51 protein-coding genes (2 of these 51 cut by a window edge) are annotated in these 57,671 nt (G+C 59.4%); 17 read left to right on the top strand and 34 right to left on the bottom strand.

Features of this window, described 5'->3' with window-relative positions:
• The 4 genes from alaS to FRH_RS09540 all read right to left on the bottom strand — a co-directional run.
• Positions 1–193 carry the start of an alanine--tRNA ligase gene (alaS, locus tag FRH_RS09555; RefSeq protein ID WP_139525141.1) on the bottom strand. Its footprint begins 2,417 nt before the window's first position, so 193 of the gene's 2,610 nt are visible here — the first part of the coding sequence; the start codon lies at positions 191–193; its stop codon lies beyond the left edge, outside the window.
• Positions 194–341: 148 nt separating this feature from the next.
• Positions 342–803, bottom strand: coding sequence for a regulatory protein RecX (locus tag FRH_RS09550; RefSeq protein WP_139525140.1), 462 nt, complete (start codon positions 801–803; stop codon positions 342–344).
• 38 nt (positions 804–841) lie between these two features.
• On the bottom strand, positions 842–1,903 hold the full coding sequence (gene recA, locus FRH_RS09545) for a recombinase RecA (protein ID WP_139525139.1): 1,062 nt from the start codon (positions 1,901–1,903) through the stop codon (positions 842–844).
• Between the two features lie 89 nt (positions 1,904–1,992).
• Positions 1,993–2,517: a CinA family protein gene (locus tag FRH_RS09540; RefSeq protein WP_139525138.1), complete on the bottom strand. Its 525-nt coding sequence runs from the start codon at positions 2,515–2,517 to the stop codon at positions 1,993–1,995.
• A 121-nt stretch (positions 2,518–2,638) separates the two neighbouring features.
• Between FRH_RS09540 and mutS the strand changes: the two genes are divergently transcribed.
• Positions 2,639–5,206 (top strand): DNA mismatch repair protein MutS, encoded by a 2,568-nt coding sequence (gene mutS / locus FRH_RS09535; RefSeq protein ID WP_139525137.1) that lies wholly within the window; start codon positions 2,639–2,641, stop codon positions 5,204–5,206.
• Positions 5,207–5,388: 182 nt separating this feature from the next.
• Positions 5,389–5,712: a ferredoxin FdxA gene (gene fdxA / locus FRH_RS09530; RefSeq protein ID WP_139525136.1), complete on the top strand. Its 324-nt coding sequence runs from the start codon at positions 5,389–5,391 to the stop codon at positions 5,710–5,712.
• A gap of 498 nt (positions 5,713–6,210) precedes the next feature.
• Here fdxA and eno read toward each other — a convergent pair whose 3' ends face one another.
• The 12 genes from eno to pilM form a co-directional block, all read right to left on the bottom strand.
• A complete protein-coding gene (gene eno, locus FRH_RS09525) occupies positions 6,211–7,500 on the bottom strand; it encodes a phosphopyruvate hydratase (protein ID WP_139525135.1) in 1,290 nt (429 codons plus the stop codon).
• 68 nt (positions 7,501–7,568) lie between these two features.
• Entirely contained in the window at positions 7,569–8,432 is an 864-nt protein-coding gene (gene kdsA / locus FRH_RS09520) for a 3-deoxy-8-phosphooctulonate synthase (RefSeq protein WP_139525134.1), read from the bottom strand.
• A 10-nt stretch (positions 8,433–8,442) separates the two neighbouring features.
• Complete coding sequence (locus FRH_RS09515) at positions 8,443–10,098, bottom strand: CTP synthase (protein WP_139525133.1); 1,656 nt, start codon at positions 10,096–10,098, stop codon at positions 8,443–8,445.
• 265 nt (positions 10,099–10,363) lie between these two features.
• Positions 10,364–11,782 (bottom strand): FAD-dependent oxidoreductase, encoded by a 1,419-nt coding sequence (locus tag FRH_RS09510; protein ID WP_139525132.1) that lies wholly within the window; start codon positions 11,780–11,782, stop codon positions 10,364–10,366.
• A 32-nt stretch (positions 11,783–11,814) separates the two neighbouring features.
• The gene (gltB, locus tag FRH_RS09505; RefSeq protein WP_139525131.1) at positions 11,815–16,257 is read right to left on the bottom strand and encodes a glutamate synthase large subunit; all 4,443 of its coding nucleotides are present in this window, start codon (positions 16,255–16,257) and stop codon (positions 11,815–11,817) included.
• A 455-nt stretch (positions 16,258–16,712) separates the two neighbouring features.
• A complete protein-coding gene (gene aroB, locus FRH_RS09500) occupies positions 16,713–17,816 on the bottom strand; it encodes a 3-dehydroquinate synthase (protein WP_219862946.1) in 1,104 nt (367 codons plus the stop codon).
• Positions 17,813–18,379, bottom strand: a complete 567-nt coding sequence (aroK, locus tag FRH_RS09495) for a shikimate kinase AroK (protein ID WP_139525129.1) — start codon at positions 18,377–18,379, stop codon at positions 17,813–17,815. Before aroK ends, aroB begins: the two co-directional genes overlap by 4 nt.
• Positions 18,379–20,442 carry a type IV pilus secretin family protein gene (gene pilQ / locus FRH_RS09490; protein WP_219862944.1) on the bottom strand — a complete coding sequence of 688 codons (2,064 nt, stop codon included), beginning with the start codon at positions 20,440–20,442 and terminating at the stop codon, positions 18,379–18,381. Before pilQ ends, aroK begins: the two co-directional genes overlap by 1 nt.
• A 55-nt stretch (positions 20,443–20,497) precedes the next feature.
• On the bottom strand, positions 20,498–21,016 hold the full coding sequence (locus tag FRH_RS09485; protein ID WP_219862942.1) for a pilus assembly protein PilP: 519 nt from the start codon (positions 21,014–21,016) through the stop codon (positions 20,498–20,500).
• Positions 21,013–21,660 (bottom strand): type 4a pilus biogenesis protein PilO, encoded by a 648-nt coding sequence (locus FRH_RS09480; RefSeq protein ID WP_139525126.1) that lies wholly within the window; start codon positions 21,658–21,660, stop codon positions 21,013–21,015. Before FRH_RS09480 ends, FRH_RS09485 begins: the two co-directional genes overlap by 4 nt.
• On the bottom strand, positions 21,657–22,226 hold the full coding sequence (locus FRH_RS09475) for a PilN domain-containing protein (protein WP_139525125.1): 570 nt from the start codon (positions 22,224–22,226) through the stop codon (positions 21,657–21,659). The genes FRH_RS09480 and FRH_RS09475 overlap by 4 nt, the downstream gene beginning before the upstream one ends.
• Positions 22,223–23,284: a type IV pilus assembly protein PilM gene (pilM, locus tag FRH_RS09470; RefSeq protein WP_139525124.1), complete on the bottom strand. Its 1,062-nt coding sequence runs from the start codon at positions 23,282–23,284 to the stop codon at positions 22,223–22,225. The genes FRH_RS09475 and pilM overlap by 4 nt, the downstream gene beginning before the upstream one ends.
• A gap of 193 nt (positions 23,285–23,477) precedes the next feature.
• Between pilM and FRH_RS09465 the strand changes: the two genes are divergently transcribed.
• Positions 23,478–26,006: a penicillin-binding protein 1A gene (locus tag FRH_RS09465; RefSeq protein ID WP_281996774.1), complete on the top strand. Its 2,529-nt coding sequence runs from the start codon at positions 23,478–23,480 to the stop codon at positions 26,004–26,006.
• 81 nt (positions 26,007–26,087) lie between these two features.
• Here the strand turns inward: FRH_RS09465 and FRH_RS09460 are convergent, their stop codons facing one another.
• From FRH_RS09460 to lhgO, 4 genes are all read right to left on the bottom strand, one after another.
• Positions 26,088–28,100, bottom strand: coding sequence for a TRAP transporter permease (locus FRH_RS09460; RefSeq protein ID WP_153842148.1), 2,013 nt, complete (start codon positions 28,098–28,100; stop codon positions 26,088–26,090).
• A 104-nt stretch (positions 28,101–28,204) separates the two neighbouring features.
• Complete coding sequence (locus FRH_RS09455; RefSeq protein ID WP_139525121.1) at positions 28,205–28,699, bottom strand: DUF1850 domain-containing protein; 495 nt, start codon at positions 28,697–28,699, stop codon at positions 28,205–28,207.
• An 18-nt stretch (positions 28,700–28,717) separates the two neighbouring features.
• The gene (locus tag FRH_RS09450) at positions 28,718–29,677 is read right to left on the bottom strand and encodes a TAXI family TRAP transporter solute-binding subunit (protein ID WP_281996773.1); all 960 of its coding nucleotides are present in this window, start codon (positions 29,675–29,677) and stop codon (positions 28,718–28,720) included.
• A gap of 155 nt (positions 29,678–29,832) precedes the next feature.
• Positions 29,833–31,026: an L-2-hydroxyglutarate oxidase gene (gene lhgO, locus FRH_RS09445; RefSeq protein WP_281996772.1), complete on the bottom strand. Its 1,194-nt coding sequence runs from the start codon at positions 31,024–31,026 to the stop codon at positions 29,833–29,835.
• A 111-nt stretch (positions 31,027–31,137) separates the two neighbouring features.
• On the opposite strand from lhgO, the gene csiR reads away from it, so the two are divergent.
• From csiR to gabT, 6 genes are all read left to right on the top strand, one after another.
• Positions 31,138–31,827, top strand: coding sequence for a DNA-binding transcriptional regulator CsiR (csiR, locus tag FRH_RS09440; RefSeq protein ID WP_281996771.1), 690 nt, complete (start codon positions 31,138–31,140; stop codon positions 31,825–31,827).
• 84 nt (positions 31,828–31,911) lie between these two features.
• Entirely contained in the window at positions 31,912–33,090 is a 1,179-nt protein-coding gene (locus FRH_RS09435) for an acyl-CoA dehydrogenase (protein ID WP_239295872.1), read from the top strand.
• 27 nt (positions 33,091–33,117) lie between these two features.
• Positions 33,118–34,332 carry a CaiB/BaiF CoA-transferase family protein gene (locus FRH_RS09430; protein WP_139525116.1) on the top strand — a complete coding sequence of 405 codons (1,215 nt, stop codon included), beginning with the start codon at positions 33,118–33,120 and terminating at the stop codon, positions 34,330–34,332.
• Positions 34,333–34,598: 266 nt separating this feature from the next.
• Positions 34,599–35,393 (top strand): EAL domain-containing protein, encoded by a 795-nt coding sequence (locus tag FRH_RS09425; protein WP_139525656.1) that lies wholly within the window; start codon positions 34,599–34,601, stop codon positions 35,391–35,393.
• Entirely contained in the window at positions 35,394–36,332 is a 939-nt protein-coding gene (locus FRH_RS09420) for a sensor domain-containing diguanylate cyclase (protein ID WP_281996770.1), read from the top strand.
• 56 nt (positions 36,333–36,388) lie between these two features.
• Positions 36,389–37,663 (top strand): 4-aminobutyrate--2-oxoglutarate transaminase, encoded by a 1,275-nt coding sequence (gene gabT / locus FRH_RS09415; RefSeq protein WP_219862931.1) that lies wholly within the window; start codon positions 36,389–36,391, stop codon positions 37,661–37,663.
• Positions 37,664–37,729: 66 nt separating this feature from the next.
• On the opposite strand, the gene FRH_RS09410 is transcribed toward gabT, so the two are convergent.
• Positions 37,730–38,377 (bottom strand): hypothetical protein, encoded by a 648-nt coding sequence (locus FRH_RS09410; protein ID WP_281996769.1) that lies wholly within the window; start codon positions 38,375–38,377, stop codon positions 37,730–37,732.
• 46 nt (positions 38,378–38,423) lie between these two features.
• Complete coding sequence (gene ccoG / locus FRH_RS09405; RefSeq protein ID WP_281996768.1) at positions 38,424–39,851, bottom strand: cytochrome c oxidase accessory protein CcoG; 1,428 nt, start codon at positions 39,849–39,851, stop codon at positions 38,424–38,426.
• Positions 39,852–40,042: 191 nt separating this feature from the next.
• Here ccoG and mapR point away from each other — a divergent pair, with 191 nt between their 5' ends.
• Both mapR and FRH_RS09395 read left to right on the top strand, forming a co-directional pair.
• On the top strand, positions 40,043–41,452 hold the full coding sequence (mapR, locus tag FRH_RS09400) for a GntR family transcriptional regulator MpaR (protein WP_281996767.1): 1,410 nt from the start codon (positions 40,043–40,045) through the stop codon (positions 41,450–41,452).
• Positions 41,453–41,567: 115 nt separating this feature from the next.
• Positions 41,568–42,323, top strand: coding sequence for a metal-binding protein ZinT (locus FRH_RS09395; protein WP_281996766.1), 756 nt, complete (start codon positions 41,568–41,570; stop codon positions 42,321–42,323).
• Between the two features lie 87 nt (positions 42,324–42,410).
• On the opposite strand, the gene folE2 is transcribed toward FRH_RS09395, so the two are convergent.
• The 4 genes from folE2 to FRH_RS09375 all read right to left on the bottom strand — a co-directional run bounded on the left by folE2 (position 42,411) and on the right by FRH_RS09375 (position 45,668).
• Positions 42,411–43,313 (bottom strand): GTP cyclohydrolase FolE2, encoded by a 903-nt coding sequence (gene folE2, locus FRH_RS09390; RefSeq protein ID WP_281996765.1) that lies wholly within the window; start codon positions 43,311–43,313, stop codon positions 42,411–42,413.
• Between the two features lie 33 nt (positions 43,314–43,346).
• Entirely contained in the window at positions 43,347–44,009 is a 663-nt protein-coding gene (locus FRH_RS09385) for a DUF1826 domain-containing protein (protein ID WP_348773450.1), read from the bottom strand.
• Positions 44,010–44,095: 86 nt separating this feature from the next.
• Entirely contained in the window at positions 44,096–44,932 is an 837-nt protein-coding gene (gene znuB, locus FRH_RS09380; protein WP_281996764.1) for a zinc ABC transporter permease subunit ZnuB, read from the bottom strand.
• Complete coding sequence (locus FRH_RS09375; protein ID WP_281996763.1) at positions 44,922–45,668, bottom strand: metal ABC transporter ATP-binding protein; 747 nt, start codon at positions 45,666–45,668, stop codon at positions 44,922–44,924. The genes znuB and FRH_RS09375 overlap by 11 nt, the downstream gene beginning before the upstream one ends.
• Before the next feature lie 112 nt (positions 45,669–45,780).
• On the opposite strand from FRH_RS09375, the gene FRH_RS09370 reads away from it, so the two are divergent.
• Positions 45,781–46,848: a zinc ABC transporter substrate-binding protein gene (locus FRH_RS09370; protein WP_281996762.1), complete on the top strand. Its 1,068-nt coding sequence runs from the start codon at positions 45,781–45,783 to the stop codon at positions 46,846–46,848.
• Between the two features lie 116 nt (positions 46,849–46,964).
• Positions 46,965–47,381 (top strand): hypothetical protein, encoded by a 417-nt coding sequence (locus FRH_RS09365; protein ID WP_281996761.1) that lies wholly within the window; start codon positions 46,965–46,967, stop codon positions 47,379–47,381.
• Positions 47,382–47,404: 23 nt separating this feature from the next.
• On the opposite strand, the gene FRH_RS09360 is transcribed toward FRH_RS09365, so the two are convergent.
• From FRH_RS09360 to FRH_RS09345, 4 genes are all read right to left on the bottom strand, one after another.
• Positions 47,405–47,653 carry a YkoF family thiamine/hydroxymethylpyrimidine-binding protein gene (locus tag FRH_RS09360; protein WP_281996760.1) on the bottom strand — a complete coding sequence of 83 codons (249 nt, stop codon included), beginning with the start codon at positions 47,651–47,653 and terminating at the stop codon, positions 47,405–47,407.
• Between the two features lie 19 nt (positions 47,654–47,672).
• Positions 47,673–48,482 carry an alpha/beta hydrolase gene (locus FRH_RS09355; protein WP_281996759.1) on the bottom strand — a complete coding sequence of 270 codons (810 nt, stop codon included), beginning with the start codon at positions 48,480–48,482 and terminating at the stop codon, positions 47,673–47,675.
• A 104-nt stretch (positions 48,483–48,586) separates the two neighbouring features.
• Positions 48,587–49,633, bottom strand: coding sequence for a DNA polymerase IV (dinB, locus tag FRH_RS09350; RefSeq protein ID WP_281996758.1), 1,047 nt, complete (start codon positions 49,631–49,633; stop codon positions 48,587–48,589).
• A gap of 183 nt (positions 49,634–49,816) precedes the next feature.
• Entirely contained in the window at positions 49,817–51,295 is a 1,479-nt protein-coding gene (locus tag FRH_RS09345) for a protein adenylyltransferase SelO (RefSeq protein ID WP_281996757.1), read from the bottom strand.
• Between the two features lie 70 nt (positions 51,296–51,365).
• Between FRH_RS09345 and FRH_RS09340 the strand changes: the two genes are divergently transcribed.
• Positions 51,366–52,019: a DNA-3-methyladenine glycosylase gene (locus FRH_RS09340; RefSeq protein WP_281996756.1), complete on the top strand. Its 654-nt coding sequence runs from the start codon at positions 51,366–51,368 to the stop codon at positions 52,017–52,019.
• On the opposite strand, the gene FRH_RS09335 is transcribed toward FRH_RS09340, so the two are convergent.
• Positions 52,016–52,870, bottom strand: a complete 855-nt coding sequence (locus tag FRH_RS09335; protein ID WP_281996755.1) for an NAD-dependent protein deacetylase — start codon at positions 52,868–52,870, stop codon at positions 52,016–52,018. The genes FRH_RS09340 and FRH_RS09335 overlap by 4 nt on opposite strands.
• A gap of 108 nt (positions 52,871–52,978) precedes the next feature.
• Here FRH_RS09335 and FRH_RS09330 point away from each other — a divergent pair, with 108 nt between their 5' ends.
• Together FRH_RS09330 and FRH_RS09325 are read left to right on the top strand one after the other, a co-directional pair.
• Positions 52,979–54,151: a UbiH/UbiF/VisC/COQ6 family ubiquinone biosynthesis hydroxylase gene (locus FRH_RS09330; protein WP_239295857.1), complete on the top strand. Its 1,173-nt coding sequence runs from the start codon at positions 52,979–52,981 to the stop codon at positions 54,149–54,151.
• A 77-nt stretch (positions 54,152–54,228) separates the two neighbouring features.
• Complete coding sequence (locus FRH_RS09325; protein ID WP_281996754.1) at positions 54,229–55,425, top strand: homoserine O-acetyltransferase; 1,197 nt, start codon at positions 54,229–54,231, stop codon at positions 55,423–55,425.
• Between the two features lie 63 nt (positions 55,426–55,488).
• Here the strand turns inward: FRH_RS09325 and FRH_RS09320 are convergent, their stop codons facing one another.
• Both FRH_RS09320 and FRH_RS09315 read right to left on the bottom strand, forming a co-directional pair.
• Entirely contained in the window at positions 55,489–56,184 is a 696-nt protein-coding gene (locus FRH_RS09320) for an aspartate/glutamate racemase family protein (RefSeq protein ID WP_281996753.1), read from the bottom strand.
• A gap of 65 nt (positions 56,185–56,249) precedes the next feature.
• A complete protein-coding gene (locus FRH_RS09315) occupies positions 56,250–56,903 on the bottom strand; it encodes a DsbA family oxidoreductase (protein ID WP_281998158.1) in 654 nt (217 codons plus the stop codon).
• A gap of 98 nt (positions 56,904–57,001) precedes the next feature.
• On the opposite strand from FRH_RS09315, the gene FRH_RS09310 reads away from it, so the two are divergent.
• Entirely contained in the window at positions 57,002–57,418 is a 417-nt protein-coding gene (locus FRH_RS09310; protein ID WP_281996752.1) for a hypothetical protein, read from the top strand.
• A 41-nt stretch (positions 57,419–57,459) separates the two neighbouring features.
• Here the strand turns inward: FRH_RS09310 and FRH_RS09305 are convergent, their stop codons facing one another.
• A protein-coding gene (locus FRH_RS09305) for a ribonuclease Z (protein ID WP_281996751.1) crosses the window boundary here: on the bottom strand, positions 57,460–57,671 show its final stretch. The gene runs 751 nt beyond the window's last position; the window shows 212 of its 963 coding nt (coding positions 752–963); the start codon falls outside the window, past its right edge; its stop codon occupies positions 57,460–57,462.

Below are 57,671 nucleotides of genomic sequence, written 5' to 3'. Positions count from 1 at the left end.
GCTGAGCAGAGGTGGCACGCACGTAGGGGCGAGGGTCACGACCCAAAAACACATCTTTGAAAGGCACCATGCCCGCATTGGTGAACAGCAGCGTCGGGTCGTTGCCCGGCACCAGCGAGCTAGACGGCACTGCCGTGTGGCCGTGCTCTTCAAAAAACGATAGGAAGGCCTGTCTGATCTCTGCGCTTTTCATAGGGTATCCGTAACAAGAAAGCGTGATGCCCCAGGGCGCTGTCGCCGCCACCCGCTGGGGTCGCAAAGGATCCATTATAACGCAGTTGTCAAACGACTAAAGCCGCAGTTAGTGGCAGAACCTAAAACGAGCGGTTCCAAAGGGCGTATTATAGGCAGGAAAGCGCGTAGCGGATTTGCTCGAAGTCAAAGCCACGTGTCGCCAGAAAACGTTCGCGCTTGGCGCGCTCTTTGGGTGTATCGCCGGGGGAGTCGTAACGTCTTGCTAGGGTCTCTTTGGCCAGCTCGAACCAATCGACGGCTTCTCGCTCCTCGACGGCCGCTAGCGCAGCCGTCAGCGTTTCCTGATCGATACCTCGCTGACGAAGTTCGCCCTTGATGCGGATCACGCCCTGCCCACGGGCAATTCGCGAACGGACGAAGCTCTCGGCAAAGCGCGCATCCGATTGAAGCGACTGTTCGGCCAGCGCATCGAGGCAGGCCTCGATTTCAACGCCGTCGAAGGATTTTTGCTGAAGTTTACGCGCCAGCTCGACGCGCGAGTACTCGCGTCGAGCCAGCAGTTGAATAGCCACGTCCCGTGGCGAGGCATCTGCATTAGAGGGGAACATGGCACCCTCCTCTTTTCCACGCCAACGGGAATGGCCGTTTAGAGCAGATCGTCGTCGCCATCGGCGGCCACATCCGCGGCGGGCGCTTCTTCTTTCTTCGGCTCGGCCTTGGCGAGGAGCTGTTCACGGATTTGAGTCTCGATCTCGTTCATGATCTCGGGATGCTCTTCCAAGTACTGGGCCGCATTGGCTTTGCCTTGACCGATCTTGTTGCCTTTGTAGCTATACCAAGCGCCCGCTTTATCGACCAAGTTGCACTGCACGCCAAGATCGATGACCTCGCCGGCGTGGTAAATACCTTTGCCGTACAGGATTTGGAACTCGGCCTGACGGAACGGCGGCGCCACCTTGTTCTTCACTACTTTCACGCGGGTTTCGTTACCGGTGACTTCGTCTCCCGCCTTCACCGAACCGGTGCGGCGAATATCCAAGCGAACGCTGGAGTAGAACTTCAGCGCGTTACCGCCGGTCGTGGTCTCGGGGCTGCCGAACATCACGCCGATTTTCATACGAATCTGATTGATGAAGACCACCAAGCAGTTGGCGTTTTTGATGTTACCGGTGATTTTACGCAGCGCCTGGGACATCAAACGCGCCTGCAGACCGACGTGGGAGTCGCCCATTTCGCCTTCGATCTCGGCACGCGGGGTTAGCGCCGCCACGGAGTCGATGATGATCACATCGACACCGCCGGAGCGCACCAGCATGTCGGTAATCTCCAGCGCTTGCTCACCCGTGTCCGGCTGAGAGACCAGCAGGTCGTCCAGGTTGACGCCCAGTTTCTCGGCGTAGCTAGGGTCGAGCGCGTGCTCGGCATCCACGAAAGCACACACTTTGCCCTGCTTTTGCGCCTGGGCGATGACCGACAGCGTCAGGGTCGTTTTACCCGACGACTCTGGACCAAAGATTTCGACGACGCGACCAAACGGCAAACCACCAATTCCCAGCGCAATATCCAGCCCCAGAGAACCGGTGGAGACAGACGGCATCACGACGCGTGGCGCATCGCCGAGGCGCATGACGGTTCCTTTGCCAAACTGGCGGTCAATTTGACTGAGTGCGGCATTGAGCGCTTTGGTGCGGTTGTCTTCCTGAGCCATGCAGAGATTCCTCATAACAAGCTGTATAATTAGCCAGTAGTATGCCAAAGATTCGCGGCTAAACAAATCCTCAACGGCTACTTTAACGATTATTTCTTCTGCGCTTGGGCGCTCAACCGAGCCACCAGCCCTGCCAGTGCTTCGCGCACCGCCTGCTCACGCACCGCTTGGCGGTCGCCAGGAAAATGGAAACACTCGGCTTCTTGCTGTTCGGCACCGCCCCAAGCGATCCATACGGTGCCGACCGGCTTGTCATCGCTGCCGCCATCGGGTCCGGCGACGCCACTCACCGCCACGGCCACATCGGCACCGCTCTCACGACAAGCACCGGCCACCATGCGCTTCACCACCGGCTCGCTGACCGCGCCGTGGGCATCGAGCGTCGCTTGCTCGACGCCTAGCAGGCGCGTTTTCGCGGCGTTGGAGTAGGTGACGTAACCGGCCGTAAAATAAGCCGAGCTGCCGGCCACCGAGGTAATGGCGCTGGCGATGCCGCCACCGGTGCAGGACTCCGCGGTGGTCACTTCCATGCCCAGTTGAAGACATTGCCGCCCCAGGCGCTGGGCAAGCAGCGATAGATCGAGGTTCTTGAGGCTTGAAACGCTGGGGGCCATGGTGACTCCTTCATGTAGGACCTTAGGGTAGCGTAGAATACTGCGTTTAGCTTTCTCAACGAAATTGCCCAACGAACATGCCGCAAGCCAATCGCTTGCGCCACGCTCAATCAGGACGCCCATGTCACAGGCCAGCCCCGCCCATACGCCAATGATGGCGCAATACCTTAAGATCAAGCGCGAGCACCCCGAGGTACTGCTGTTTTACCGCATGGGGGATTTTTACGAACTATTTTTCGACGACGCAAAACGCGCCGCCGCGCTGCTGGATATTACGCTGACGCAACGCGGCCAATCGGGGGGCAAGCCCATCCCCATGGCGGGAGTGCCTTACCACAGCGCCGAGGGGTATTTGGCGCGCTTGGTGGCTGGGGGCGAATCGGTCGCAATATGCGAGCAAATCGGCGACCCGGCCACCAGCAAAGGGCCCGTCGAGCGCCAGGTCGTGCGTATCGTGACACCCGGCACGCTGCACGACGAAGCCCTGCTCGATGCACGGCGAGATAACGTTCTAGTGGCCGTTGCCCCCGGCAAGGCGGGCTGGGGGGTGGCGTGGCTGGAGCTCTCCAGCGGTCGCTTCAACGTGCTGGAAGTCGAGAGCGAAGCGGAAATGCTCGCCGAGTTGACCCGGCTCTCTCCGGCAGAGCTGTTGGTCCCCGAAAGCCTGACGCTGCCCGATGTGTGGTCGCAAAAGCGCAGCCTACGCCGACAGGGGGAGTGGCTATTCGATCTGGAGAGCGCCACCCGCAGCCTGTGTGACCAGTTCGAGGTCAGCGATCTGCGTGGCTTTGGCTGCGCGCACCTCTCCACGGCGCTGATCGCGGCCGGTGTCTTGATCGACTATGCCCGCGACACCCAGCGCTCGCGCCTGCCCCACGTGACGGCCATCAGCGTAGAGAACCGCGATGATGCCGTGGTGATCGACGCCGCCAGCCGCCGCAACCTGGAGATCGACATCAATCTGGGGGGCAGCAGTGACAACACCCTGGCCAGCGTGCTCGACACCTGCACGACCGCCATGGGGTCACGGCTTTTAAAACGCTGGCTGAATCGCCCGTTGCGTCAGCGAGAGATCGTCGAAGGCCGCCAAGCCGGCGTTGCCCTGCTCTCCATCGATGCCGCTTATATGAGCTTGCGGGAAACATTAATCGATGTGGGCGATGTGGAACGCATACTCGCCCGTGTCGCTCTTTATAGCGCCCGACCGCGAGATCTCGCACGGTTGAGAGATGCGCTCGCCACGCTGCCCACGCTGGAAGCGCTGCTGGCCGATATCGACAGCGGCAGTGCCCTGGATAGCCTCAAGCCACACATTCGCCCCTACCCCGAGCTGGCCGATACGCTAGCACGCGCGCTGGTCGACAACCCGCCCGTGGTGATTCGGGATGGCGGCGTCATCGCCGACGGCTTCGATGCCGAGCTGGACGAGCACCGAGGCATGGCCGAAAACGCGGGCGACTACCTCGTACAACTGGAGCTGCGAGAGCGTGAGCGTACCGGGCTCGCCAACCTCAAAGTCGGGTATAACCGCGTGCACGGCTACTTCATCGAGCTGCCCCGCGCCCAGGCACAGCAGGCGCCCGCCGACTATATCCGTCGTCAAACGCTGAAAAACGCCGAACGCTTCATCATTCCAGAACTCAAGGAGTTCGAGGACAAAGCGCTTTCTGCCAAGTCGCGCGCGCTCACTCGAGAAAAATGGCTTTACGATCAGCTGCTGGCTGACCTCAATGCCCAGTTGCACGAGCTACAAAACACTTCCCGAGCGCTCGCAGAGTTAGACGTGCTGTGCGCCTTCGCCGAGCGCGCCGATGCGCTCAACTGGGTGCGCCCGCAGTTGGTCGACAGCACCGGCATCACGATTACGGCGGGCCGTCACCCCGTCGTAGAGCAGGTCAGCGATAAGCCGTTCGTGCCCAACGACGTACTGCTCACCCCAGAGCAGCACATGCTGATCATTACCGGCCCCAATATGGGCGGTAAATCGACTTACATGCGCCAGACGGCGCTGATTGCACTGCTGGCCCATAGCGGCAGCTTCGTGCCTGCCGATGCCGCTGAGATCGGTCCGGTCGATCGCATCTTTACCCGGATTGGCTCGTCGGATGATCTCGCCGGGGGACGCTCGACCTTCATGGTGGAAATGACCGAAACCGCCAATATCCTGCATAATGCCACCGAGCACAGCCTAGTCCTGATGGATGAGATTGGCCGCGGCACCAGCACCTTCGACGGGCTCTCCTTGGCCTGGGCGAGCGCCGAGCATCTCGCCAACGCCCGGGCGCTCACGCTGTTTGCCACGCACTATTTTGAAATGACGGCACTGCCTGAGCAGGCGGAGGGCGTCGCCAATATTCATTTGACGGCAACGGAACACGGCGATGGCATCGTGTTCATGCACCGTATCGAGGCGGGCCCCGCCAGCCAGAGTTATGGCTTACAGGTCGCCCAACTCGCCGGGGTCCCGGCTCCGGTGATTCGTCGCGCTCGGGAAAAGCTGATGATGCTCGAGCAGCGGGATGTCGACGAGCAGCAGCGGCCCTCAGCGAGCCCTGCGATACCGCAGCAAAACGACCTGTTCGCCAGCGTCCCGCACCCGGTGGTAGAAGCGCTCGGCAAGGCGGATATCGACGACTTGTCGCCTCGCGAAGCGCTGGCCCTGTTGTATCAGTGGCGAGAGCTGCTATAGACAATGGATATAATGAGCGGCAGTAATCGCATCAACAGATGAGCGCGAGCGCTTGCCGCCGGGTATGGGCACCACTAGAATGTCGCCCATACTTTTTTACCTTATAAAAAATCGCTGATTTATAACCATTCACGATTGACCACGACCGGGAGGCTTCTCGGTCTCGCAAGAGGGATAGCAAGATGACGTTTGTCGTTACCGAGAACTGCATCCAATGCAAATACACCGACTGTGTGGAAGTTTGCCCGGTCGACTGCTTCTACGAAGGCCCCAACTTCCTGGTCATTCACCCAGACGAGTGCATTGACTGCGCGCTGTGTGAGCCAGAGTGTCCTGCTGAGGCGATATTCTCTGAGGATGAGCTGCCCGATGGCCAGGAGCCTTTCATCGAGATCAACGCGGAGCTGGCCGAAGTATGGCCCAATATTGCCGAGAAGAAAGACCCTCTGCCCGATGCAGAAGAGTGGGATGGCAAAACGGGTAAGCTGGAAAAACTCGAGCGTTGAGCGCAGAGTGTTAGCACACCACAAAAAAACCAGCGTTTACGCTGGTTTTTTTGTGGTCGGATGGAAGACATTCATGATTGCGTAAATGGCCTGCACAAAAAAAGGCGGCCCGTAGGCCGCCCGCTCCAAGCACTTCCTCTGACCACTCCCTGTGTCAACCTCCTTAGGTGACGTCCTTGCCAGGGCTCACATCACTGTGTCACCCGGCGCACCTACTTACATCCCGTTGCATCCTGCCTGAAGCATCCTTGCCTCCCCTTGTCCTGTGTGCATTGTGGCAGAACAGGCTAACTTCACAAGCCAGCAGAAAATACAAAGGGCGAGCCTCCCCGGCTCGCCCTTCAGACAAAAAAATCTTAAATATCAACGGCTTAAATTAAGATTAGTGAAAAAATTCGCTTTTTCCTACACGGTTCCGAGCGAATGTCGTCGGCATTTGTAAGAGATCTCTTACAAATTTTTGAGAGATCTCTTACACGCGAACGCTATATTTTTGACCTATTGGCCTTTGATGGCTTTCAAACCGGGGTAGCTCACATCACCCAGCTCGGCTTCGATCACCAGCAGGCGGTTGTACTTCGCGACACGGTCAGAGCGACACAGCGAGCCGGTCTTGATTTGTCCCGCACAGGTGCCTACGGCCAGATCGGCAATGGTGGTGTCTTCGGTTTCACCACTACGGTGGGAGATGACCGCCGTAAAGCCCGCATCTTGGGCCATTTTGATCGCGTCGAGAGTTTCGGAGAGCGAGCCAATCTGATTGAACTTGATCAGAATCGAGTTACCGATCTGCTCGTCAATGCCACGCTTGAGGATGTTGGTATTGGTGACGAACAGGTCGTCCCCCACCAGCTGCACCTTGTCGCCCAGCTTGTCGGTCAAGGCTTTCCAACCGGCCCAGTCGGACTCGTCCATGCCGTCTTCGATAGACACGATGGGGTAGTCGGCACACAGGCCCGCCAGGTAGTCCGCAAAACCTTCGGCGTCGTAGCGCTTGCCTTCGCCAGAGAGGTCGTACTGGCCGTCTTTATAGAATTCGGAGGAAGCACAGTCCAAGGCCAAGGTGACATCGCTCCCCAACGTGTAACCCGCATCGGCAACGGCTTGCTTGATGACCGCCAGCGCGTCGGCGTTGGATGCCAGGTTTGGCGCAAAACCGCCTTCATCACCCACCGAGGTAGACAGCCCTTTGGCAGAGAGCACTTTCTTGAGGGCGTGGAAGATCTCTGCGCCCATACGCAGACCTTCACGGAAGTTCGTAGCGCCAACCGGCTGCACCATGAACTCCTGAATGTCCACGTTGTTGTCCGCGTGCTCGCCGCCGTTCAGAATGTTCATCATCGGGACCGGCATGCTGTACTGGCCGGGCTGGCCGTAAAGCTCGGCGATATGGGCATACAGTGGCACGCCTTTAGCATTGGCCGCCGCCTTGGCTGCCGCGAGCGACACCGCCAGAATCGCATTGGCTCCCAGAGTCGCCTTGTTATCCGTGCCATCCAACTCCAGCATGGCATTGTCCAAACCGCGCTGGTCCCGCGCATCCATGCCCAACAACGCATCACGAATCTTGCCATTCACGGCCTCGACGGCTTTTAAAACGCCTTTACCGAGGTAGCGCGCCTTGTCGCCATCACGCAGTTCGAGTGCTTCGCGGGAGCCCGTGGAGGCACCGCTGGGGGCACAGGCAACGCCGACGGCACCGCTTTCCAAACGTACGGTGGCTTGAACGGTCGGGTTACCGCGCGAATCGAGCACTTCCAGCGCACTGATTTCAACAATTTTGGTCATGACAGTGTCCTTTGGTTGTCGGTCTAATCGATGAGAGGTCCAATGTATACCACGGATATCCGCCGCGATTAACGGATGGTCAAGGGGTCGAAGCCTTTGACCAGTGCGTCCAGCTGTGACAGTTGGGTCAGAAACGGCTCGAGCTGGTCCAGTGGCAGTGCGCAGGGGCCATCGCACTTGGCGTTATCGGGGTCTGGATGAGCTTCCAAAAACAGCCCGGCCAAGCCCACTGCCACACCCGCGCGAGCAAGCTCGGCAACCTGGGCACGGCGGCCATCGGCGCTGTCCGCCCGGCCACCCGGACGCTGCAGAGCATGGGTGACATCGAAGAACACCGGGTAACCGGTCTGCTTCATGTCGCCAAAGCCCAGCATGTCCACGACGAGGTTGTTGTAGCCAAAACTGGTGCCGCGTTCACATAGCATCAGGCGGTCGTTGCCCGCTTCCTGAAACTTGGTGAGGATATGGCGCATTTCGTGCGGGGCCAGAAACTGCGGCTTTTTGATGTTGATCGCCGCACCGGTTTTCGCCATTGCTACGACGAGATCGGTTTGGCGCGCCAAAAAGGCCGGCAGTTGGATGATGTCGGCGACTTCCGCCGCAGGCGCTGCCTGCCACGGCTCGTGCACGTCGGTGATGATGGGCACGTCATGGCGGGCCTTGATATCGGCCAGGATTTGCAGGCCTTTTTCCAGCCCAGGCCCGCGGTAGGAGTGGATCGAACTGCGGTTCGCTTTATCAAAACTGGCCTTGAACACATACGGCATGCCCAGCTTTTGCGTCACATTCACATAAGCCTGTGCGACTTCATCGGCCAGCTCCGCCGACTCCAGTACGTTCATACCGCCCAGCAGCATGAGTGGCAAAGAATTGCCGGCGGTTAAGCCGGCAACGTGGATGTGATGCTCTGGGAATGGAGACTGAGAAGACATGCTTCCCCCTTTATTCCTGAGGTGCGGCGTGGGCACGGGTCCGTGCCGTTTTGTGCTCTAACGCGGCATTGACGAAGCCCGAGAAGAGCGGGTGACCATCACGCGGGGTGGACGTGAACTCTGGATGGAACTGACACGCCACGTACCAGGGGTGATCGGCCAGCTCGACCATCTCCACCAGAGACTGATCGACGCTCTTGCCGGAAATCACCAGGCCTGCCGTTTCCAGCTCATCGATGAACTGGTTATTGACCTCGAAGCGGTGACGATGACGCTCGACGATCTCGTCAGCCCCATAGGCTTCGCGGGCTTTGCTGCCTGACTTCAAATGGCAAACCTGGCCACCCAAGCGCATGGTGCCGCCAAGATCCGAGGCCGCATCGCGGAGCTCGATCTTGCCTTCGGCGTTGATCCACTCAGTGATCAAGCCCACGACGGGGTGCTTGGTGTCGTGGGTAAACTCGGTGGAGTTGGCGTCTTTCCAACCAGCTACGTTACGCGCGAACTCGATCACCGCTACCTGCATACCCAAACAAATACCCAGGTAAGGGATGTTGTTTTCGCGAGCGAACTGAGCGGTCAGAATCTTGCCTTCCACACCGCGCTCGCCAAAACCACCGGGCACTAGAATGGCGTCTTTGCCTGCCAGGCGCTCGGTGCCGTGACGCTCGATGTCTTCGGAGTCGATATAGTCGACGTTGACCTTGATTCGACCCTGAATACCCGCGTGGATCAGCGCTTCATTCAGCGACTTGTAGGCATCCAGCAGCTCCATGTACTTGCCGACCATGGCGATGCTGACGGACTTCAGCGGGTTGAGCTTGGCATCGAGTACCTTGACCCACTCCGACAGGTCCGCAGGTGCCGCTTCCAGGCGCAGCTTGTCACAGACGATATCGTCTAGACCGTGCTCGTGGAGCATCAGCGGAATGCGGTAGATAGTGTCGGCGTCTTGCAGCGGCACTACTGCACGCTCTTCCACATTGGTGAACAGCGCAATCTTGCGGCGCTCGCTCTCTTCGAGCTCGACTTCGCTACGGCAAATCAGAATGTCTGGTTGGATACCGATGGAGCGCAACTCTTTGACGCTGTGCTGTGTCGGCTTGGTCTTGGTTTCGCCAGCGGTCTTGATGTACGGCACCAGAGTCAGGTGCATGTAAATGGCGCGGCTGGCGCCAAGCTCGCTGCGAATCTGACGAATGGACTCCAGGAAGGGCAGTGACTCGATATCGCCGACCGTACCGCCGATCTCCACCAGCGCCACGTCGAAGCCTTCGCCACCGGCGTAGACGCGCTGCTTGATTTCATCAGTGATGTGCGGAATGACCTGCACGGTGCCGCCCAGATAATCGCCACGGCGCTCTTTGCGCAGCACGTGTTCGTACACACGGCCCGTAGTGAAGTTGTTGCCCTGGGTCATTTTGGTACGAATGAAGCGTTCGTAGTGACCTAAGTCCAAGTCCGTCTCGGCGCCATCCTCGGTGACGAATACCTCGCCGTGCTGGAAAGGACTCATGGTGCCCGGGTCCACGTTGATGTACGGGTCGAGCTTGAGCATGGTGACCTTAAGGCCGCGGGCCTCTAGAATCGCCGCCAGCGAGGCAGACGCGATGCCCTTGCCAAGAGAGGACACAACGCCGCCGGTCACGAAGATATATCGTGTCATGGAAAACCTGTCGAAACGTGATCAAAAGGCGTAACAGAAAGCCACACCAGGATGGGACGACAGAATAGCAGAGTACGCCTTAAGGCTCAATTTGAACTGCCGAGGCCACCTAATGAAGGATGAGAACTGACGACGCCGGGATCAGGCCAACGCGAAGGTATTTCGCCATGGATGGCGAAAATAGCGCCCCAGGATGGGTTAACAGCGCCCTCGCGTTGGCCTGAGGCGGGTAATGTCGCGGGGCTGGAGAACCCCGCGAAAAAAATCAAACCCCTAGGTAATCCAGGATGCCCTCAGCCGCCTGACGCCCTTCATAAATAGCGGTGACCACGAGATCGGAGCCGCGCACCATGTCGCCACCGGCAAAGATTTTTTCGTTGCTGGTTTGGAAGGCGTACTGGCCGTGCTCGGGCGCTTTGACCAGGTCCCAATCGTTGACGTCGATCTTGGCACTTTCGAACCACGGCGCCGGGCTTGCCTGGAAACCAAAGGCGACCACCACGGCGTCAGCGGCAATGATCTCTTCAGATCCCGGCACGACTTCCGGGCGGCGACGGCCGTTTTCGTCCGGCTCGCCCAGGCGCGTACGAACCACCTTCACGCCTTCGACCTTATCTTCACCAACTACCGCGACCGGCTGGCGGTTGAACAGAAACTCGACGCCCTCTTCCCGCGCGTTGGCCACTTCGCGGCGCGAACCCGGCATGTTCTCTTCATCGCGGCGATAGGCACAGGTCACGCTGGCAGCACGCTGACGAATCGAGGTGCGGTTACAGTCCATCGCAGTATCACCACCGCCCAGCACCACCACGCGCTTGCCTTCCATCGAGATGAAGTCGTTCGGGTCCTTCTCGAAACCCAAGCGGCGGTTGACGTTGGCAATCAGAAAGTCCAACGCCTTATAGACGCCGGGCAGGTCTTCACCGGGGAAGCCACCCTGCATGTATTTGTACGTCCCCATGCCCAGGAACACCGCATCGTACTCCTGCAGCAGCGTCTCGAACTCGACATCGGTGCCGATTTCGGTATTCAGACGGAACTCGACGCCCATCTCCTCGAAGACCGCGCGGCGGCGCTCCATGACGTTCTTTTCCAGCTTGAACTCAGGAATACCGAAGGTCAGCAGACCGCCAATTTCGGGGTACTTATCGAACACCACCGGCTTGACGCCGTTGCGCGCCAGAATGTCGGCACAGCCCAAGCCCGCAGGGCCTGCACCGACAATCGCGACTTTCTTATCGGTCCACACCACCTTGGACATATCCGGGCGCCAGCCCATGGCAAAGGCGGTATCGGTGATGTACTTCTCCACCGAACCAATCGTCACCGCACCAAAGCCGTCATTCAAGGTGCAATCACCCTCGCACAGACGATCCTGGGGGCACACGCGGCCACACACTTCCGGCAGCGAGTTGGTTTTGTGGGATAGCTCGGCAGCCTCGATGATGTTGCCTTCCACCACCAGCTGCAGCCAGTTGGGAATGTAGTTGTGTACCGGGCACTTCCACTCGCAGTAAGGGTTGCCGCAGTGCAAGCAGCGGTGCGCTTGGCTCGCCGCATCGGTGGGCTTGAACGGCTCGTAAATTTCTGCGAACTCTTTGGCCCGGGTGTGCGCCGGTTTTTTCTGTGGGTCTTTACGACCCACGTCGACAAACTGAAAATCGTTATTCAAACGGTTGGCCATGATCTCTCTCCTCGAAGCGTAGGCGCTGACGGTTATTGCGGCTGACGCCGAGACTGATCCAGCAGACTACCCAGACTGGCCGCTTTTGGCTTCACTAGCCAGAAGTGGCGCGCGTAGTCGCTAAAGTCTTCCAGAATCGCCGCACCGCGTGCGGAACCCGTCGCGGCCACGTAGGCCTCGATCATTTCCCGCAGGTGGCGACGGTAGGCTTCCATCGCTTCGGTGTTGACCCGGTGAATTTCGACCAGCTCGTGGTTGTACTTGTCCACGAAGGTCCGGTCTTCATCGAGCACGTAGGCAAAGCCACCGGTCATGCCCGCCCCAAAGTTAACGCCGGTTTCACCCAGCACGCAGACCAAACCACCGGTCATGTACTCACAGCAGTGGTCACCCGCGCCTTCGATCACGGCCGTGGCGCCGGAGTTACGTACCGCAAAGCGCTCGCCAGCGGTACCGGCGGCAAACAGCGTGCCACCCGTAGCCCCATAGAGGCAGGTGTTGCCGATGATGGCCGTTTTGTGGCTCTCGAACTGGCTGACCTTGGGCGGCACGATGACGATGCTGCCGCCGTTCATGCCTTTACCGACGTAGTCGTTGGCATCACCTTCCAGGAAGAGGTTCAGACCACGGGCGTTCCACACGCCGAAGCTTTGGCCCGCCACACCGATAAAGCGCGCCGTCACCGGTGCGGCTTCGAGCCCCTCTTCACCGTAACGCTTGGCAATGGCACCGGAGGTGAGCGCCCCGACGCTGCGGTCGCAGTTGGTGATAGTGAAGTCGAAGGTGCCACCTGACTGAGACTCGATGGCTTCTTTCAGCGCCGCCAGCACTTCCTGGTTCTTGGCACCCGGGTCGTGGGGCACGTTGCGGCTCACTTCACAGAACTGAGGCGCATCCGCAGGCACGAAGTCGTTCGCCAACAGCGGCATTAAATCCAGCTTGCGCTGTGATGCCGTGTTGCCCTCCAACACTTCCAGCAGGTCCGTGCGGCCAATCAGGTCGGTGAGCTTGCGAACGCCCAGCATGGCCATCAGCTCGCGTACTTCTTCGGCAATAAAGCGGAAGTAGTTCTTCACCATATCCACGGTGCCGCGGAAGTGCTCGCCGCGCAGGAAGTCGTCCTGGGTCGCTACACCGGTGGCACAATTGTTCAGGTGGCAAATACGCAGGTATTTACAGCCCAGCGCCACCATCGGCGCGGTACCAAAACCGAAGCTCTCGGCCCCCAGAATCGCCGCTTTGACGACGTCAAGACCGGTTTTCAGGCCACCATCGGTTTGTAGGCGGATTTTGTCCCGCAGGCCGTTGATGCGAAGCGCCTGATGTACCTCCGGCAGGCCCAGCTCCCAAGGAGAACCGGCGTGCTTGATAGAGGTGAGCGGGCTAGCCGCGGTGCCGCCGTCGTAGCCAGACACGGTGATCAAGTCCGCATAGGCTTTGGCGACGCCGGTGGCAATGGTGCCGATCCCTGGCTCGGAGACGAGTTTCACCGAGACCTGCGCGTCTGGGTTGACCTGCTTGAGGTCAAAGATCAGCTGCGCCAAGTCTTCGATGGAGTAAATATCGTGGTGTGGCGGCGGCGAAATCAACGTGACGCCGGGCACCGAGTAGCGCAAGCGGGCAATCAGCTGATTGACCTTGCCGCCCGGCAGCTGGCCGCCTTCACCGGGCTTCGCGCCCTGAGCCACCTTGATCTGCAGCACGTCGGCATTGACCAGGTAAGCTGGCGTAACACCGAAACGACCTGAGGCGATCTGTTTGATCTTCGAGCTGCGAATGGTGCCGTAACGGGCCGGGTCTTCGCCACCTTCACCGGAGTTGGAGCGACCGCCCGCCTCGTTCATGGCCTGTGCCAGCGCTTCGTGCGCTTCGGGCGACAGTGCGCCCAGCGACATACCGGCACTATCGAAACGCGGAATCAGCGCTTCGATGGGCTCGACCTCTTCCAGCGGCACGGGCGACTCAGAAGGCTTGAGCGTCAGCAGGTCACGAATGGTGGCCACGGGACGTTCATTCACGAGTTGCGCAAATTTCTTCCACTTGGTGTAGCTGCCCTCTTGCACGGCGGCTTGTAGCGACTTCACCACATCCGGGTTGTAGGCGTGATACTCATGGCCGTGCACGTATTTGAGCATACCGCCTTGGGAGATACCTTTGCGGGGAATCCACGCCTCTTTGGCTAGTAGCTCTTGCTGAAGCTGGAGCTCGGCGAAGCCGGTGCCTTGAATACGCGACGCCATGCCCACGAAGCAGGTCTCCATGACCTCGTTCGACAGACCGACGGCCTCGAACAGCATGGAGCCACGATAGGAGGCCAGCGTCGAAATGCCCATCTTCGAAAGGATCTTGAAGAGCCCCTTCTGCAGGCCTTTACGGTAATTCTCGCGGGCGTCTGCCGGGTTGCCAGTCAGCTCCCCGGTGCGGTGCATATCCGCCATGACCTGATACGCCAGCCATGGGTAGACCGCTGTCGCGCCCACCCCGAACAGCACCGCCATCTGGTGCGCATCGCGGGCATAGCCAGTCTCGACCACGATGTTGGCATTGGGGCGTAGCGCCAGGCGGCCCAGGTGGGAATGCACCGCACCCACGGCCAGCGCTGCCTGAATGGGCAGCTGGCCTTTGGGCAGCTCCGCATCGCTCAGCACCAGAATCACTTTACCCGCTTTTACCTGCGCTTCGGCTTCTTGGCACAGCGCGGTAATCGCCTGCTGCAGGCTGGTCTGCTCTGGATCGTACCCGAGCGGCAGCATATGGCTAGCAAAGGCCGGATCGTCCTGGCTCACCAGGGCGGTGAATTTACGCGGCGAGAGCACCGGCGTGGTCAAAATCAAGCGATGGGCGTGTTCCGGTGTGGCCTTGAAGACGTTCAGCTCCGCGCCACAGCAGGTTTCCAACGACATCACGATCGCTTCGCGCAGCGGGTCGATCGGCGGGTTGGTGACCTGGGCAAACTTCTGCCGGAAGTAGTCGGTGAGCAGGCGCGGGCGGCTCGACAGTACCGCCATCGGCGTATCGTCGCCCATGGAGCCCACCGCCTCCTGGCCGCTCTCCGCTAGCGGGCGCAGTACCTGGTCGCGCTCTTCGAACGTTACCTGGAACATCTTCTGCTGCACGTTCAGCGCATCCGTGTCCATCGTTTGGAAGCGCGCCAGTTCGGTCAGCGCCGACTCCAGGTAGTTCGCTTCCTGTTTCAGCCAGCGCTTGTAGGGGTATGCGGACTTCAGGCGATCATCGATGTCCTGAGTGTGCAGCACTTCGCCCGTTTGGGTATCGACGGCCAGCATCTGGCCGGGGCCGACGCGGCCTTTTGCCACCACGTCTTCCGGCTTGTAGCCGTAGGTGCCGATTTCGGAGGCCAAGGTGATGTAGCCGTTCTTGGTAATCACCCAGCGCGCGGGGCGCAGGCCGTTACGGTCCAGCATACAGACCGCTTGGCGACCGTCGGTCATGACCACGCCTGCAGGGCCGTCCCACGGCTCCATGTGCATGGAGTTGTACTCGTAGAACGCGCGTAGCTCGGCGTCCATGGTCTCGACGTTTTGCCAGGCGGGCGGCACCATCATGCGCACGGCGCGGTGTAGCTCCATACCGCCGGTCAGCAGCACTTCCAGCATGTTATCCATACTGGAGGAGTCGGAGCCGGTGGTGTTGACGATTTCGTCTAGTTTAGCGATATCCGGCAGACGCTCGTTGACGAAGTTTGCCTTACGCGAGTTCGCCCAGCCGCGGTTGGCTTCGATGGTGTTGATCTCGCCGTTGTGCGCCAGCAGGCGGAACGGCTGTGCCAACGGCCAGCGCGGTGCGGTGTTGGTCGAAAAGCGCTGGTGGAAGACGCAGATGGCGGTTTCCAGGCGTGGGTCGTTCAGGTCTTTATAGAAGGCCGGCAGATCTTCCGGCATGACCAGGCCTTTATAGGAGACCACTTCGGTGGAGAGCGACGCCACGTAAAAGTCTTCGTCGCTGCGCAGCGCCTGCTCGGCGTAGCGGCGACCCATGAAAAGATCGACATCGAAATTGTCGCTGCTGCCGGGGGCAACGAACAGCTGCTCGATACGCGGCAGGCAGTCCAGCGCCATGGGGCCACAGACACTCGAGTCCGTGGGCACTACGCGCCAGCCCAGCACGTCCAAACCGCGTGCGCTTAACTCAGCCACCAGCGTCTCTTTAGCTTTGGCGGCACGCGCATCGTCGTTGGGTAAAAACACCGACCCCACCGCGAAGCGCTCGCCCAGCTCTACATCGAGCGACTCTTTAGCAGCAGCACGCATGAACTGTGCGGGCATCTTCAGCAGCAGGCCGCAACCGTCGCCAGTTTTACCATCTGCCGCGATACCGCCACGGTGGGTCATGCAAGTCAGTGATTCAATAGCCGTTTTCAGCAAGTCGTGGCTGGCCTGCCCTTCCATGTGGGCAATAAGGCCAAAGCCGCAGTTATCGCGAAACTCGCCTGGCTGGTGAAGACCTCTATTCATGGGCGTGCCTCTAGTCAGCGTATTTTGTAAGCAGCGTTTTTATGGTATTATTACGGGTTTTTCTTTTTTTATGGCTCTTGTTACCCGCCCAAAATAGGGTGTTTTCCGCATTCGCTGCTGCAAGAAAATGGTCGCTCAGCATAGCGATTTGCCACCGCGTAGCGCAATCGCTCGACACTCGCCAATCGTCAAAAACCCTCGCCAAATCCCGTAGTTGCACTACCGTTCAATAAAAAAACAGTTATACTTCAACGGCTTGCAGGCTAAAGAAACGGTATTTTAACGACCAATATAGAACACTAGACTTTAGTCTAATTTTAACCAAAAACCCCATGCCGATAGCGCATAAGGCATACGGATATCACTAGTCAGCAGCCATTTCGGCGCTTTCTAGGCAAACAAAACCCGCCTGTTTCGAGGCGGGTTTTGAGCGGGTGCGCTTACGATTGATTCCCCTAGCCGCGCGGATAACCATCAAGTAGCTGTCTCAGCGTCTCGATAGGCGTGGCATCGCTAACGCAGGCATCGCCCAAGTCGTTCAGTAGCACCAGACGCAGACGCGCGTCCACGTTCTTTTTATCCAGCCGCATTCGTGTCAAGAAGTCATCCGACGACATGCCCATTGGCGCAACAAGCGGAAGGCCCGCGCTTTCGATCACCGCTTTCGTGCGCTCTAAGGCATCAGCGCTGATCCACCCCAACTGGTGGGAGAGCGTGGCGGCCATCGCCATGCCGGCCCCTACGGCTTCGCCGTGCAGCCAGTTGCCGTAACCTTGATGCGCCTCGATGGCATGGCCAAAGGTGTGTCCTAGGTTCAACAGCGCACGTACGCCCTGCTCGGTTTCGTCTTCCGCTACGATATCGGCTTTGATCTGGCAGCTTTTGGCAATTGCATCTGCCACCACCTCGGGTTCGACGCGGCGCAGCGCCGCCATGTTCTGTTCCAGCCAAGCAAGGAAGGCGGCATCGCGAATGAAGCCGTACTTCACCACCTCCGCCAGCCCTGCAGAGAGCTCCCGCGCAGGCAGCGAGGTCAGCGTGGCGATATCCACTACCACGGCTCTGGGCTGCCAGAATGCGCCAATCATGTTCTTGCCCAGCGGATGGTTGACCCCGGTTTTACCGCCTACCGAGGAGTCCACCTGAGAAAGTAGTGTGGTGGGCACTTGAATGAACGCCACGCCGCGCTGATAGGACGCGGCCGCGTACCCCACCATGTCGCCAATCACACCACCTCCCAAGGCAATCAGGGTACAGCGGCGATTGAAGCCTGCCTCGAGCAGCGCATCCCAAATGCGCCCCACTTGTTCGATGGTTTTGTACTGCTCCCCATCCGGTAGCACCACGGTACGCACGTCGAGCCACTCGGGCAGCGACGCCTGCAGCGTCTGCAAATAGTGCCGGGCCACCGTCTCGTTGGTGACGATCATCACTTGGCTGCCCGCCAGATAAGGCACGAAGCTGTCTGCGCGTTGCAGCAGCCCTACGCCAATATGGATGGGGTAACTACGCTCGCCCAGATCGACGGTGAGCGTGCGTTGGGGGGCGTATTCGGTCATGGAGAAACCTTCTTCTGTGGGGCGCTGACAGCGTCCAACGGATCGATCAGGCGGTGTACGCGGCGCAATATCTCATTGACCACCGCACGCGGGCTGCGGCGGTCCGTCCGCACGGTAATGTCAGAGGTCGCACGATAAAGCGGATCGCGGGCGGCGAACATGTCGTTGAGCACCTGCTCGCGGTTCGCGCACTGCAACAGTGGACGATTGCGGTCTTTCGCGGTGCGCTTCAGCTGCTGTTCGACGGTGGTCATCAGGTAGATGACGGTGCCACGCTCGCGGAGCACCCGACGGTTCTCTTCTCGCAGTACCGCGCCACCACCGGTGGCAACGACCACCTCCGCTAGCTGGGTAAGCTCGTCGATCATCTGAATTTCACGCTGACGAAAACCTGGCTCGCCCTCGACGTCAAAGATCCAGGGAATATCGGCACCACAACGATCCTGTATGGCGTGGTCGCTATCGTAAAATGGGCGCGATAGCTCCCCTGCCAACAGGCGACCTATCGTGCTCTTGCCAGCCCCCATGGGGCCTATTAAAAAAAGATTGGGTAAATCCTGCATCAGCGAACCGCCAAACCATCGTCAAGTAGTCGTGGAGTAATAAAGACCAGTAACTCTACCTTTTCATTGCTCTCTTCGGTATAGCGAAAGAGTCGACCCAGCACGGGCAGGTCGCCTAATAGCGGCGTTTTCGCCATCTGGCTGAGCTGCTCCGTGGTCAAAATACCGCCCAATACCACCGTCTGACCATTATCCACCAGCACTTGGGTTTCGATTTGGTTGGTATCGATGGGCGGCTCGCCGCCAAACTCACTCTCTCGAAAGCTATCGTTCTTGATCACCAGATCCATGATGATGCGATTGTCTGGGGTGATTTGCGGCGTTACCTCCAGCGATAGCTCTGCCTCTTTAAATTCGGTGTCTGGGTTACCCTGCGCATCGACACTCTGAAATGCTCGCTCTTCGCCCTGGCGAATGGTGGCCGTGCGCTGATTGGCCGTGATCACGCGAGGCTGTGAGATCGTCTGACTCTTCCCTTCACTCTCGAGCGCACGCAGTTCCAGGTCGAGCAGAATATCCCCCGACAAATAGCCAAAGCTGAAGCCGGTGTTGGCTGCTGCCGTGGACCCCAAATCCACCGCCAATCCCCCCTGGGCACGATTGATACCGTTGGGGTTGATATCCCGGCGTGAGAAAGTGCCGTCATCGTTTTCTAAAAAACCGCGAGTGCTGGAAACGCCCCAGTTCACGCCCAGCTCGCGAGAGGCGGTATCCCGAGCAATGACGATACGTGCTTCGATTTGCACCTGTCGCACCGCCACATCGAGACGGTCGAGAGTCCGCAAGATGTCGCGTACCTGAGCAGCGGTATCCTGAATCAGTAGCGTGTTGGTACGCTGATCGACGCTCACCCGACCACGCTCGGTCAGCAGACCGAAACCTTCTGCTCCGCGCAGCAGCTGTGCCAGGTCCTCGGCACGGGCGTATTTCACCTCGATGAACTCGGTCACCAGCGGTGCCAGCGTTTGCTGCTGGTTGCGCGCTTCGATCTCCTGGCGTTCGATGTCTGCCAACTCACCCGCAGGTGCCACGACGATCACGTTCCCCTGCTCACGGCTTGAGAGCCCCTGGCTTTGCAAAATCAGCGCCAGGGCTTGGTCCCAGGGCACGTCGTTGAGATTGAGTGTCACACGCCCCGTCACACTGTCGCTCGCCACCAAGTTCAAGCCGGTAAATTCGGCCAGCGTGGCCAGCACTGCGCGCACTTCGATATCTTGGAAATTGAGGCTCAAGCGATCACCGGTAAAACTCTCGCCCTGACGCTCACGCTCTTGCTGGCTGGCCTGGCTCACCGGCTGCACTTCGACGGTGAGCGTGCGTCCGCTTTGCGATGAGACCATGGCGTAGGGGCCGTTGGTTTGCAGCTCCAGCAGTGTATCGCGCTGCCCGGAACGGGGCGTAATACGGGTAATCGGCGTGGCAAAGTCGGTTACGTCGTAGATTTGGTTGAGCGCATCGGGAATGTCCACATCGCGGAGTTCAGCCATGACCACGCCGCCACTGCCTTCGCGCACCTGCGTCACCACACCTTCCCGGTCGAAGGTGACCAGCAAACGGCCTGCTCCATCCTCCCCTCGGCGAAAATCGATATTGGTGACGCGTGGGCCTTCAGACGTTTCCAAGCCACTATCGACCGATGGCGGCGCTGCGCTGCTCAAGGCCACGCGCTCGGACGTTGGGACGTCCCCAGCACTCTTCAAGGTAATTCGTAGCTGATCGGCTTCCACGCGGGAGGTGTACTCGAGCGGTTGGCGTAGGTCGACCACCAGACGCGTTCGGCCATTTCCTTCCAATGCAGTAATCTTCTCGACGCCTGCGCGATCGACGTTGATCCGCCGCTGGGGCAAGCCACTTTGGGTATCGGCCAGGTCCAGCGCTAAGCGGGGCGGCGCGTCCAACCGATAGCCACGCAGTTCGGCCACACCGCCGCTGAATTGCAAGAGCAGCTCGACCTCACCGCTGTCGGTTTGGCGCACGTCCAAGTCGGTTAGCACAGACCCAAAGGCAAAAGTCGGCAACAGAGCTAACAGTGATAGCGTAATTCGACGAAGCGTGACGGCCATAGATATCATCCGGTAACGAGTCAATGTAGTGTACTGCCGAGTAGCGTGGGGCTAGCTACTCCTTTAGCGTGAGCGTTGCCTCGCGCTCTTGCCAACCTAACTGCTGATGTAACGTACGTTCGGTGATGCGCACTTCTTGCGGACTGATCGTGGTCACCTGCCCGAAATCGGTGCCTAGGTAGTTGCCTTCGCGCACGCTAGTGACGCTACCGTCTGGCGCGCTGATCAGTGCCACCTGTTGCCCGCCCATCCGCAGCGTGCCCACCAAACGTAGGCTTTGCAGCGGGAACTGCTCTAACGGCTCGGTCTTTCGCTGCTGGTCGGGGGCCAGGGCGCTTGCAAAGACGGCCGCCGCCTCGGTCGCTCGCACGCTCTTAGGAGCGAGGAACGGACTGCGGGCATCACTATAGCGGTACTCTATCGGCTGGTAGTCGGGAATCGTTGGAATGGCGACCGGCGGCTGTCCCGCTGGAGCGCGCCGAATCTCGTCCAACACCGACGCTAGCTGGCCAAGGTTGGCGTCACTACAACCCGCGAGAAGCGCCATTACGCCAAAAGTGAGTAAACGCTTCATGGTACGGGCGCCTCCCCGTCTGCTGCGTCTATATAGCTATAGGTGCGAGCGACCAATGACATACGCAGCGACTCACCGCTCTGCTCGGCCGGTGAGAGCGCGATATCGTGCTGGGTCACGATACGTGCCAACTGACTAATGTCGGCCACGAAGTGCGCCAGCTCGTGATAGCCGCCGCGCACCTGAATATCCAGCGGGTGCTCCACGTAGTGCGTATTTCGCACGGTGGGGCGCAGGCGAATCGTTTCGATACTCAAGTCATTATCCAGCGCTGCCTCGCTAATGCTATCCAATAACGAGGGAATTTCGGCACTGGTGGGCAGCATGGAGCGCATGGTGGTCATCTGCTCTTCGAGCGCGATGAGTTGGTCACGCACTTCGGGCAAAAAGGCCGCTTCAGAGACTTTGCTACGATACTCGTTCAGAAGACGCGCCTCTTGGCGCTGCGCCGCTTCCAGTTCGATGCGCTTTTCGCTCACCAACCACCAGCTCAGTCCGCCCAAGGCTACGCAAAACGCTAGCGCGCCACACAGCACCTTGAGTAGCACGGGCCACTCGCCCGCTTCTTTGACATCCAGCGACTGCCAATCCAGCGTTTTCAATCGCTGCCACTCATCCCGCCAGCGCTCGCGCCCCCCTATCATGGCGACTCCTCCCCGTCACCACTCTCTCTCAGCGACGACTGCACCACTTCGAACTGGAACAAGCGACTATTGCCATCTTGCCCGCTGGTCACCTCCGACAGTAGCGGCACTCCTAGCCCAGGCATACTGGCAATCTGACGCAGCTGATCGGATACCTGACGTTCGCTGCCCGCCATGGCCGATACGCTTACCTGCTCGCCGTTACGGGTCAGCCGCTGATACACCACGCCGTCTACCGCGCTTGCAGCGATATCGTTGAACAGTTGCACGGTACTCACCCGCTCGGCCTGCAGCGTGTTGAACAGCGCCAACTGCTCGCCTAGTCGCTCGGCGGTTTGTTGATAGCGCTGCACATCGGCAATTTCGTTATTCAGGCGCTCGATGTGCTGGGTGATATAGGCGTTACGCTGCTGCTGAGCGGCGAGCTTCTGCTGGTAAAGCTGAGCGACCCCCAGGCCCAGCGCAACCCCGGCGATCAGCATCAGCACGACGACCCCGTAAAAACGGCGGGTGCGTTTCTCCCGACGCGCCTCCCGCCAGGGAAGCAGGTTGATATTAATGCTCATAGTCCAACCCTCATCGCCAAACCGCCCGCGGTGAGCATGGCTGGAGCATCGTTCGTCAAACCTTCCATATTGAGGCGCTTATTGACACGCATACGCTGAAACGGATTGGCGATGGTCACCGACATACCGCTATCGTCGGCGATGCGCTCGGCCAAGCCGGGAATGACGCTCGAGCCGCCTGCCAGTACGATGTGCTGCACTTCGTGCTGGCGCCCGGCGGTATAATAGAGCTGCAGGGAGCGCCCCACCTGTTGCACGACGGTTTCCAGGAACGGATTGAGCACTTTCTCGTGGTAATCCTCAGGCAGGCCGCCGCGCTTTTTGGCAAAGCCCGCCTCTTCGTTACTCAAAGAGTAATGGTCGCGAATCGCGTCGGTGAGCTGGCGACCGCCAAACACCGTGTCCCGGCTATAAACGATGTGACCTCCACGCACGACGTGAAAGGCATTCATGTTAGCACCAATATCCACTAGCCCTACGCAGGCGTTGGGGTCGCTGTCGACGTTGAGCTGACGACGCAGCTCGGCCAGCGAGCGCTCCATGGCGAAGGTTTCCACGTCCACCGCCGCAGGCTCCAATCCGGCACGCTCCAAGGTTTCGGTGAGCTGTGACACATCCTGCTGGCGGCAAGCCACCAAAATGACCTGCTGCTGCTCGTCATCGAAGGGCGCAGGGCCCAGGCAGTGGAAGTCGAACGCCACTTCATTGAACGGAAACGGAATATGCCGGTCTGACTCGGCGATTATGCGCTCTTCGATCTCGTCTTCGCTCAGCGAGACGGGAAATTGAAGCGTTTTGGTAATGGCAGCGCTGGCCGGAACGGCCACGGCGGCTTTACGCGTTGAGGGTTTGGCGTGTTCGACGGCGCGACTCAGCATGTTGGCTACATCGTTCATATCTCGAATACGGCGTTCGACCACCGCACCTTCGCGAAGCGGGCGCACGGCGTAGCTCTCGACTTGGTAATTATCGTTGCACCGTTTGAGTTCGAGTAGCTTGACGGTCGCCGAGGTAATATCGACACCAATCAACCCTTTACTGGGTGTTAGTAAACGCATGTTGAGTTCGGCTCCGCCTGCCTATCGTGCAAGTTTCGAGGTTACATGATTTTTAGTTAAGGCACACGCCAATGCCTCTACGCCATATCAACACTGGTGGCCGCTGCCTCCCCTTCCTATAATGGCAGCCACTTGCGCGCCATGGCGTTAACACTGCCTTGGCTACTCCTCTTTTTACGGGTGCCCACTGTTCATGACGTTTTTACGGACTCTTGTGCTGTCACTATTTTCACTGGTCGTTGCGCTCTCGGGTGCGGTCATACTGGCGGTGATTGGTGCGGCGATCTATTTTTCGCCGGGCCTGCCCGACGTGCGTCAGCTGCAGGATTTCGAACTGCACACGCCACTACGGATTTTTACCAACGACGGCAAGCTGATCGGCGAATTCGGTGAAGAGCGCCGCGTGGCGATCGACTTCGATGACATTCCCCAAGACATGATCAACGCGCTAATTGCTGCCGAAGACGCCAGCTACTTCGATCATGCAGGCGTCGACCCGCGCGGCTTGGCGCGCGCGGCGGTCGAGCTGGTACAGAGTGGCGGCACCATTCAATCAGGGGGTTCCACCATCACTATGCAGGTCGCACGTAACTACATGCTGACCCTCGACCAGACGTTCACACGTAAAATTCGCGAGATTCTGCTCGCCCTGCAGATGGAGCAGATTCTCGACAAAGAGGAGATCTTCGAACTTTACGTCAATAAGATCTTTCTAGGTAACCGTGCTTATGGCATTGCCGCTGCCGCCGAGACCTATTACGACAAGCCACTCGCCGAGCTGAGCCTAGCGGAAACCGCCATGATTGCCGGACTGCCCAAAGCCCCCTCGGCGTTCAACCCACTGGCCAACTCCGAGCGTTCGCTGATTCGTCGCAACTGGATCCTATTCCGCATGCGCGAGCTGGGGTATATCGATGACGATACCTACCAAAGTGCCGTGCAGGCCCCGGTCACCGCACGCCGCCACTACACCCAAACCGAGGTGGATGCCGCCTACGTGGCAGAGATGGCACGCCAATACGCCATCGAGCGCTTTGGTGATACCGCCTATACCGGTGGCTACCGCATTTACACAACCATCGATAGCGAACTGCAGCCGTTTGCCCGTCAGGCGCTGGCCAATGGCCTGATCGCTTACGACTTACGCCATGGCTGGCGGGGTGCCGAGCAAGAGGACATTGCACCCAGCTTGGTCGAAGCCCAAGAGCAGACCACTACCCAGGGTTTGGAAGAGGAGCTGTCCGAGTCGCCGGAGATCCGCCAAACCGCTCGTCAGGCTGCCCAGCGTAGCCAAACCGAAGTCGCAGGCGTGGATGGCGATGTGAGCAACTGGCTTCAGGTACTGGAGCGTACGCCCAACTATGGCCTGCTGCAGCCTGCCATCGTGGTCGAGAGCAGTGGCCGTGAGATGCAGGTGCTGACTCGTGGCGGTGAGCTGCAAACGATTCCATGGAGTGGTCTCAGCTGGGCGCGCCCCTATTTGAGCCCGCGTAGCCGAGGGGCCGAACCGACCAGTGCGGCACAGATTGCCGAACGGGGCGACCTCATCCGCGTCATCGAGACCGATGACGGCACGCTGCGCCTTTCCCAACGTCCAGACGCCGAAGGCTCGCTAGTGGCGCAAGACCCACGCACCGGTGCGATTCTGGCGCTGCAGGGCGGCTTCGACTTCAACGCTAGTAAGTTCAACCGCGCCGTGCAAGCCCAGCGTCAGTCCGGCTCAATCTTCAAGCCGTTCATTTATCTCGCCGCCCTGCAAGATGGCGAAATGAACGCGGCGAGCGTGGTCAACGACGCGCCGGTGGTATTGGATGATGGCAGCGATTCACTATGGCGCCCGGTCAACTCAAGCCGCGACTTCCAAGGTCCGATGCGCCTGCGCCCGGCACTGGCACGTTCGCGCAATCTCGTCACCATTCGCGTGCTCCAAACCATGGGGCTCGACCACACGATCCAATATCTGGAAGGGTTCGGCTTCTCGCCGGAGCGTCTGCCCCGCGGCCTGTCACTGGCCCTAGGTAGCGCCAGTCTCACCCCGATGGAGATGACCAACGCCTACGCGGTGATCGCTAACGGCGGCTTCCAAGTCTCGCCTTGGTTCATCGAGCGGGTGACCCGCGATGACGATAACGAAGTGATCGATGAAGCTACGCCGCAGGTTGCCTGCGTGAGTTGCGCCGAGGGCCAGGAAACCGTCGAGATCGATGGCAAGACCTACCCGATCGCCCCTCGTGTGGCCGACGCGGCAGCGGTATATATTCTGCGTGACATGCTGCGCGACGTCATTACCTCCGGTACGGGCCGAGGTGCACTGAGCCTAAACCGTGAGGATATCGTCGGTAAAACCGGTACGACCAACAGCCAGCGAGACGCCTGGTTTGCCGGTTTCAACAGCAATCTCGTCACCACGGTGTGGGTCGGTAAAGACAGCAACGACACCATTGCCGAGTATGGCGCGAATGCCGCTCTACCCATCTGGATCGACTTCATGGGCGATGCGCTCGAAGGAACCCCCTCTGCACTGCCAGAGCGTCCCGACACCATCGTCACCGCACGGGTGGACCCGGAGACAGGCCGTCGTTTACACGATGACCAACCGGGCGGCATGACCGAGCTGTTCCACAGAGACCATCTACCGGATTTCCAGCCTCGCCGCATTAGCCAAGAGCTCGAGGAAGCCAGCGGCTCGCAAGGGTCTGGCACGGCAGAGTCGATCTTCTAAATACGAACCGACGCTAAAACGCAAAAGCCCGGGAACGAATGTTCCCGGGCTTTTTTGGTGCTGCTTTTCTCCTAGGCAAAATCAACCGGCCACCGGCGTTGGCTCCCGTTTGCTCGCCTGCCAGTTAGCGGCGATGGCTACGACCATGACCGTGACGCCGGCCACCTCCGTCCACAAGCTTGGGTAGAACACACCGACAATGGCGCCACCAATGGCCAAACGAGGCAGCCAAGACATACGCGTGAACAGGTAGCCTTCTAGCGAGGCCGCGAACGCACATAGCGCCAGTAGCGCGATGACTGCATTCCATACCACCACGAGCACCGGCCCGCCAATGATGATCTCCGGATTGAAGACCATGAACAGCGGAATCAGGTAGAGCCCCTTGGCAAATTTCCACGCCTGGAAACCTGTCTCCATGGGTTTACTGCCGGCAATGGCCGCCCCCGCAAACCCCGCCAAGGCAATCGGTGGCGTGACGTTGGAGTCCTGGGAGTACCAAAAAACCACCAAGTGAGCGATCAACAGCGGCACACCGAATTCGGCGGTCAGCGCCGGGCCCACCAGCACGATCAGAACGATGTAGCTGGCAGTGACCGGTAACCCCATCCCCAAAATTAGGCTCGCCAACAGCACCAACAGCAGTGCCAGCACCAGGTTGCCACCGGAGAACGCCAGCATCATGGAGGAGAACTTCAGACCCAGGCCGGTCAAACCGACCACGCCGACGATGATACCGGCGACAGCGCAAGCCATGGAGACCGCCACGGCATTGCGCGCGCCCAACTCTAATCCCTGGACCAGCTTCACGAGCCCTGCCCACACGACCGCTTTCGTGCGCTCGACCGTGACCGGCTGCCCCTGTTTGGGTGCCACGAAGAAATACCATAATGCATAGCGCAAGACGGCCACCGCCACCATGGTGACGACCGCGTAATACCCCACGCGCATGGGCGACATGCTCATGGCCAGCAGCCATACCAGCACCGCCAGCGGCAGCAGGAAGTGCCAGCCATCTTTCATGACTTGGCGCATTTGGGGCAGCTCGCTCTTGGCCATGCCCTGCATACCTTGTTTCAAAGCAATGATGTGGACGAACAGATAGACCGTCGCAAAGTACATGATCGCCGGCAGAATGCTGATTTTGACGATCTCTAAATAAGGCGTATTGGTATATTCGGCAATCAAGAAGGCGCCCGCGCCCATCAGCGGCGGCATGATTTGCCCGCCGGTGGAGGCGGCCGCTTCGATGCCCCCCGCCTGCTTCGGCTGGTAGCCCAGTTTCTTCATCAGCGGAATGGTGAACGCGCCGGTGGTGACCACGTTGGCAATGGCGCTCCCCGAAATCGATCCCATACCCGCCGAAGCCAGAACGGCCGCTTTGGCCGGACCGCCGCGCTGGCGTCCAGTGGCGGCGTATGCCATATCGATGAAGAACTTACCCGCGCCGGTGCTCTCCAAAAAAGCACCGAAGAGGACGAAAATGAAGATATAGGTAGCGGCAACACCCAGCGGCAGGCCAAAAATGCCCTCTTGGCCCAGGTAAAGCTGCCCGGCCACGCGGTCGAGGCTGTAGCCACGGTGCTCCATGATGCCGGGCATCCACTCGCCCAGCCAGGGAAGCTCCCCACGGGGGCCGGCAAACGCATAAACGATAGCGAGCAAGCCAATCACCGTCATACCAAAACCCACCGCGCGGCGGCTGGCCTCGAGTACGGTGACCGTGGCAATACAGGCAACCAAAATATCGGTCTGGTTCCAGAACCCGGCGCGACTAAAGATGGCATCCAAGTTGAACACCAAGTAGCCACCTGTGATCAGCGCACCGGCAAAGAAGACCAGGTCGATTCCCCAGCCCACGATGCCGCGCTTACGATTTGGCCCAAAGGCCGGAAACATCAAAAAGGCCAATAGCATGATCAGCGCTAGGTGAATGCTGCGCTGATAAAATAGGCCCAGCGGCTGAATACCCGCCGAGTAGAGTTGGAATAACGACAGTCCCACCGCCACGATGGTGATACACCATAAAACGAAGCGGGGTTGAATCGCATTGCCGCCCGGCATCACAGTCGGCGGTGGCGTGGATTCGTTCATGAAGTCCTCGGAAGCATAAGCTAACTTAGGGGGTTAACACCCACTTAATTTTTATGAAAAGCGACATCGATCGGCGCACTTATGAGGTGTTTGGCTAACGACACTCAACGCGATGACAAGGCTATCGTGACGCGTTGGCCAGCCGCCCGCTCACTCAGGCTCACGGTGGGATGCTCGCCATCTGGCCACATGACGCGGTGATTGACGGCCGTCGAGCCGACCCGTAGCACGTAGCGATTGTTCGCCACTGGCTCGTCGATGGCATTGATCCAGTAACCGCCCTGGCCGTCCGACACTTGCTCGCCGCGCCCGAAGATGTGCCCAAGCCCAGCGGCAAAATCCGGTTGGTGGCTGCGCTCGAGCTGCATCGTGCCACCCGCGTTGCGGTAACAGTCCAACACCGTAAAGTGCTCGACAGAGTGCTGCCACTGGATGCACCAGCGGCTGCCCTGCGGCGCAGCTGCATCTACGAGCGTGTCGCCCTGCTCGGTCACGACCCGCAGATGCCAAGACGCAGTCGCCGAAGCGGGGGAGGCCCCCGCTTCGGCGAACAAACCACTCATCAGTAAGAGCGCCATCAGTCGTCGTTGCCACTGCATGGCACGGCTCCTAATGGGTTACGGACGCAGACGGTCCGGGATCTCAGCGCCAACTTCTTCGAAGTAGCGAAGCGCGCCCGGATGCAGCGGTACCGGCGTAGAGTTCATAGTGAACTCGATGGTGGTGTCGTTGGCAGCCGGGTGGACGGCAATCAGCTCATCGGTGTTTTCGAACAGCAGCTGAGTCAACTGGTAGGCCAGCTCTTCGTCCATATCGGCGTTGACGACCAGCACGTTAGGGATACCGATGGTCTGTACCGCCTCGTCCATACCGTCGTACATGCCCGCCGCCAGCTCGTAAGGTGCAAAGACCGCTTCTTCTTCCTGAGCGTTGGCGATCTCTTCATCCGACAGGCTAATCAGGCGGATGTCGCGGGTCGCGGCGAGGTTGAGAATGGAGCTGGTGGGCGGCCCAACGCTCCAGAAACCGGCATCGATATCGCCATCACGAATGGCGTCAGCGGTTTCGTTGAAGTTCAAACGTTGGGGCGTGAAGTCTTCATAGCTCACCCCGTTGGCTTCTAGCAGAGCACGGGCGTTCAGCTCGGTGCCGCTACCCGGTGCGCCTACTGAGACACGCTTACCGGCCAGGTCGGCAATGCTCTGAATGTCAGACTCAGCCAGGGTGACGAGCTGCACGGCATTGGGATACACCGACGCCAGCGCGCGGGTGTTCTCGATCTGGCGGCCTTCGAAATCACCAGTACCGGTATACGCCTGATAAGCAGTATCTGCCAGCACTAGCGCCAGGTCGGCATCGCCACGCATGATCAAGCCCATGTTCTCGACCGAGGCGCCGGTCACTTCAGCCGTCGCTTGAGCACCTTCGATATGGTTGTTGATCATTTCGGCAAAGCCACCGCCGATGGGGTAGTAAACGCCGCCAGTACCGCCCGTGGCAATCGAGAGCTGCTGCGCGCTGGCAGGCAGCGCCACGGCGAGCATGGAGGCGGCGACGGTATATTTTAGAGTTCGCATGAGCGTTTCCTCCGTCCTACTTGGACTTATAGGTATGGTTGACGTAAAGGAGGTGTGAAGCCCCAGCCCCAGGCTGGTGTTGCCAGCCTTTGGAGCGGTGGACAGAAGTTAGCACGGCTGGCGCGTAAGATGCTAATCCAGCGCCATGCGGCTTTTTATTTCAACAGCGCTTTGACGTGCTCGACGATATGCGCCCCGATAGGTAGCGCCGACGTGGCCGCGGGCGACGGTGCATTGCCAACGTTCACCGTGCGCTTGGTGTTCACGAACAAAAAGTCGTCCACCAGCTTGCCATCATTAGAGACCGCCTGGGCGCGCACCCCCGCGGGATAAGGCGTAAGATCGTCGAGCGTCAGGCTGGGACAGTACTTACGCACCAGCTCGAGATAGCCACGCTTGTAGAGCGAGTTCTTCATTTCGAAGAGCCCCGGCTTCAAGTGTTTACCTAACACCTTCAAGATACCAGGATGGGTGAACATCTGGCCCATGTCACTCAGCGACATGTCCTGTTTGCGGTAGCCCTCGCGTTTTAACGCCAACACGGCATTCGGCCCCACGGTGACCGTGCCATCGATCATCCGCGTCAGGTGCACGCCCAAGAACGGCATGGCAGGATCGGGAATAGGATAAATCAGATGGTTGACGATTTGGTTGTGGCGCTTGGGTAGCCGATAGTACTCACCGCGGAAGGGGCAAATCGTAAAGCCAGGGTCTTTGCCTAGCATGCGGATGACGCGATCGGCCATCAGTCCCGAGCAAGAGACGAGGTAACGACCGGTGAAAGCGCCCTTTTGGGTCGTCACCACTACCTCGTTGGTACGCTCTTCCAAACCGGTCACGCAGTGGTCAAAGCGGACCTCACCGCCAAGGCGGGTAAACTCCGCCGCCATGGCACGGGTCACCTCGGCGTAGTTCACAATGCCACTCGAAGGCACGTAAATCCCCGCCACGCCGGTGATATTGGGCTCACGCTCTTTGAGTGCCTCTGCCTCTAGCCATTCACGCTCCAGTCCGTTGGCGGCGGTGCGCTCCCACAGCGCCTCCATGCGCTGTTTTTCGAGTGCATTGGTGGCTACCAACAGTTTGCCGCAGATGTCGTAAGGTACGCCGTGCTGGTCGCAGAACGCCCGAGTAGCGCGATTGCCTTCCAAGCAAAACGTCGCTTTCAGGCTGCCCGGCGTGTAGTAGACCCCCGCATGAATCACACCGCTATTGTGACCGGTTTGATGCTGGGCCGCTCCCGACTCTTTCTCGATCACCAAAAGGCGCTTATCTGGGTAAGCCTGCTGCAGCTGCATGGCGGTGGAAAATCCCAAAATACCGCCGCCTACAATGATGAAATCCCACATAAATGTCGTTACCTGTGCCAAATTTTCAAAATTTATTGATAATAGCCGCTATTCAGCGTTGACCGCCACGCCCCTACATTGGTCTAAGCCACATTGGTTCAAGGAGTTCCCATGGAGCATGAAGCCCCGCGTCAAAACCTCGCGATGAGCGCTTACCAATCGCTCAAGCATGACATCATTCGCGGCCGCTACGCGCCTGAAGAGAAGCTCTTGATGAGCCGCTTGAAAGCGTATTACGGGGTGAGCACCGGGCCGCTGCGCGAAGCCCTTTCCCAGCTGGTGGCCGACCGTTTGGTGGTCGCCATCAGTCAACGCGGCTACCGAGTGGCCGCCATGTCGCTGGCCGAGCTGAACGATATCTACGATGCCCGCGCCCAGTTGGAAGGGCTGATTTTGCGCTTGGCGATCGAGCGCGGCGATGACGATTGGGAAGCCAACGTACTGGCGACCGCCCACCGGCTAGCCAAAGTGACCGAGGTCAGCTCCCCCGACGAGCTGCTGGATGGTTGGGATTTGCGCCACAAAGCGTTTCACACCGCCATCGCCAGCGGCTGTAACTCGCCGCACCTGCTGCAAATGCGTGACACCCTCTTCGATCAGGTGGAGCGCTACCGCCATTTATGGCTGCAAGAGACCGTCATGTCGCCTCAAGCCCTTGAAATCAAACGCCAAGAACACGCCACGCTGGTGGACGTCATTCTCGCCCGCAATGCCGAACAGGCCGCTAACCTGATGCGCGACCACCTAATGACGCCAGTCCCCATCATTACCCGGGTACTCCAAGCCCGTGGCATCGATTAAAATCTTCGTTTTAAAAAAATGTAGAAATTTTTAAATAACGGCGATACATTGGGCTCAACACGATCATCTTTCGGAGTTCACGCCATGACACGCTTCAACTGGGACGACCCGCTTCTACTGGAAAGCCAGCTCACCGACGAAGAGCGCCAGATCCGCGATGCCGCCCATGACTACTGCCAGGAAAACCTGCAGCCTCGGGTACTCAGCGCCTTCCGTGAAGAGCGTTTCGACCGCGAGATCATGAACGAGATGGGCGAGCTGGGTCTGCTAGGTGCCACGGTGTCTCCGGAGTACGGCGGTGCGGGCGTCAACCATGTGGCTTATGGCCTAATCGCCCGCGAAGTAGAACGTGTCGATTCCGGCTACCGCTCGGCCATGAGCGTCCAGTCGTCGCTGGTGATGTACCCCATCGAAGCCTACGGTTCCGAAGAGCAGAAGCATAAGTACCTGCCTAAGCTTGCCAGCGGCGAGATGGTCGGCTGCTTTGGCCTGACCGAACCCGACCATGGCTCCGACCCAGGCTCCATGATTACCCGTGCGGAAAAGGTCGATGGCGGTTACCGCCTGACCGGCGCGAAAATGTGGATCACCAACAGTCCGATTGCCGACATTGCTGTGGTATGGGCGAAATCTGCCGCCCACGACAACCAGATCAAAGGGTTCATCGTCGAGCGTGGCACCGAAGGCTTCTCCACCCCGAAAATCGAAGGCAAGGTCTCCCTGCGTGCCTCCATCACCGGCGAAATCGTCCTCGACAACGCTTTCGTGCCCGAAGAGAACCTGCTGCCTAACGTAAGCGGCCTGAAAGGTCCCTTCGGCTGTTTGAACAAAGCCCGCTACGGCATTGCCTGGGGCGTGATGGGCACCGCCGAATTCTGCTGGCACGCTGCCCGCCAGTACACCCTCGACCGTAAACAGTTTGGCCGCCCGCTGGCCGCCAACCAGCTGATCCAGAAGAAGCTGGCCGACATGCAGACCGAAATCACCCTGGGCCTGCAAGCCGCCCTGCAGGTGGGCCGCCTGATGGACAGCGGTAACTGGGCGCCGGAAATGATCTCGCTGATCAAGCGCAACAACTGCGGTAAAGCCCTGGATATCGCTCGCGTGGCCCGCGACATGCACGGTGGAAACGGTGTCTCCGACGAGTACGGCGTGATTCGTCACATGGTGAACCTGGAGTCCGTGAATACCTATGAAGGTACTCATGATGTGCACGCTCTGATTTTGGGCCGCGCGCAAACCGGCATCCAGTCGTTCTTCTAAATTCGTAGCTACTCAGCGAGGCACCCGATGAGCACAGCCGCCAAGCCCCTAGCAGGCATTAAAGTACTCGATATCTCTCGCGTACTAGCAGGCCCTTGGTGTGGGCAGATGCTGGCCGACATGGGTGCTGAAGTGATCAAGATCGAGCGTCCCCAAAGCGGCGATGATACCCGCCACTGGGGGCCGCCCTGGCTCTCCGGCAGCACGGAATCGGCCTATTACCTGTGCGCCAATCGCGGTAAGCGTTCGGTGACGGTGGATATGGCCAAGCCCGAAGGCCAAGCACTGATCAAGCAGCTCGCCGCGCAGTCGGACGTGCTGCTCGAGAACTTCAAGGTGGGCGGGCTGAAAAAGTATGGCCTGGACTACGCGAGCCTGAAAGCGCTCAATCCCGGCTTGGTCTACTGCTCCATCACCGGTTTTGGCCAGGAAAGCCCTTACGCCCACCGGGCAGGCTACGACTTCATGATCCAAGCCATGGGCGGCCTCATGAGCCTGACCGGTAAACCGGACAGTGAATCCGGGGGCGGCCCGGTCAAGGTGGGGGTCGCCATCACCGATATTTTTACCGGCCTCTACGCCGCCAATGCGGTGCTGGCGGCCCTCTACCAACGCCGCGATAGTGGCAAAGGCTGCCATATCGATCTGGCACTCATGGATGTGCAGGTGGGCGTGTTGGCCAATCAGGCGTTGAACTACCTGACGTCTGGCCAGGTGCCCCAACGTCTGGGTAATGCACACCCCAACATCGTGCCCTATCAAGCCTTTGCCACGGCCGATGGTCATATGATCGTGGCGGTCGGTAATGACGAGCAGTTCAGACGCTTCTGCCAGGTGATCGACCAGCCGCAGCTCGCTCAAGACGAGCGCTTCGCCACCAACGGCAGCCGAGTTCAGCATCGCGACACCTTGATACCGCTTCTGGAATTGGCACTTGGCGCACAACCTACCGATACTTGGCTTTCGGCCTTCGAGGCCGTGGGCGTGCCCTGCGGGCCGATCAATACCCTGGATCGCGTGTTCGACGACCCCCATGTCAAAGCACGCGGATTGAAACAAACGTTGCCCCATTCCCAGGCAGGTGAGGTCAACCTCGTAGCCAATCCGATCCGCATCAACGGCGAATCGATCAGTGCCACCACCGCGCCGCCCACGCTTGGCGAGCACACGGACAGCGTGCTGGATGCCATCGGCATCAGCGATGAGCAGCGCCTAGCGCTTCGCCAAGCGGGCATAATCTAATCAGACGCTATTGGCGGCAAACGAGCCTACCACCCCGCTTCTCAAAACGCCCTTCGGGGCGTTTTTTATTGGGAGGAAAGCGTTCACCTCATCGCCCACTTCGCTATACAAAACCTATACAGACATGACATAAGCCGCTAGACTGGCGATATCTTCTCTGTTGATACCTGTCTAACAAAGCACGGACATACTCGGGCTTTTGACAATCAAGGTGAGCGGTATTGCCGCCACGTTAGCGAGCGCAAGCGAACATGTCAGGAGACGTTATGGGTAACTGCGCGCGGGTAAATGGCACGTGTAAACGCTGCGAGGGAGCGCTCCCTTTTGATTTCACGATGGCGTTTCAACCCATCGTGGACGTTGCCCTGGCACGCGTGACGACCCACGAAGCCTTGGTTCGAGGCATCAATGGCGAGTCGGCTTGGAGTGTCATTTCCCAAGTCACCGATGACCTACTCTACCGCTTTGATCAATCCTGCCGAGTCAAAGCCATCGAGCTTGCCAGTGAACTAAGTATGGAAACGGATCTTTCCATCAACTTTCTTCCCAATGCCGTATACGAACCGGAAGCATGTATTCAGGCAACGCTAGAAGTCTCGCAGCGAGTCGGCTGGCCAACCGACAAGCTCATTTTCGAGATCACCGAAACCGAGCGTGTGCGCGACCGGCAACACCTCTGCAACATCATCGACGCCTATCGCTCCATGGGCTTCAAAACCGCTCTCGATGACTTCGGTAACGGCTATGCCAACCTGGACCTGCTCACCGACCTCGCCCCGGACAAGCTGAAAATCGATCGCGAACTGGTGATGCAGTGCGACCACGACCCTCGTCGTCAGGCGCTGCTGAATGCCATTATTGTGCTCGCCTCCGAACTCGACATGACGCTGATTGCCGAAGGTGTCGAGACCCGCGCTGAAGCCTTATGGCTTGCCCAGGCGGGGATTACACGTCAGCAGGGCTTCTTCTATGCCAAACCGGCGATTGGCAAACTGGGCACCGAATTGACGCCGCTGCTCGAGGCGCTGCGATCAGAGTCCCAGCGACGTACGGAGAGCTGAATGACCAGCATGAGCACGGACTATCTCTACCAATTGGTGAACCGTTCCAAACGGAATACGGAGAACGTCATCAAAACGGCGCCTCTCGGTATCTGCATTACCGATCCTCACGGGTATTTCGAGATGGTCAATCCGGCCTACTGTCAATTTTACGGCTATAGAGAAGAGGAGCTGATTGGCCAGCACTTCACACTCGTGGTGCCTGAGGCGTACCGCGCCCAAATGCGTCAACTCCACGATGAGTTCATCCACGGCGAGGAGACCCATGAACTGCGTCAGGAGTGGGAAGTGCGCTGCAAGAATGGCGAAGCCCGCACCATCATCGCCGAAGCTGCCCGTATCGAGGGCGACGATGGTCAATCGCGCAAAGTCACCTTCATCGTCGATATCACCCAGCGCAAGCAGCTCGAGGAGCGCTTGAAGCAGGCCAACGAACGTTTGGAGTATTTGGCCCACCATGACGAGCTCACTGGGCTGCTCAACCGTCGTCAAGGCCTCGCCAAACTCGAAGAGGCGATCGAGCGCTCTCGGCGTTACGGCAACCCACTTAGCATCGTGCTGTTCGATCTCGACGATTTCAAGAACATCAATGACACCTACGGCCACAGTACCGGCGACAGCGTTCTGCAAGCGCTGACGCAGGTCGTCAATCAACAGCTGCGAGAGACCGACTTCCAAATACGCCTTGGCGGCGAAGAGTTCTTGATCATCATGCCAGAAGTCGATGCCGATTCGGCCCGTATCGCCATGGAGCGCATTCGCCAAGAAGTCGCGCAAACGCCCTACACCGAACATGCGCTGACCGTCACGCTATCGGCGGGCATCGCATGCTACATTGAAGCCTCGAGTACTCGAATGCTTGATCGCGCCGATAAAGCGATGTATCAGGCCAAACAAGCCGGGCGCAACCGGGTTGTCATCGCACCTTCACCTGTGTGATCAACGCTATTGCGCACTATGCTAAAGCAACACCCTATCCTAAAAGGAGCTGAGTCATGAGCAATGCCGAGCTTAACGAACTAAAGCAGAAATACGTCGCGGCGGGCGCTGCAAGCCCCGCTACCGCCTTTGCGGATCGCGCCGAAAACGCTGAGATCTGGGACGCCGACGGCAACCGCTTCATCGACTTCGCAGGCGGCATTGGCGTGTTGAACGTGGGGCATCGGCATCCAAAAGTCGTCGCCGCCGTCAAAGCCCAATTAGATAAGGTGATGCATACCTGCCAAACGGTCATGCCTTATGAAGGCTACGTCAAAGTGGCCGAGAAGCTGAGCCACATCGTTCCCGTGCGTGGCCACGCCAAAGTGATGCTGGCCAACTCTGGTGCCGAAGCGCTGGAAAACGCAGTAAAAATTGCCCGCGCCGCCACCGGCCGCTCTAACGTCATCTGTTTCGACGGCGGCTATCATGGCCGGACCTTCTACACCATGGCCATGAACGGTAAGGTCGCGCCCTACCAAACCGACTTCGGCCCGATGCCCGGCACCGTCTTCCGCGCCCCCTACCCGGTGCCTTATCACGGTGTCAGTGAAGACGAAGCGATTCGCGGCCTGAAAATGGCGCTGAAAACCGACGCCAACCCGAAAGACACCGCCGCGATCATTCTGGAGCCGGTGCTGGGTGAAGGCGGTTTCTATCCGGCCCCGAAGAGCTTCTTGGAAAAGATCCGCGAAATTTGCGATGAGCACGGTATGCTGATGATCATCGACGAAGTGCAGTCGGGCTTTGGTCGTACCGGCAAGATGTTCGCCATCGAGCACAGCGGCGTCGAGCCGGACATGATGACCATGGCCAAGAGCATGGCCGACGGCATGCCGATCTCTGCCGTGGTCGGCACCGATAAAATCATGGATGCCTCAGGCCCGAACTCCCTGGGCGGCACCTATACCGGTAGCCCCACTGCGTGTGCAGCGGCGCTGGCCGTGATGCAAGTCTTCGAAGAAGAGAACATTCTCGAGAAGAGCCAAGCGGTGGGTGAAAAGCTGGCTCAGCGCTTCGGTGGCTGGCAGAGCAAATTCGACTGCATCGACAACGTGCGCAACATGGGTGCCATGGCCGCGTTCGAACTCGTCAACAACAAAACCGACCGCACGCCAAACCCGGACCTGGCCGCTGCGCTGTGCAAGAAAGCCCGCGAAGAGGGGCTGATCCTGCTCTCCTGCGGTATGTACGGCAACACCATTCGCTTCTTGATGCCCGTCACCATTGAAGATGACGTGTTGAACGAAGGCCTGGATATCATCGAGTCCTGCCTGGAATCACTGATCTAAGCGTTCGATACGAGCCACAGCGCCGCCTCTAAGGGCGGCGCTGTCGTTTGTGCACGGCGTATCTCGTCAGATGAACAGGGGGGTCCGCTGGCTCAATTGTCTGATCTGATAAAGGTCATGGAGATAGGCGTCCAATTTGAAGAACAAGGTATTCAAAACCACAACGCTCCATATCGCCAATAAGATCATTACCGGTTGATTGACCCACTCGAGCGCCGATACGTCCACTGAGTAGTGAATCGTATACACGCTCATTGCCGCCAACAGCTGTACGATCCCGCAGTTCGCGATGACCATCAGGATGAACACATTTCTAACATTGAGAGACGGCAAACGCGTTTTGAACAATCGCAGATGGCGAGCGCGAATTCCATTCCCTCCTTCCGAACATGTTTGAGTGCTCACGAGTGTCCTCTGACGCCGCAGAAGCGGCACGCCATAAGCATTTCGTCCTTCCTGCGAGAACGCGATGCGCAATGCGTCCAGGTTGACACCACGCCCAAAGATACGCGTCGCGGCCTCGTCGAACGGTGCCGAATCATTCTCCTTCATTGCTGCCTGCTCGGCGTCCAAGAGCGTGTCCAGTCGGCTACTTTGACTCGTCGATAGCTTTGCCTCGCCAAGCGTATTGATATTGAAGTGCATTTGGTAAATCTGGTACCAAGCGGCCGTAACGCCCACGGCGATCATTAAAAACATCAGCACAGTAGTCACGTATCCATCCTCATTCCGACGTCATCTCATTTCTGCCTAGTCAACCTTACCGTCGGGTCGACCCTAAAAACCGCGTTTCAACGCTAGAAGAGATCGAAGGCTCATCTGACGCAATAATATGCAGCATGACCGTGTGGCTCGGTTGAGTTAGCACCGACGCTTCAGCATCAAGCGCTAAGCGTAGCTGCCTCGTTTCATTGGCGGCCAAGATGAGCGGGCTGGCACCTTGTAAACGCAAGCCTGGCAAACCATCGGCGGATAATACGTAACGATGTCCCTGCGTGTCTTGATTGCGCAAGGTCACGGTGTAGTAATTGATGATGCGCCCATCGGGCGTCCTTTCAAATAGCGCCTGACGATCTCGGGTAACCTCGACATCAATGGGCACCCGCGCGTTCAAGAAGCCAACCAACACAACCACCATCGACAACAGCGCCACCGTGTAGGCTAACAGCTGAGGGCGCCAGAACCGCACAGGCTTGCCCTCCAACGCACGCTCGGTAGTGTAGCGAACCAGGCCCGACGGCTTATCGATACGCGCCATCACGCTATCGCAAGCATCGATGCACGCAGCACAGCCAATACACGCATACTGCAAGCCATCACGAATATCGATCCCCGTCGGGCACACCTGAACGCATAGTTTGCAATCGATACAGTCTCCTGCTGAGGCTTCATCGATACCCTTTCGATGGCTACTGCGCGGTTCACCACGGCCGCTATCGTAAGAAACGATCAGCGTATCGCTGTCGAACATCACCGACTGAAAGCGTGAATAGGGGCACATATGCAGGCACACCTGATGGCGCAGCCAGCCAGCGTTCAAGTAGGTAAACAGGGTAAAAAATCCGATCCAAAAAAGCGCCCAAGGATGAGCTTCCAAGCTGAATAAATCCCTGACGAGACCACCCACCGGCGTAAAGTAGCCGACGAAGGTGATCCCCGTGGCCAGCGCAATCAGTAGCCAAGCGGTATGTTTGGCCCCTTTTCGGCATAACGTATTGAGTGTGCTAGGCGCATTATCGCGACGTATCCGGCGATGCCTTGGCCCCTCCAGGCGGTGCTCGAACCAAATGAAGAGGAACGTCCAGACGCTCTGCGGGCAGCTATAGCCGCACCACACTCGCCCCGCCACCACCGTGATCAAGAATAATCCAAACGCACACAGCACCAATATCCAAGTCAGCAAGATAAAGTCTTGAGGGTAAAACGTCGCTGCAAAAAGGTGAAATTCTTGAGCAGAGAGATCAAACCACACCATGGGACGGTCGCCCCACTGAAGCCATGGCAAGCCCACATAGAGCGCGATCAGCAGCCAGTTGGCGTAACGCCTGATGCGCTGAAAAAAGCCCCTGATTTCTCGAACGTAGATATGTTCCGATGGAGATGAGGGGCGACGGTTAGGCGTCTGGGGCGTAGCGTGCTCAACAGCGGCATCGGTGGTGAGGTCTTGGAGTGGAATGCGTTGCGTCATACCGATATCCAGGGAAAAGGGAGTGGCGATCTAAACGGTCGAGGGACGTCTACGAATACACCGCTACTATGCCTTGCCTGTCGAGCATGAAAACAGATGCAGTTTATTAGAAAAAAAACGTATCAGTTTTGATATGCTGCTTATCGCGCATAGGACATCGTGCACTCCTTCAAATCTTTACGGTCGACGCCATGAAACGCTACGAACGGTTTGCCGACGAGATAGCCACGCTGATTCGCCAGGGGGTACTGGCTCCAGGCGAGCGCATCCCATCGGTACGTCAAGCGAGCCGCCATCACGGCATTAGCCCCTCGACGGTTTTTCAGGCGTACTACTTATTGGAGAACCAAGGGCTTATCAGCGCACGGGCGCGCTCTGGTTATTTCGTTCGTGAACATGCGCGACGTTTGATCGACGAGCCTCGCGTCATGCGACATCCCACCGACCCAGCGGAGGTGCAGGTCAGCGAGCTGGTGTTCTCGGTGCTGGACTCACTGCAGGATGATCAAACGGTGCCCTTTGGCTCGGCTTTCCCAAGCCCTGAGCTGTTCCCACTCTCACGTTTGAGTATCAGCATGACGCGCGGGTTAAGAGCGCTTTCACCCCAGCAGGTAGTGGCCGACATGACCACTGGCCACACCGACCTGTGTCGGCAGATTGCTCTACGCTACATGCTAGGTGGCATTCAGCTCCCGAGAGAAGAGTTGGTGATCACCAACGGTGCCATGGAGGGGCTCAATCTCGCGCTGCAGTGCGTGACTCAGCCGGGGGATCTGGTCGCGGTCGAGTCGCCTGCCTTTTACGCCAGCCTGCAGGTATTGGAGCGACTCCAACTACGCGCGGTGGAAATCCCCGTTCATCCACGGGAAGGCATTGACCTAGACGTACTGGCAGAGCGACTAGCGGCGCTGCCCATCAAAGCCTGTTGGTTAATGAGTCATCTCCAGAACCCCATTGGCGCCAGCTTAAGCAACGAGCGAAAGCTATCGTTGTACCAGTTATTGAAGCAGCACCAAGTCCCCATGCTCGAGGACGACGTATATGCCGAGCTCTATTTTGGCAGCGTGCCGCCCACCCCTGTAAAGTCATTCGACGATGAGGGTTTGGTGATTCACTGCAGCTCTTTCTCGAAATGCTTGGCACCTGGCTATCGGGTGGGCTGGGTAGCGGGCGGCCGCTATGCCAAGGAGATATCGCGGCTCAAACTGATGACGACCATCTCGCCGTCTATTCCTGCCCAAGCGGCCATTGCAGACTACTTGCAACACGGCGGCTACGACCGCCATTTGCGCAAGCTCCGCCACGCGTTAGAAGCCCAGCAGACCAGCATGCTGACAGCAGCGGACCGCTACTTTCCATCAGGTACTCGCATTACTCGCCCGAAAGGCGGCTATTTTCTCTGGGTAGAGCTGCCTAGGCAGGTAGATTCGCTGAGGCTATTCCGCACCGCACTCGAGCATGGCGTGAGCCTGGCGCCCGGCCCTATTTTCTCGGCGTCACAGCAGTTTCGCCACTGTATTCGTTTGAGTTATGGCCATCCCTGGACCCAACGTAGCGAACGCGGGATGGAAACGCTGGGAACATTGCTGAGCCGACCATAACATCACAGAAGACACTCGATACTGTCGGACATGTTGATGTTAATCACGACTCTTCTATTGAACGCCTCTTGTAATACGTTATAACATTTCAAAACAACACAACGGAGATTCGATCATGCCAACACTTGCTAACAAAAAGGCCTGCGCGATGGCGCTTAGCATTGCGATCCTTGCCAGCGCCCCGTATGCCTTTGCCAATCACGATCACGACCATCACCACGATGATGGTGAAGCACACGCTCATGACCATGACCATGACCATGACCATGACCATGACCATGACCACAATCATAGCCACGATCACGATCACGACCACGGCCATGCGCATGACAACGATATTTACTCGGGCTATTTCGACGATGCGCAAATCGCTGATCGCGCGCTTTCCGACTGGGAAGGCGACTGGCAATCCGTCTATCCCTATTTACTTGACGGCACTCTAGACCCCGTCTTCGCGCATAAAGCCGAACAAGGCGATAAAACGGCCGAAGAGTACAAAGCCTACTACGACACCGGTTATGCCACCGATGTCGAGCGGATCGTGATCGATGGCAGCAGCGTCACCTTCTTTGCCAACGGGGAGTCGATGACCGGTGACTACCAGTACGATGGCTACGAGATCTTGAATTACGAGGCCGGTAACCGAGGCGTTCGCTTCATCTTCGAACTAGCAGACGACGCCAGCGACGATGCGCTCCCCCACTATATTCAGTTCAGCGACCACAGCATCTATCCGACGGATGCCGGCCACTACCACTTGTATTGGGGAGATGATCGTGAAGCGCTGCTGGAGGAGTTGACCCACTGGCCAACCTACTATCCTTCGTCGCTCAGTGGCGAAGAGATCGTCGACGAAATGTTGGCTCACTGACGCTTTAGCTCGACACCCGCCAAGGCCGCGGGTGGTGGTCATCCTCGAGCGCTGGCCACTTCGCCAGCGCTCTCTTTATCTCTCCTTTCACTCCCAGCATTCACTGTAGGCAACCGCATCATGGGCATGCAGGCTTTCGGCGTGCACTACTTTTAGCCGGAACCCCGAGACGCCTGGCGCTTGGCGCAGCGTGGTGTCCAGCCGCCGAGCGGCATCCTCACAGAACATCAGATTCTGACCGTTGGCCAAGGCAAACGCCTGCTCGTCAATGCGCTTGACGGCGGTTTGCAGCGCCGTACCGAGGGCTCGCTCCACCCGGTCGACCATGTTCTCCATGAACGTCTCTATCGAGATGGCAGCGTCGTCTGTCGTGGCAAAGCGAAGCGTGAGGTGAGCCACGCTTCGCTGGCTATGGGGCGTCGCCAAGATGCCCTCTTCACTACCCAGCCACGCCAATACCGCCGACTTGCTCAGCGGTATGTCCTCAAAGTCCTCTTCGAAGGCTTGCTGAATCAACTGCCGCGCCAAAGCAGCCGAACACGGGCATGTCGAAGAGTAGCCCACCTCGAGATCGAGCGCCGACTGAAACCCTTCAGGGGTGAGCTGGCAGCGTAGCGTGAAGGGGTAGTACTTCCACCCCGAGAGCGGGCTAATTAGCGCGTCGCGCCTGAGCGGCAACTCCCCTGCGATGTTCAGGTAGGCGTGTTGGGACAGCCCCTCCTGGCTGGCTAAAAAACGCTCTAGCACGCTCTGCACCAACCCTAGGGAGAGCGGCGTTTGCTCGAGCGGCGCCAACCCTAGATAGAGCCGCGACATATGAATGCCGCGGGCCTCTTTCGCCTCCAGGCTGACCGTGGCATCGAGCTTGGCGGCCACGCGCTGGGTGCCGAGCAGCACCGGCAGCGCGATACCCTCCATACCTACACGGGACAACGTGCTCTGTGCATTGGGCGCTTGCCTGGCGACATCGGGCATGGTGGAAACGATCATGGAGCGACCTCTTTGTAAGGGAATCTCATAACGCTAGGCGGGATCGATACTCATCAACAGGCGCTTACTACCGCTCTCCAGTGCCGGGCTTCGATGCACCAGCCCCCGCTCTTCGCTGCCGATCCAGCCGCTGCCCTTGATCAAACCGATATCGCCGGGCGAGAGGCGCCGGACTGCCGCACTGTCGGTGGCAATCTCGGGTTTATCGGGGTGCGGCGCCCCCAGCCCTTTACGATTGATGGCGTCCTCCGGCAACCACTCGCTGCCTGGGCCCACATAGGTCGTGACGAGCCGCACCGGCAGGTTGTCGCAGTGAAAGCGGGGGCACATGGCACCATCAAGCAAGCGCAGGCGAAGACCGACGGTACGCGTTTCGAATAGGAAGGCCATCGCTTCGGCAATGGTGGCGATGTCGTCCACCAGCGGCTTGGCTGCTTCGGGTGCGGGAAGCTGACGCAGCAGGTCCGCCACCATGGCATCGTCGGGCTGCCCCAACCAGCTATATTGCCAGGCGCGCTCCGTTTGGCACTGGGCTTGGGCACTCAAGGCGATTTCAGCGGGCATGGGGCGTTCGAAAATCGCGATATTCACGGCCTCTTCGAAAATACGCGGTAACACGCTAATGTCCTGACCAATGGCCGCGTGCGCAGGCCATGCGTCAGCGGGGGATACATAAGACACGGGCGACGACATCATGAGAACTCCGATAGTGTGAAGAAGCGATGGAGACAGCCACACGCTCGCACCGGGGCAGCCGGTCGACCGCTGCCAGCACGGCGGCGTTAACGCATGGGAAAGCGCTCCGACTCGAGCGCAAAGCGCTGACGAACGAACCGCCAGCCCTGGGAGATCAGCGTTGACAGCATGAACAGCAGGGCAGCGAGCGAGACGATGGTAGGGCCGGTCGGCGTATCGAGGAGATAGGCGCTTTTCAGCCCTCCCGCCACCGACAGCACAGCCACCCCTACCGCAAGCAGCGCCATGGTCTCGGGCGTGCGACAAAACGGACGTGCCGTGGCGGCGGGTATGATCAGCAGAGCGGCGATCAGCAGAACACCGACGACCTTCAACGCCACGGCAACGACCAGGGCCAACGCCAGAGTGAGCACTAACTGTTCACGACGCGGCTGAATGCCGCTGGCATAGGCCAGCTCCTCGCTGAGAGTGGCGGCCAGTAAGGAGGACCACCGCCAGCACAGCAGCAGCAACACCAACGCCACGCCGCCGCCGATCACCCACAAATCCTGTTTACCGACGGCCAGAATATCGCCAAACAGGTACGCATGTAGGTCGATACGGACCCCACTAAGAAACGACACGGCGACCAGCCCAATCGCGAGCGCCGAGTGGGCCATCACGCCAAGCAGCGTATCCATGGCGTAGCCACGGCCGCTCAGCAGGGAAACACTGGTGGCCATCACCAGCGCCACCGCCAGTACGCCGAGGAAAATCGAGATATTCATCAACAGCGCTAGCGCCACGCCCAGAATGGCCGCGTGGGCCGTTGCATCGCCGAAGTACGCCATACGCCGCCACACCACGAAACAGCCCAGCGGAGCGGCGGCCATCGCCACGAGGATGCCCGCCAACATGGCGCGCCACATGAAATCATCCAGCATGGGCGGTCTCCTGGGGTTGGTGACGGTAGAGCGCCAGCGTTTGTGCGGCCTGGTCACCGAACAACGAGCGATAATCCTGCGTCGAGGCCACGTGCTCGGGCTTGCCCTGGCAACAGACGCAGCGATTCAGGCAAAGCACATGATCCGAGGTCTGCATCACCACGTGCAGGTCGTGGCTGACCATTAAAACGGCGCAGCCGTACGTGCGGCGAACGCTATCGATATGGCGATAAAACGCCGCCGTACCCTGGTGGTCGAGGCCTTGCGTTGCCTCATCGAGAATCAAAATATCGGGCTTGACCAGCAGCGCTCGCGCCAGCAGTACGCGCTGAAACTGTCCCTCTGACAGCTCGCTCATATTGGCCTGCCGCAGTGTCTCGGCACCGGCGTCTTCAAGGGCGCTATCGACCTCTTGACGTGAGTGGCGGCGCGGCAAGTTGATGAAGCGCTGGACCGTCATGGGTAGCGTAGGGTCCAGATGGAGCCGTTGGGGCACGTACCCAATGCACTGATTCGGAGCGATGGTAACGCTGCCCGAGGTGGGTTTTACCGCGCCCACCAGGGTTTTCACCAGCGTCGACTTTCCCGAGCCGTTGGGGCCAATCAACGTGAGTACCTGTTCACGAAACAAGTCGAGATGAATATTCTCGAGTATCTGCTGCCCACCGAAGCGAACGTTCAACTGACGAACGCTAAGTACCGCTTCACGATGGAGGGAAGATGCAAGTGACATCATTGACATCCGCTCTTGACGCATTTGTTATGTTATAACATAAATATCAAGACTAGCGATACTTGGATGTCCTTTCTTGTCTCGTTCACTCAGCCTCGTCTCATCAGGAGCCCTCATGCCACACCGATTTACGTACTTCGCTCTGCCATTACTAACGGCCTTTCCCTTAGCAGCCTCGGCGGAAGTGCCCCGCGTCGCGGTCGATATTCCCCCCGTTTACTCACTGGTATCGATCGTGATGGGCGACGTTGGCTCGCCCGAGTTGTTCATTCAGCCCGGCGCCTCTCCCCACGGCTATTCGCTGCGTCCATCGGAAGCCAGCGCGCTGGACAGTGCGGATCTGGTGATATGGGTCAGCGATGCGCTCACCCCTTGGCTGGAAGGGCCGGTGGACAATCTAGCGGGCGACGCTCACCACCTAGAACTGATGGACGTTCCCGGCACCCGCACGCTGGAATATCGCGAGGGGGCGACGTTTTCTCTAGACGGTGAGCTGGCACACGGCCATGACCATAACCATGATCACGAACACGGGCATGGCCACGAGTACGGGCATGACCACGAACACGAGCATGGCCACGAGCACGGGCATGACCACGAACACGAACACGAGCATGACCACGGGCATGATCACCATGGTCATGATCACAGCCATACCGGCATGAACCCGCACGCTTGGCTCGCCCCTGGGAATGCCCGCCAGTGGCTGGCGGCCATCGCCGAGCAGCTAAGCGAACTCGACCCGGACAACGCGGCGACCTACCGCGATAATGCCGCACAGGGCCAAGCGTCACTGACCGCACTCGAACAGCGCCTCCAGAAGCGCTTGGCTAACAGCACGGACACCCGCTTCATCGTGTTCCACGATGCGTACCAGTACTTCGAAGAGGCCTTTAACGTTCATGCCGCGGGGGCCATTTCCATCGGCGATGCATCCGCTCCCAGCCCGGCACGCATCGAGGCGTTACAGACACTCGTCAACGAAGAGAACATTCAGTGTGTCTTCAGCGAACCGCAGTTCAACCCGCAGATGGTCAACAACGTGTTTGGGGATACGTCGGCGTACTTGGGCGTGATGGATCCACTCGGCGTGGGCTTGACGCTGGATGCGGGACTGTACTCCGCATTACTGGAACAGCTAGCCGGTGAAATAACCAACTGCACGAGCGCTAAAAGTGAGTAATACTCGTCATTTGCCTAAGTGATCAAACGTAACGCTGCGTGCGAAGTGCTGAGCGCAGCGTTACCTGAGCCTCGGTAAGGAGCGATGACTCGACTACTCAACCACGGAGCGATGACATGAAGCGCGTCGCAGGCGCTGCGGTTGGCATGGCCTTGCTCATCGCACTCACGCTGTGCGTGAGCCTTTATCGCACCCTTCATGCGCCCGCGAGCGTCTCGGTGGTCAGCCCGATGGGCGATTACCTGATCGAATCGGTGAGAGTCTCAGGACTACTCGCCCCCTTGGGAGGCGTCGCTTACCTGCGTGTCATCGAGCGGGCAGCGCCCGCGAACGTTTACCGCACGCCCCTATTCGACACGCAGCATATCGACTTTTCGATGACATCCGAGAATAGCCGCTATTTAGATGCCATCGTTTGGGTGCGCTTCGATAAGCAGATGCAGCACTTCTTTATCAGCATGCCGCAGTGGCGTGCTGATTGGCGAAACCGCTTCATCAGCAATACGCCCTTCGAAACAGGCGGAAACGGCTAGGAAGCCCTCCCCGACGGCATCATTTACCGTGGCCGCCGGTCGCCTTCCAGGAAGTTGGCGGTAAACACGGCTTTGCCGTGGGTCTCGAACGACCACTTCATCACGTCACTCAGTGCCGCCATCACCTCATCGAACTCGCCAAATACCTGGGTGCTCATTCGGTTGGGGTGAACCTCCAGTCCGGTAGCCTCCAATCGTTGGACCACCTCTTTGACGAGTGGCTTGAAATCATCGGCCAGCGGGTAGTAGCTCAGCTGTACAGAAAGGTACATATCGCCTCCTCGATCGTTTCTATGGCGCAGTTCGAAACTGCTGCCACGCGGCCAGTATGGCCGTACGCGTCTCTTCCGGATGCTCCATGGGGAACATGTGCGTCCCCGGCACCGTGCTGACCGGCAGCCCGCGACGAGCGATACGCTTGAGCCGCCCCGGCGTCATCAAGTGCGACTGCTGCCCCGCCACCAGTTGAATGGGCACACCCACGCGCTGCGGTAATTTGGAGAGGTGATCCGGCAAGTGGCGGAAAATCTCCAGCTCGATGTTGGGGTCGAAGGTCAGCTCGGCGCTGCCGTCGTCCAGTAGTCGCGTGCCTGCTTCAATGTAGTCGTTGAGTGCCTCGGGGGTAAAGCGACGGAAGAGACCACGGCGACGCAGCGAGGTCGCCATCGCCTCGCGACTGGGCCACACCGTGCGCCGCCCCTTGGTTTTACCCGCTGGGGTGATACGGTCCATGAACCCAAAGCGCTTGGCCGCTTTCATCGCCCAGGCATCCGGCCCCAGCATCAGCGGCGGGTCGAGCATGATCACGCCGCGAAAAAGCTCCGGCTGCTTGTCGGCAGCCATGGCCATCAGCGTGCCGCCCAACGAGTGCCCCACGCCCAGCAGTGGCGCGTCGGTCTCGGGCAGGTAACTGAGCAATTCATCCACCAAGTTGCTCCAGTTATGGTTCACTGGATAATCCGGGTGGTGGCCCAGGCGGTCCAGCGGGTGTACATCGAACGATTCTGCCAGTGGGTCTAACAGGCTGCGGTAGCTCAAGCCGGGAAAGCCGTTGGCATGGGCAAACACTAAGCGGGGGCGTTGGGTGGCATCGGCAGGCATGGCAGGCTCGCGGGTCGGCTAACGGGAAGAGGCGCTATCTATCATACGTCTGTTTTAACGCGGGCACCGAACCTCGTCAATCCATCAAAGGATTAACCGGCTAATTAAAACAACGGGAGCTGCTGGGCAGCAGTTTCTTCCGCCAAGCGGTAGCCGACGCCCAGCAGGCGCACGGGGCGTGCGCCCCTCGCCCAGCCCACGTTGAGCAGTGTCTCAAACTGCTCCAGGTTAGGTGCGGGGTCGGCGTGTTCGACAGTGGTTTGGGTGAAGTCGTTGAACTTCACTTTCACCATCACCCCGCGCACGGCGGGGGCCGGGTCTAGGCGAGCGTAACGGCGCTCTAAATCGCTGATCAGCTCGGGGAGCTGCTGGCGGCAGGCGTCTAGGGTGGGTAAATCCTGGGAGTAGGTTTGCTCGGTGCTGATCGACTTGCGCTCGCGGTGGGTTTTGACCGGGCGCTCATCGCGCCCGTGGCTAAGTTCGTGTAGCCGATGACCAAAGCGGCCAAAGCGTTCCACCAGCTCGGTCAACGGCCGGGCGCGCAGATCCACGCCGGTCTGAATGCCCAGCTCGGCGAGTTTTTCAGCGGTCCGCGGCCCCACGCCGTGGATCTTTTTCACCGGCAGCTGCTGCACGAAGGCGTCGATATCGTCAGGCGTGATGACAAAGAGACCATCGGGCTTGCGCCAGTCGCTGGCGATCTTGGCGAGAAACTTGTTGGGTGCCACGCCCGCCGAAACGGTAATACCCACTTCTTGCCTCACCCGCTGGCGAATGGCTTCGGCCATGCGGGTAGCGCTGCCGTGGTACAGCGTGACCTCCGAGACATCCAGAAAGGCTTCATCCAGCGACAGCGGCTCGATCAGCTCGGTCACATCGCGGTAGATGGCAAACACCTGGCGGGCAACATCTTTGTACTTCGCCATATCGCCCCGAATCACCGTGAGATGGGGGCAACGTTTGAGCGCCTGGGCCATGGGCATGGCGGAGTGAATACCGAACTTACGCGCCGGGTAGTTGCAGGTGGCAACCACCCCGCGCTGCTCCACACTGCCGCCAATGGCAATGGGGATATCGGTCAACGCGGGGTTATCGCGCATCTCTACCGCCGCATAGAAGCAGTCACAGTCGCAGTGGATGATTTTGCGCACAGGCCGACCTTGCCTCCGCCCTTACCTGTAAAAAAGCACAGTTTATCACAGGGTGTGCTACAGCGCTGATGAGCAGCAAAACCCTAGGCGGGGGCGCTGTGAATCCCTCCCTGGACGCTACTTTCGCCATCCCTGGCGAAAGACCCCCGCTACGGGTTTTCCGCCCATACTCGCTGGTCTAAATCACGTACCACAAAAGGTGCGCAACACCTGCTCGCTTTCCGTGGCCGGAGCGGCCAAGCGGCGCGCTTCTTCGGATTCATCAAAGGGCTGCGTGACCGCCGCGAGCAGCGTGTGGAAAGGCGCGAAATCGCCTTCTACCGCCGCATCGATGACCTCTTGAATGCGGTGATTGCGGGGAATCACCACCGGGTTGGCGTGGCGCATGGCATCCAGACGCTCACTCTGCTGGCTCGCTTGCTGGGCGTTTTCCCAGTCGGCCAGCCAAGCGGTCAGGCCAGCGGGCTGCGTGGTCAGCGCCAGCAGCGCCTCTTTTTGGGAGTGGGCTGACGTGTCCGCGCTCAAGACTTGAGCATAGTGCGTCAACGCGTCGAACGTCGCGGTCATGTCCATGCGGCCTTGATGCATCTGGATCTCTAGCGCTTCCATCAGCGCCACGGCGCGATCGCTTTCCGGGGCAAGGCCCAGCTTGTCGGCATGCAGGCGGCGCTGCTCGGCGCCAAAACGAGCGGTAAAGCCGCGTAGCACCTCGGTGGCTTGCTCTACCGCAGCATCGCCCTCAACGCGCATCAGCGGAAGCAGGGTTTCGGCAAAACGAGCCAGGTTCCATTGGGCAATGCCAGGCTGATTGTCGAAGGCGTAGCGCCCGCCCTGGTCAATGGAGCTATACACCTTCTGCGGGTCGAACTGCTCCATAAACGCGCAGGGGCCGTAATCGATGGTTTCACCGGCAATGCTGCAGTTGTCGGTATTCATCACGCCGTGAATAAAGCCCAAGCTCATCCAACGCGCCACTAGCGCCGCTTGGCGGGCGGTCACCGCCTCCAACAGCGCCAGGTACGGATCGTCAGCATTGGCCGCCTCTGGGTAGTGGCGGGCAATCACATGGTCGGCCAGCGCTTTTAGCGCGCTTTCATCGCGGCGAACGGCGGCAAACTGGAACGTGCCCACGCGAATATGGCTGCTGGCCACGCGGGTCAGCACGGCTCCCGGCTCGGCCATTTGGCGCACCACGCGTTCGCCGGTTGAAACGGCAGCCAAGGCGCGAGTGGTAGGTACGCCCACGGCGGCCATGAACTCGCTCACCAGGTATTCGCGTAGCACCGGGCCAAGGGGCGCACGGCCGTCGCCACCGCGAGAAAACGGCGTGCGCCCGCTGCCTTTTAGCTGCACATCACGGCGTATTCCTTGTTGATCCACCACTTCGCCTAACAGCAGCGCGCGGCCATCGCCTAGCTGCGGCACGAAGTTGCCGAACTGGTGCCCGGCGTAGCCCAGCGCTTTAGGCTCGGCACCCGGCGGCAGCTGGTTACCGCTGAACCACTGAGCCAGCGTGGCGTCGTCGGGCCGGGTTTGCATGCCTAGCTGCGCGCCCAAGGCATCGTTGAAGGCGATCAGGCTGGGCTGGGCAACGGGCGTGGGCTGGCACGCCACCCACAGGGGTTCCGGCAAGGTGGCGAACTGATGTTCGAAAGACAGCACGGGCAACTCCGCTTTTCAATGAATGGCCTAAAGAATACCCTAGCAGCTTACTCAAGTAATGGGCGATAGCATGCCGCATAGAGACGCGTTAACCCCTGTTAAGCCACCGATAGAGCAAGAGGCGCTCACGCCCCTGCCCCAGGCCTTCTACAACCGTGATACGTTGGAAGTCGCCCGCGACCTGCTGGGCTGCTGGCTAGTGCGCCAGCGGGATGGCGAACTGATGGCCGCGCGCATCGTGGAAACCGAGGCCTACCGCGGCTCGGAAGATTCTGCCTGCCACGCCCACCGGCGTAAAACCCCGCGCACCGAGGCGATGTTTGGCCCGCCCGGCCACGCCTACGTCTATTTGGTGTACGGCATGCACTGGCTGCTGAACGTGGTCACCCAGCCAGAAGGCAACCCCTGCGCGGTATTGATTCGCGCGGTGGAACCGGTGATCGGCGAGCCTGTCATGCGCGCATGGCGCAGCGTCGCGGGGCGCAACCTGTGTAACGGCCCCGGAAAACTCACCCGCGCGCTGCGTATCGATAACGCCCTCTACGGCCACGATATGACGCAAACTGGCGATCAAGCGAACGGGCTGTGGATTACCTCTGGCGAGCCGCCCAGCGCCATTGCCAGCGGCCCAAGAGTCGGCATCGATTACGCCCAACCCGCCGACCGCGACGCCCCTTGGCGGCTATGGAGCGAGGGCAACCCGTGGGTCTCCAAAGCGCGTTAAGCGCCCTTCAGGCACGCAACCGCCTGCTCCAGCACCGGCGTTAGCGGCGCGCGCCACTGGTGAGTCAGAAACGCATCGGCGCGAGTCACGCCCAGCGAGAGCGATGCCACGGGCAGGCCCATGGCATGGGCATCCCGGCAGAAGCGGTAGCCGGAATAGACCATCAACGACGTACCCACTGCCAGCACCGCATCGGCTTGCTGCAGCGCCGCCTGGGCCGCCAAACGACGCGCTGGGGGCACCACATCGCCGTAGTAGACCACCTGCGGTTTGAGGATGCCCTTGCAGCGCGGGCAGTCCAGTACCTTGAAGGTGGAGAAATCGGTTTCCAGATCCGCATCGCCATCCGGCGCGTGGCGGGCATCCAGCGCGGCAAAGGCGGGGTTCATAAGCGCCATTTCACTGTGCATGGCGTGACGCATCATTTGATAGCCGCACGCCATGCAGGCCACCACATCGGCCCGCCCATGAAGATCGATCACCTTTTTCGAGCCCGCCCGCTGGTGCAAGCGGTCCACGTTTTGCGTGACCAGTAGCTCCACATGGCCCATGGCCTCCAGCTCTGCCAACGCACGATGCGCCCCGCTCACCTGGGCTTCGCGCATGGCTTTGAAGCCCACCAGCGCCCGCGCCCAGTAACGCTGGCGTACGGCGAAGGAGCTCATGAAATCACCGTGCTGCACCGGCGGCGGTCGCTTCCACTGGCCATCGGCATCGCGGTAATCGGGAATCCCGCTGTCGGTACTCACCCCCGCCCCGGTAATCACCCAGAGTTTGGGGTGGCGTTTGATGAACGCGGCCAGCGCTTCTCCGGCCACCTGGCTACTCTCGCGTTTTTCTGAACTTTCCACGGCCTGCGTCAATGGATCACCCTAGGCAACACTGCGACAAGTCAACGATACTGTATGACAATATAAGCACATGCAATGTGCCCTCGATAGCGGAGTAAGGAGCCTCTCATGCAGTGGGATCACGAGATTATTATTGTCGGTGGCGGCATGGTGGGCGCGGCCCTGGCGGCACGGTTAGGCCAAGCGGGCATTTCCGTGGGGCTCGTCGAGCGCGGTAGCGCCCCCAAACCCGCCAGCGGCGACTACGACCTGCGTATTTCATCGCTCAACGCCCGCTCGCTCGCGTTCGTGAAAGCCAGCGGCACGATACTGCCCGGCGAGCGCTGCTGCCCGTTCCGGCATATTGATGTGGCCAATCAGGATGGCACCGGCCACTCCGTGTTCTCCGCCGAAGAGAGCGGCATGAACGACTTCGGTATCTTTATCGAAAACCGCGCCCTGCAATACGCCCTGTGGCAACGCTTGGAAGAGCTGCCCAGCGTGACCTGCTATACCCAGTGCGCACCGCTGAGCACCATGGCGGCCACCACCGCCCGCATGCTAGAGCTGGATAACGGCAAAACCCTAAGCGCCCGGCTGATCGTGGGGGCCGATGGTGCCCGCTCTACGCTACGCGAGCTGGCGGGCATTGGCGTGACCAGCTACGACTACCACCAGCGAGCGATGATCATTAACGTCGAGACCGAGCTGCCACAGCAGGATGTTAGCTGGCAGTGCTTTACCCCCAAAGGGCCGATTGCCATGCTGCCGCTGCCCGGCCAGCGCGCCTCGCTGGTGTGGTACGACAGCGACGAAGCCACCAAAGCCCGCGAACAGCTCTCCGACAATGCACTCCAGCACGCCATCGAAACCACCTTCCCCCAACGCCTGGGCAAGCTCACCCGCATCGTGGCGCGGGCCAGTTTCCCGATCAAGCGCCAGCACGCCAAGCGCTACATCGGCAAACGCCTCGCGCTGATTGGCGACGCCGCCCACGTGGTTCACCCGCTGGCGGGGCAAGGATTGAACATCGGCCTGCACGACGCCGACACCCTGGCCGAGCTGATCATCAAAGGCCGCGACCCCGGCGACCACATCAGCCTGCACCGCTTCGAGTGCCAGCGCCGCCTCGCCAACCAAGCGATGATTGCCGCCACCGACAGCTTCCACCACCTGTTCACCGGCGCAAAACCGCTGCGCCAACTGGGCGATCTCAGCCTGCACTTGGCTGAGCGCGTGCCGTTTGCCAAACGCATGATGATGCAGCAGGCCAATGGGCTGAATCCGTTTAAAATCGGCTAACGCTGACTATGCTGAGGGAATGGCTGCGATGAGCAGCCCTAAAACAATCACAATAATCCCTCAAAAAAGGAAAGCGCATGCGACGCAAGCAACCATTCGCGCTAGTGACGGTAGCCTCGTTCACCAGCCTTGGCCTGCTGTTGGCCACACCCTTATGGGCCTGGGATGGCCTAGTCGAGAAGCAGACGTTCGAGATGGAGAGTTTTACCACGCAGGGCGGCGAGACGATTCCCAACGTGGCGGTGGGCTGGGAAGCCTACGGCGAGCTTAACGAAGCCCGCGACAACGCGATTCTTATTACGCACTTTTTCTCTGGCAGCAGCCACGCCGCAGGCCGCTACGAGGCCGATGGTGAGCCCACCGGCTATTGGGATGCCATTATTGGCCCCGGCAAGCCGCTGGATACCGATGAGTACTACATCATCTCTTCCGATACGCTGGTCAACTTGGGGGCGAATGACCCGAACGTTATTACCACCGGGCCAGCCTCCATTAACCCCGATACTGGCGAGCCCTGGGGCATGGATTTTCCAGTGGTGACCATTCGTGACTTTGTCGAGGTGCAGCGGGCCCTACTGGAAAGCCAGGGCATTGAATCGCTGCATGCAGTGATGGGTGCTTCCATGGGTGCCTTGCAGGCCATTGAGTGGGCCAGCGCTTACCCTGAACGGGTCGAGCGGTTGATTCCTGTGATTGGCGGCGGCGTGGCCGACCCGTGGCTGCTGGCCACGCTAAGTGCCTGGGCCGCGCCGATTCGCCTGGATGCCCACTGGAACGAAGGCGACTACTACGATGGCGAGCCGCCCATCGAGGGGCTAAAAGAGGCGTTGAAACTGGTCACGCTCAACGCCAACCACTGGCAATGGGCCAACGAGGCGTTCAACCGAGATTGGGCGGATGACGCTCGCGACCCCTCTCAGGATATCAACGCCCGCTACGCCATCGAGCAAACCCTGGATGACATCGCAGGCGCACGGGCGAAGCTCTCCGATGCCAACCATCTGCTCTACCTGGTGCGCGCCAACCAAACCTTTATGGCAGGCCACGGCGACTCGTTAGAAGCAGGCCTAGCCGCCATCGAAGCGCCCACGCTGATGCTGTATAGCGAGAATGATTTGGTCTTCGCCCCCGAGGGCGTGCGCCGCACCGCCGAGCTGATTGAAGCCGACGGCACCGAAGTGACGTTGGAAACGCTGGAAGGCAACCGGGGCCACCTGGATGGTGTCGTTTCCATCGAGCAAGCCAGCGATACACTGCGAGAGTTTTTGCAGTAAGAAAGAAAGCGCTGGCCTCTTTGAGAAGCCAGCGCTTAAAAATGTCACTACACAGGCGTCTGACTAACCATGCTCCAACGCCCACTGCACCGCCTGCGCTGCGTGAATCTCAGTGGTATCGAACAGCGGCACGCTCGTATCCGCTTGCTGAATTAGCAATCCGATCTCGGTACAGCCTAAAATCACGCCCTGCGCGCCGCGCTCAGCCAGCGAATCGACGATTTCAAGATAGTCAGCTTTGGCATCTGCCTTCACCACGCCCAAACACAATTCTTGATAAATCACCGAGTGCACGCGCTCGCGCTGTGGCTCGGTGGGCACCACCACCTCGATGCCGTGGCGCTGCAGGCGCTCGATATAAAACGCCTGCTCCATGGTGAACCGCGTCCCAAGTAACCCCACGCAGCCAATGCCCTGCTGTTGCAGCACCTGGGCCGTGGCATCGGCGATATGCAAAAGCGGAATAGAGACCGCCGCTTCCAGCGGTTCGGCCACCTTGTGCATGGTGTTGGTACACAGCACCAGAAAATCAGCCCCGGCCGCCTCGACCGATTTACCCGCTGCTCCCAATATCTCGGCGGTGGCCTGCCAGTCGTCCTGGTGCTGCAGCGCCTCGATCTCGGCAAAATCGACGCTATATAGCACCACTTTGGCCGAATGCAGCCCGCCCAGCGCATCGCGCACATGCTGGTTGATAAGGCGGTAGTAGGTTTGCGTGGACTCCCAACTCATCCCGCCGATTAAGCCAATCGTTTTCATCGTGACTCCCTTCAAGCTCGCGGGCCGCTGGTGATGCCCTATGAATGAGCGTTCATCCGGCAACCTTAGCCACTAGCGTTCTCTTCGGCCACTTGGCGCAGCGCATCCACAAGCACATCAGCAGGCTGGGCACCTGAAATCAAATAACGCCCTTCGAGAATGAACGCAGGCACGGCGTTGACCCCTGCCTGCCGAAAACGCTGCTCGGCCTCACGCACTTCGTCCGCGTACTGATCAGAGCGGGCGATGGCCTCGGCGGTGTCGCCGTCCAACCCCACCTCGATGGCCTTCTCGCGAAGCACCTCGGGGTCAGCGGGATTTTTCGCTTCACCGAAATAGGCCTCGAACAGCGCCAACTGCAGCGCCGTCTCTTGGTGTTGGGTTCCGGCCCACGCCAGCACCCGGTGCGCGGCAAAGGTGTTGTTCGCCCGGCGCTCCAGCGCACCCCGGAAATTCAGGCCAAGCTCCTCGGCGGCGGCCATGATCTCGCGCTGGGACTGCTGCATGGTGGTCGCGTCTTTGCCGTACTTGCGGCACAAGTGCTCCAAAATCGGCTCGCCCTCGGGCGGCATATCAGGATTCAGCTCGAAGGGCTGCCATACCAGCTCCACGTCGATTTCACTCTCGAGCGTCTCTAGCGCCTGCTCCAAACGCCGATAACCAATGGCACACCACGGGCAGGCCACGTCGGAGACTAGGTCGATTCTTACCTTTTGCATCATGGAACTCCTCTTCGACATATTCCAACATTCGATCCAACTGACAGCATGGTACGTATATATAGTGAGTAACGGCAGTACCGATTACGGAGGCCACCATGGAAAAAGCCGCGTTAGCACTCATCGCCGTGTTGCTACTAAGCGGGTGCGGCAGCAACACCGCGTCATCTAGCGCGCCTGCTCCGGATACGGCAACCGAGCAACACCCGTCCCACCATCAGCTAACCGATCAATGGATTGGCCGATGGACCGGCGTAGAAGGATTATTTCTGGACATCCGCAAAGACTTACCTGCAGGCCCCGGCCACTATCTACTTGAAATGCAGTATGGCCTGGATGCTGATCAACGCGGTACCTTCGAAGGCCAAGCAACCGCCGAGGGCATTCGCTTCAACCGCGAAGACGGCCCACAACTGCTTCGAGCGGGCGATGGCGAAGCCACCGGCATGAAGTGGCTATTGGAAAAAGAAGACTGCTTGGTAGTGAAAGCAGGCGAAGGCTATTGCCGCGACTGACCTACCCGCTGGGCTATCAAGACGTTGCGCGGTGACATAGGCTATTCGCCCGACACTTCAGTCAACTGGCCTACCTTATCCAAGCTGTATTCGCCAAAATCCCGCGCCATGTAGAGCGCGCCTGAATAGACGCTTTGCGCCTCTTTACGGATATCCTCAAGGGAGGGCGAGGTATGGGAAATGGGCGGATAACGAGGGCTGAAGTGGGTGAGCACCAAGTTGGGCAGCGTGACCTGCTCTGCAAACGCCGCCA

This window comes from Halomonas sp. A020 (assembly GCF_027943625.1).
Classification (GTDB): domain Bacteria; phylum Pseudomonadota; class Gammaproteobacteria; order Pseudomonadales; family Halomonadaceae; genus Vreelandella; species Vreelandella piezotolerans.
Note: the sequence above shows the minus strand (reverse complement) of the source record. Positions and strands in the feature narration are given on the sequence as shown.

Bases quoted from the DNA above. Each gene is read 5' to 3' on its own strand.
- FRH_RS09550 (WP_139525140.1), bottom strand. From the start codon at position 803: ATGTTCCCCTCTAATGCAGATGCCTCGCCACGGGACGTGGCTATTCAA.
- recA (WP_139525139.1), bottom strand. From the start codon at position 1,903: ATGGCTCAGGAAGACAACCGCACCAAAGCGCTCAATGCCGCACTCAGT.
- FRH_RS09540 (WP_139525138.1), bottom strand. From the start codon at position 2,517: ATGGCCCCCAGCGTTTCAAGCCTCAAGAACCTCGATCTATCGCTGCTT.
- mutS (WP_139525137.1), top strand. From the start codon at position 2,639: ATGTCACAGGCCAGCCCCGCCCATACGCCAATGATGGCGCAATACCTT.
- fdxA (WP_139525136.1), top strand. From the start codon at position 5,389: ATGACGTTTGTCGTTACCGAGAACTGCATCCAATGCAAATACACCGAC.
- eno (WP_139525135.1), bottom strand. From the start codon at position 7,500: ATGACCAAAATTGTTGAAATCAGTGCGCTGGAAGTGCTCGATTCGCGC.
- kdsA (WP_139525134.1), bottom strand. From the start codon at position 8,432: ATGTCTTCTCAGTCTCCATTCCCAGAGCATCACATCCACGTTGCCGGC.
- FRH_RS09515 (WP_139525133.1), bottom strand. From the start codon at position 10,098: ATGACACGATATATCTTCGTGACCGGCGGCGTTGTGTCCTCTCTTGGC.
- FRH_RS09510 (WP_139525132.1), bottom strand. From the start codon at position 11,782: ATGGCCAACCGTTTGAATAACGATTTTCAGTTTGTCGACGTGGGTCGT.
- gltB (WP_139525131.1), bottom strand. From the start codon at position 16,257: ATGAATAGAGGTCTTCACCAGCCAGGCGAGTTTCGCGATAACTGCGGC.
- aroB (WP_219862946.1), bottom strand. From the start codon at position 17,816: ATGACCGAATACGCCCCCCAACGCACGCTCACCGTCGATCTGGGCGAG.
- aroK (WP_139525129.1), bottom strand. From the start codon at position 18,379: ATGCAGGATTTACCCAATCTTTTTTTAATAGGCCCCATGGGGGCTGGC.
- pilQ (WP_219862944.1), bottom strand. From the start codon at position 20,442: ATGGCCGTCACGCTTCGTCGAATTACGCTATCACTGTTAGCTCTGTTG.
- FRH_RS09485 (WP_219862942.1), bottom strand. From the start codon at position 21,016: ATGAAGCGTTTACTCACTTTTGGCGTAATGGCGCTTCTCGCGGGTTGT.
- FRH_RS09480 (WP_139525126.1), bottom strand. From the start codon at position 21,660: ATGATAGGGGGGCGCGAGCGCTGGCGGGATGAGTGGCAGCGATTGAAA.
- FRH_RS09475 (WP_139525125.1), bottom strand. From the start codon at position 22,226: ATGAGCATTAATATCAACCTGCTTCCCTGGCGGGAGGCGCGTCGGGAG.
- pilM (WP_139525124.1), bottom strand. From the start codon at position 23,284: ATGCGTTTACTAACACCCAGTAAAGGGTTGATTGGTGTCGATATTACC.
- FRH_RS09465 (WP_281996774.1), top strand. From the start codon at position 23,478: ATGACGTTTTTACGGACTCTTGTGCTGTCACTATTTTCACTGGTCGTT.
- FRH_RS09460 (WP_153842148.1), bottom strand. From the start codon at position 28,100: ATGAACGAATCCACGCCACCGCCGACTGTGATGCCGGGCGGCAATGCG.
- FRH_RS09455 (WP_139525121.1), bottom strand. From the start codon at position 28,699: ATGCAGTGGCAACGACGACTGATGGCGCTCTTACTGATGAGTGGTTTG.
- FRH_RS09450 (WP_281996773.1), bottom strand. From the start codon at position 29,677: ATGCGAACTCTAAAATATACCGTCGCCGCCTCCATGCTCGCCGTGGCG.
- lhgO (WP_281996772.1), bottom strand. From the start codon at position 31,026: ATGTGGGATTTCATCATTGTAGGCGGCGGTATTTTGGGATTTTCCACC.
- csiR (WP_281996771.1), top strand. From the start codon at position 31,138: ATGGAGCATGAAGCCCCGCGTCAAAACCTCGCGATGAGCGCTTACCAA.
- FRH_RS09435 (WP_239295872.1), top strand. From the start codon at position 31,912: ATGACACGCTTCAACTGGGACGACCCGCTTCTACTGGAAAGCCAGCTC.
- FRH_RS09430 (WP_139525116.1), top strand. From the start codon at position 33,118: ATGAGCACAGCCGCCAAGCCCCTAGCAGGCATTAAAGTACTCGATATC.
- FRH_RS09425 (WP_139525656.1), top strand. From the start codon at position 34,599: ATGGGTAACTGCGCGCGGGTAAATGGCACGTGTAAACGCTGCGAGGGA.
- FRH_RS09420 (WP_281996770.1), top strand. From the start codon at position 35,394: ATGACCAGCATGAGCACGGACTATCTCTACCAATTGGTGAACCGTTCC.
- gabT (WP_219862931.1), top strand. From the start codon at position 36,389: ATGAGCAATGCCGAGCTTAACGAACTAAAGCAGAAATACGTCGCGGCG.
- ccoG (WP_281996768.1), bottom strand. From the start codon at position 39,851: ATGACGCAACGCATTCCACTCCAAGACCTCACCACCGATGCCGCTGTT.
- mapR (WP_281996767.1), top strand. From the start codon at position 40,043: ATGAAACGCTACGAACGGTTTGCCGACGAGATAGCCACGCTGATTCGC.
- FRH_RS09395 (WP_281996766.1), top strand. From the start codon at position 41,568: ATGCCAACACTTGCTAACAAAAAGGCCTGCGCGATGGCGCTTAGCATT.
- folE2 (WP_281996765.1), bottom strand. From the start codon at position 43,313: ATGATCGTTTCCACCATGCCCGATGTCGCCAGGCAAGCGCCCAATGCA.
- FRH_RS09385 (WP_348773450.1), bottom strand. From the start codon at position 44,009: ATGATGTCGTCGCCCGTGTCTTATGTATCCCCCGCTGACGCATGGCCT.
- znuB (WP_281996764.1), bottom strand. From the start codon at position 44,932: ATGCTGGATGATTTCATGTGGCGCGCCATGTTGGCGGGCATCCTCGTG.
- FRH_RS09375 (WP_281996763.1), bottom strand. From the start codon at position 45,668: ATGATGTCACTTGCATCTTCCCTCCATCGTGAAGCGGTACTTAGCGTT.
- FRH_RS09370 (WP_281996762.1), top strand. From the start codon at position 45,781: ATGCCACACCGATTTACGTACTTCGCTCTGCCATTACTAACGGCCTTT.
- FRH_RS09365 (WP_281996761.1), top strand. From the start codon at position 46,965: ATGAAGCGCGTCGCAGGCGCTGCGGTTGGCATGGCCTTGCTCATCGCA.
- FRH_RS09360 (WP_281996760.1), bottom strand. From the start codon at position 47,653: ATGTACCTTTCTGTACAGCTGAGCTACTACCCGCTGGCCGATGATTTC.
- FRH_RS09355 (WP_281996759.1), bottom strand. From the start codon at position 48,482: ATGCCTGCCGATGCCACCCAACGCCCCCGCTTAGTGTTTGCCCATGCC.
- FRH_RS09340 (WP_281996756.1), top strand. From the start codon at position 51,366: ATGCCGCATAGAGACGCGTTAACCCCTGTTAAGCCACCGATAGAGCAA.
- FRH_RS09330 (WP_239295857.1), top strand. From the start codon at position 52,979: ATGCAGTGGGATCACGAGATTATTATTGTCGGTGGCGGCATGGTGGGC.
- FRH_RS09325 (WP_281996754.1), top strand. From the start codon at position 54,229: ATGCGACGCAAGCAACCATTCGCGCTAGTGACGGTAGCCTCGTTCACC.
- FRH_RS09320 (WP_281996753.1), bottom strand. From the start codon at position 56,184: ATGAAAACGATTGGCTTAATCGGCGGGATGAGTTGGGAGTCCACGCAA.
- FRH_RS09315 (WP_281998158.1), bottom strand. From the start codon at position 56,903: ATGCAAAAGGTAAGAATCGACCTAGTCTCCGACGTGGCCTGCCCGTGG.
- FRH_RS09310 (WP_281996752.1), top strand. From the start codon at position 57,002: ATGGAAAAAGCCGCGTTAGCACTCATCGCCGTGTTGCTACTAAGCGGG.